The organism is Caldicellulosiruptor sp. F32, from assembly GCF_000404025.1.
GTDB classification, from domain to species: Bacteria; Bacillota; Thermoanaerobacteria; order Caldicellulosiruptorales; family Caldicellulosiruptoraceae; genus Caldicellulosiruptor; species Caldicellulosiruptor saccharolyticus.
Genome location: NZ_APGP01000046.1, coordinates 1 through 41779 on the forward strand (window position 1 = coordinate 1; position 41779 = coordinate 41779).

At 35.4% G+C, this 41779-nt stretch carries 36 protein-coding genes, 1 tRNA gene and 2 pseudogenes; 33 read left to right on the forward strand and 6 right to left on the reverse strand.

All coding sequences use genetic code 11. From position 1 onward, the window contains the following. Positions 1-534: ammonia channel protein (locus H964_RS04505; RefSeq protein ID WP_039765071.1), on the forward strand; the 534-nt coding region annotated here is incomplete at its 5' end. Between the two features lie 18 nt (positions 535-552). After that, positions 553-888, forward strand: a complete 336-nt coding sequence (locus H964_RS04510; RefSeq protein ID WP_011916882.1) for a P-II family nitrogen regulator — start codon at positions 553-555, stop codon at positions 886-888. Positions 889-958: 70 nt separating this feature from the next. On the opposite strand, the gene H964_RS04515 is transcribed toward H964_RS04510, so the two are convergent. Continuing rightward, positions 959-2086, reverse strand: a complete 1128-nt coding sequence (locus H964_RS04515) for a glycosyltransferase (protein WP_039765074.1) — start codon at positions 2084-2086, stop codon at positions 959-961. A gap of 130 nt (positions 2087-2216) precedes the next feature. On the opposite strand from H964_RS04515, the gene radA reads away from it, so the two are divergent. Next, positions 2217-3545 (forward strand): DNA repair protein RadA, encoded by a 1329-nt coding sequence (radA, locus tag H964_RS04520; RefSeq protein ID WP_039765076.1) that lies wholly within the window; start codon positions 2217-2219, stop codon positions 3543-3545. Between the two features lie 20 nt (positions 3546-3565). Further along, positions 3566-4255 (forward strand): 4Fe-4S double cluster binding domain-containing protein, encoded by a 690-nt coding sequence (locus H964_RS04525; protein ID WP_039765079.1) that lies wholly within the window; start codon positions 3566-3568, stop codon positions 4253-4255. A gap of 4 nt (positions 4256-4259) precedes the next feature. Here H964_RS04525 and H964_RS12095 read toward each other — a convergent pair whose 3' ends face one another. Further along, positions 4260-4418, reverse strand: a complete 159-nt coding sequence (locus H964_RS12095) for a DUF1540 domain-containing protein (RefSeq protein ID WP_083931449.1) — start codon at positions 4416-4418, stop codon at positions 4260-4262. A gap of 109 nt (positions 4419-4527) precedes the next feature. Here H964_RS12095 and csaB point away from each other — a divergent pair, with 109 nt between their 5' ends. From csaB to fabZ, 16 genes are all read left to right on the forward strand, one after another. Next, positions 4528-6366: a polysaccharide pyruvyl transferase CsaB gene (gene csaB / locus H964_RS04530; RefSeq protein WP_039765081.1), complete on the forward strand. Its 1839-nt coding sequence runs from the start codon at positions 4528-4530 to the stop codon at positions 6364-6366. After that, a complete protein-coding gene (locus H964_RS04535; protein WP_039765084.1) occupies positions 6367-7218 on the forward strand; it encodes a YitT family protein in 852 nt (283 codons plus the stop codon). 103 nt (positions 7219-7321) lie between these two features. Next, on the forward strand, positions 7322-8170 hold the full coding sequence (locus H964_RS04540) for a transketolase (RefSeq protein WP_039765086.1): 849 nt from the start codon (positions 7322-7324) through the stop codon (positions 8168-8170). A gap of 1 nt (position 8171) precedes the next feature. Beyond that, complete coding sequence (locus tag H964_RS04545) at positions 8172-9113, forward strand: transketolase family protein (protein WP_039765088.1); 942 nt, start codon at positions 8172-8174, stop codon at positions 9111-9113. A 138-nt stretch (positions 9114-9251) separates the two neighbouring features. After that, positions 9252-10112, forward strand: a complete 861-nt coding sequence (locus tag H964_RS04550) for an AraC family transcriptional regulator (protein ID WP_039765143.1) — start codon at positions 9252-9254, stop codon at positions 10110-10112. Between the two features lie 250 nt (positions 10113-10362). Then, positions 10363-12699: an alpha-xylosidase gene (yicI, locus tag H964_RS04555; protein WP_039765090.1), complete on the forward strand. Its 2337-nt coding sequence runs from the start codon at positions 10363-10365 to the stop codon at positions 12697-12699. A gap of 32 nt (positions 12700-12731) precedes the next feature. Further along, positions 12732-14483: a sensor histidine kinase gene (locus H964_RS04560; protein WP_039765092.1), complete on the forward strand. Its 1752-nt coding sequence runs from the start codon at positions 12732-12734 to the stop codon at positions 14481-14483. Positions 14484-14490: 7 nt separating this feature from the next. After that, positions 14491-16044: a response regulator transcription factor gene (locus H964_RS04565; protein WP_039765145.1), complete on the forward strand. Its 1554-nt coding sequence runs from the start codon at positions 14491-14493 to the stop codon at positions 16042-16044. A 177-nt stretch (positions 16045-16221) separates the two neighbouring features. Further along, entirely contained in the window at positions 16222-17136 is a 915-nt protein-coding gene (locus H964_RS04570) for an ABC transporter permease (RefSeq protein ID WP_039765094.1), read from the forward strand. 30 nt (positions 17137-17166) lie between these two features. Further along, entirely contained in the window at positions 17167-18057 is an 891-nt protein-coding gene (locus H964_RS04575) for a carbohydrate ABC transporter permease (RefSeq protein WP_039765096.1), read from the forward strand. 93 nt (positions 18058-18150) lie between these two features. Continuing rightward, complete coding sequence (locus tag H964_RS04580; RefSeq protein WP_039765099.1) at positions 18151-19848, forward strand: ABC transporter substrate-binding protein; 1698 nt, start codon at positions 18151-18153, stop codon at positions 19846-19848. A gap of 134 nt (positions 19849-19982) precedes the next feature. Continuing rightward, on the forward strand, positions 19983-20633 hold the full coding sequence (locus H964_RS04585; RefSeq protein WP_039765101.1) for an MgtC/SapB family protein: 651 nt from the start codon (positions 19983-19985) through the stop codon (positions 20631-20633). A gap of 65 nt (positions 20634-20698) precedes the next feature. Then, complete coding sequence (locus H964_RS04590) at positions 20699-22180, forward strand: aminotransferase class I/II-fold pyridoxal phosphate-dependent enzyme (RefSeq protein ID WP_039765107.1); 1482 nt, start codon at positions 20699-20701, stop codon at positions 22178-22180. 57 nt (positions 22181-22237) lie between these two features. Next, a complete protein-coding gene (locus H964_RS04595; RefSeq protein WP_193353813.1) occupies positions 22238-22630 on the forward strand; it encodes a Mini-ribonuclease 3 in 393 nt (130 codons plus the stop codon). Positions 22631-22663: 33 nt separating this feature from the next. Then, entirely contained in the window at positions 22664-23689 is a 1026-nt protein-coding gene (locus tag H964_RS04600) for a DUF1646 family protein (protein WP_039765111.1), read from the forward strand. Between the two features lie 36 nt (positions 23690-23725). After that, on the forward strand, positions 23726-24148 hold the full coding sequence (fabZ, locus tag H964_RS04605) for a 3-hydroxyacyl-ACP dehydratase FabZ (RefSeq protein WP_039765113.1): 423 nt from the start codon (positions 23726-23728) through the stop codon (positions 24146-24148). Here the strand turns inward: fabZ and H964_RS04610 are convergent. Continuing rightward, positions 24141-25172 carry an ATP-binding protein gene (locus tag H964_RS04610; RefSeq protein WP_039765116.1) on the reverse strand — a complete coding sequence of 344 codons (1032 nt, stop codon included), beginning with the start codon at positions 25170-25172 and terminating at the stop codon, positions 24141-24143. The genes fabZ and H964_RS04610 overlap by 8 nt on opposite strands. After that, positions 25159-26184, reverse strand: coding sequence for a DnaD domain protein (locus H964_RS04615; protein WP_039765147.1), 1026 nt, complete (start codon positions 26182-26184; stop codon positions 25159-25161). Before H964_RS04615 ends, H964_RS04610 begins: the two co-directional genes overlap by 14 nt. Before the next feature lie 99 nt (positions 26185-26283). Between H964_RS04615 and thyX the strand changes: the two genes are divergently transcribed. The 11 genes from thyX (at position 26284) to H964_RS04670 (ending at position 37999) form a co-directional block, all read left to right on the forward strand. After that, a complete protein-coding gene (gene thyX, locus H964_RS04620; RefSeq protein WP_039765120.1) occupies positions 26284-27072 on the forward strand; it encodes an FAD-dependent thymidylate synthase in 789 nt (262 codons plus the stop codon). Further along, complete coding sequence (rlmB, locus tag H964_RS04625) at positions 27059-27820, forward strand: 23S rRNA (guanosine(2251)-2'-O)-methyltransferase RlmB (protein ID WP_039765121.1); 762 nt, start codon at positions 27059-27061, stop codon at positions 27818-27820. The genes thyX and rlmB overlap by 14 nt, the downstream gene beginning before the upstream one ends. Then, the gene (locus tag H964_RS04630) at positions 27813-28316 is read left to right on the forward strand and encodes an NYN domain-containing protein (protein WP_307189055.1); all 504 of its coding nucleotides are present in this window, start codon (positions 27813-27815) and stop codon (positions 28314-28316) included. The genes rlmB and H964_RS04630 overlap by 8 nt, the downstream gene beginning before the upstream one ends. Before the next feature lie 98 nt (positions 28317-28414). Next, positions 28415-29047 (forward strand): RNA polymerase sporulation sigma factor SigH, encoded by a 633-nt coding sequence (locus H964_RS04635; protein ID WP_011916908.1) that lies wholly within the window; start codon positions 28415-28417, stop codon positions 29045-29047. 164 nt (positions 29048-29211) lie between these two features. Beyond that, positions 29212-30615, forward strand: coding sequence for a phosphoglucomutase/phosphomannomutase family protein (locus H964_RS04640; RefSeq protein WP_039765125.1), 1404 nt, complete (start codon positions 29212-29214; stop codon positions 30613-30615). A gap of 106 nt (positions 30616-30721) precedes the next feature. Beyond that, positions 30722-31816, forward strand: a complete 1095-nt coding sequence (locus tag H964_RS04645) for a D-alanine--D-alanine ligase family protein (protein WP_039765127.1) — start codon at positions 30722-30724, stop codon at positions 31814-31816. 5 nt (positions 31817-31821) lie between these two features. After that, on the forward strand, positions 31822-32625 hold the full coding sequence (gene murI, locus H964_RS04650) for a glutamate racemase (RefSeq protein ID WP_039765130.1): 804 nt from the start codon (positions 31822-31824) through the stop codon (positions 32623-32625). 24 nt (positions 32626-32649) lie between these two features. Continuing rightward, entirely contained in the window at positions 32650-33087 is a 438-nt protein-coding gene (locus tag H964_RS04655) for a DUF1934 domain-containing protein (RefSeq protein ID WP_039765133.1), read from the forward strand. Further along, positions 33084-34772 carry an arginine--tRNA ligase gene (gene argS / locus H964_RS04660; protein WP_039765134.1) on the forward strand — a complete coding sequence of 563 codons (1689 nt, stop codon included), beginning with the start codon at positions 33084-33086 and terminating at the stop codon, positions 34770-34772. The genes H964_RS04655 and argS overlap by 4 nt, the downstream gene beginning before the upstream one ends. Positions 34773-34932: 160 nt before the next feature. Then, positions 34933-36282 (forward strand): phenylacetate--CoA ligase family protein, encoded by a 1350-nt coding sequence (locus H964_RS04665; protein ID WP_039765136.1) that lies wholly within the window; start codon positions 34933-34935, stop codon positions 36280-36282. Positions 36283-36409: 127 nt separating this feature from the next. Beyond that, positions 36410-37999 carry an FMN-binding glutamate synthase family protein gene (locus tag H964_RS04670; RefSeq protein WP_039765138.1) on the forward strand — a complete coding sequence of 530 codons (1590 nt, stop codon included), beginning with the start codon at positions 36410-36412 and terminating at the stop codon, positions 37997-37999. 150 nt (positions 38000-38149) lie between these two features. Here H964_RS04670 and H964_RS04675 read toward each other — a convergent pair. Beyond that, a tRNA-Trp gene (locus H964_RS04675) sits at positions 38150-38225 on the reverse strand. A gap of 200 nt (positions 38226-38425) precedes the next feature. On the opposite strand from H964_RS04675, the gene H964_RS04680 reads away from it, so the two are divergent. Further along, on the forward strand, positions 38426-39820 hold the full coding sequence (locus H964_RS04680; RefSeq protein ID WP_039765141.1) for an alpha-glucosidase/alpha-galactosidase: 1395 nt from the start codon (positions 38426-38428) through the stop codon (positions 39818-39820). Between the two features lie 274 nt (positions 39821-40094). Beyond that, a pseudogene (locus H964_RS04685) lies at positions 40095-40678 on the forward strand (Uma2 family endonuclease). Between the two features lie 140 nt (positions 40679-40818). Here the strand turns inward: H964_RS04685 and H964_RS04690 are convergent. Beyond that, a pseudogene (locus H964_RS04690) lies at positions 40819-41779 on the reverse strand (transposase); the annotation flags it as partial.

The window sequence follows — 41779 nt, forward strand, 5'->3', positions numbered from 1 at the left end:
GCATTTGTTGTAACAAATGTAGCTGCTGCTTCTGCAGCAGTTTCCTGGATGATTATAAGCTGGCTTTACAAAAAACCAAGTGCAATTGGAATTGCAACAGGTGCGATTGTTGGACTTGTTGCAATAACACCTGCATCAGGTTATGTAAATGCTCTTTCAGCAATTGTAATAGGTGCAGTTGCATCTGTAATCTCATTCTACTTTATAAGACTTCGCGAAAGATTAAAGCTTGATGAGACTTTGGATGTATGGGCATGCCATGGCATGGGTGGAACTTGGGGGGCGCTTGCGACAGGCATATTTGCAAGCAAGGCGGTAAACCCTGGCGGAAATGATGGTTTGATATTTGGAAACTTTCAGTTATTTGTGGTACAGATACTTTCTGTAGCTGTTGTGTGGGCTTTTTCATTTGTAATTACATTTATAATAGCGAAAATTCTTGACAAGACAGTTGGGCTTGCTGTGACATATGAAGAGGAGACAGTTGGTCTTGACATATCCCAGCATGGCGAAGAAGCTTATGGCGGAATTTAATTTTGGGGGTGTTTTGAAATGAAAAAGATTGAAGCTATTATCAGGGAAGAAAAACTCAATGACCTCAAGGAGTGCTTAGAAAAAGAAGGAATCTATGGCATGACAGTTATGAGAGTAAAAGGAAGAGGTATACAGCGTGGCATTACCCTGCAGTGGAGAGCTGGAAGCTATACCGTTGATCTTCTTCCGAAAGTTCTTGTGATGATTGTTGTAAGCGATGAGAAGTTTGAAAAGGTTATTGACATTATTCTGGAGTGCTGCTCAACTGGCAACCCAGGTGATGGTAAGATATTTGTCTCAGAGGTAAGTGAGGTTATCAGAATTAGCAGTAAAGAAAGAAATGTAAGGATTTAGAGGTTTTTAAAAACACCAAAAATCAAAAGGGCTACCTGCCTGATAAAAAATTTCTTGCAAAGGTAGCCCTTTAAATTTTTTGTATAATCTTTTTGTAAATCTCAAATTGCGTTTTTGCCATGTTCTCAGCAGAAAACTTTTCTTTTGCTTTTTGAGAAAGTCTTTTGCCAAAAGTTGTAATAAGTTCTTTGTTATTTAAAAGAGTTTCTATTTTTTTAGAAAGTTCTTTATAATCTCCTACCTCGAACAAAAAGCCATTTTCACCATCTTCAATCAAGTCAGGGACAGAACCTACTCTACTTGAAATACAGCATTTTTCGAGAGCTGTTGCCTCTAAGATTGAGTATGGGAATGTCTCTGAATATGAACTAATTACATTTATATCTATTGCATTGAAAAAATCATATGGATTTTTTATATTCCCAAGCAAAAAAACCTTGTTGTTTAATTTAAACTTATTTATCATATCTTCAAGAAACTCTTTTTGAGGTCCGCTACCGCCAATTAAGAATATTACATCAGGATTGTTTTTTACTACCAAGTGTGCAGCTTTGATAAAAACGTCCAATCCCTTTACTTTGTATAACCTACTTAAGTTTCCCACAATTGTTTTAGATTGATACAGGGATTTGTCGATGTATCTTGTCAAAAACGTATCTTTTTCTTCAAAACTTATCTCTTTGGCAAAGTCAAATCCGTTATATAAAAGAAAGATTCTTTCTTCATCTATTCCTAAACTTTTAATCTTGCTGATTAAGGCAGATCCAACAGAAATAAAATAGTCAAACCTTTTTAGTGAGACCTTGTTCAAGTACGAAAAAATAATCCTTTTATAAAACACGTCCTGAAAATCCAAGTCAAAGTCACTATGTATTGTTGTTATAAAAGGTATGTTTTTGACCTTCCTTTTGAGAAACATTCCGATAAAGTTTGCCCTCGCCCCATGGCAGTGAATTATATCATATCCTTCCTCTTCTATAAGATGATAAAGCTTGTCAACAACACTCAAATCAAATCGTGAACGCTGCGGTATAACATCTATGTCAATTGAGGCGTTTTTTACCTCATCATAAAACGGTCCATACATAAAGCAAATTATTTTTAGTTTAACCAGATATTTCAATTTTGAGCAGAGATTTATAATATGTGTTTTTGCGCCCCCAGTATCCCCACCACTTATTAAATGCAAGACCTTCATTTTCTAAAAACAAACCTCCTCATTTTTACCATACCCATCAATTAGATTATATCATAACTCTTTATTAATAGGTGAAAATATGATAAAAATATATCGTATGGATTTGAAGAAAAGGTGATTTGAATTGAAAATGGTTTATGTCTGTCAAGAATGTGGCTACAAGACTTCAAAGTGGCTTGGAAGATGTCCAAATTGCTCAAGTTGGGACACGTTTGTGGGAGAATACGTAGAGGATAAGAAAAAAGAGATTACAAAACCTCAACAGAGTAATTTGAGACCTTTAAAGCTCTCAGATGTCGCAACAGAAGAAGAGAGGTTTTTATGTGGAATTGATGAGCTTGACAGTGTCCTTGGTGGAGGTTTTGTCAAAGGTGAGCTGATTTTGCTTGGCGGTGAGCCAGGGATAGGGAAGTCAACTTTGCTTTTGCAGGTTGGAAGTATATTGAGCAAGAGGATGAAGGTATTGTATGTCTCAGGTGAAGAAGGGGCAAACCAGTTAAAACTACGAGCCCAGAGGCTAAAAATAGATGGTGATATTGATATTTTATGTGAGACAAACTTTGACCTTGTTGAAAAACTGATTTTGGAACTAAAACCAGAGTTTATCATAATAGATTCAATTCAAACAATGTATCTTCCGGATAATCAATCAGCTCCGGGAAGTGTTACACAGGTTAGAGATGTGACAATGAAACTTTTGAAACTGGCAAAAAGCTTAAAAATTACAATTGTAATTGTTGGACATGTTACAAAAGACGGACTTATTGCCGGGCCAAGGGTTTTAGAGCATATGGTTGACTGTGTTTTATATTTTGAAGGTGAGCGATTTAATACATTTAGAATTATAAGAGCTTACAAGAATCGATTTGGACCAACAAACCAGCTTGGGATATTTGAGATGACCGATAGCGGGCTTGTTGAGGTAAAAAATCCTTCAAGTCTTTTTTTAGAGAGTAGCTACAATGTAGAAGGAGTTGCTATTTACTCTGCAATCGAAGGGACGCGCGCTATTTTATTGGAGATTCAGGCACTGACCACCCCGACATCTTTTGGTACACCACGAAGAACTGTGACGGGGATTGATTATAACAGATGTGTAATGCTTTGCGCAGTGCTTGAAAAAAAGGTTGGTCTTCCTTTGAATGTTCAGGATATATATGTAAATGTTGCAGGTGGATTTAAGGTTACAGAGCCAGCGGCTGACCTTGCAATTGTGTGTGCGATTGCCTCAAGTTATAAGGGCATACCAATTGGAGATAATGTATTAATAGGTGAAGTGGGCTTAACCGGCGAGATTAGAGCAGTAAGTAACATTGAAAAAAGATTAAATGAGGCCAAAAAACTTGGGTTTGAAAAGGCAATAATTCCAAAAAGGAACTTCGAAAATCTGTCCTCAGATTTTGGGATGAAGATATATGCAATGTCAAATATAGAGGAAGTACTTGATTTTATATTTTAGAGAAGAGAGTGATTTTCAATATGATCTTAAAAGAATTAAAGGAAATGCTAATTAAAGAAGGGGCAAGTGACGTTGGTATTTCAAATATACATGAATACCTTCCAACTGAGCTAAAAATGTTTAAAACCTGCATAACTGTGGTTGTGAGGCTTTCTGACGCTATTGTAAATGAAATTGTGGATTCACCCACATTTACATATTACCACCATTACAAGGCAGTAAATAACCTCATTGACCTTTTGACATTAAAAGGAGTATTATTTTTGGAGTCAAAAGGCTATTTTGCAATAAGCGTTGCAGCATCCCAAAGCGTCCATGGCAAAGACAGTGGTTTTTCAGGGGTTTTATCTCACAAGATAGGAGCAGTTTTGTCTGGCATGGGGTTTATAGGGAAAAACAACCTTTTTGTTCACAATAGATTTGGTCCAAGGGTAAGACTTGGAACAATACTTACAACATATGAACCGGAGGAAAAGATTCAAAATCATATAATAGAGCCTCAATGTGGTCAGTGCAATCTCTGCGTTATAAGCTGCCCAGCGCAGGCACTACATGGGAGCACGTGGTATTTAGGAATTGACAGAAATGATATGATAGACCCCCATGCATGTAGCAGCTATATGAAAGAAAAGTTTAAGTATATAGGGCGGGGGCAGGTTTGTGGTATATGCATGAGGGTCTGCCCTTATGGAAGTGAGGTCAAAAGATAGGATTTTATCTTCTTAAAGTATATGTGTGGCAATTTGTTTTTTCTTTTGTGCCGTGAGCTGTAGAGCCACCACCATCCACTGAGACTTCAATTGATGGTGCTGTACATTTTTTGTTTTCCCAGTACATGCAATCAGATACATTACAGGTGATTCTATCTGGCATACTCAATACCTCCGTTTGATGTGATTTTTGAGTTTTCCATAAATTATTCTCTGCAAATAATTTGAGCTTTATTCAAAACTAATATTTTAATTTTGGGTGAGAAAAGCAAATGAAAAATATTGTTATATCAGGATATTATGGACAATTAAATACTGGTGATGAGGCAATCTTAAGGGTTTTGGTTGATAGGCTAAAAGAGTACGAAAGAGAGAGTAATAGCAGTTTAAATATAGTTGTATTATCCTCAAGACCAGAGCTGACAGCAAAGCTTTATAATGTAGAGTCTGTCAACAGAAAAAAGATTCATTCTGTTATAAAAGCAATAAAGAGATGTGATATTTTTATTTCTGGCGGGGGAAGTCTTTTTCAAAATGAGACGAGTAACAGAAGCCTTTATTATTACCTTTTTCAGATACTCGTTGCAAAGCTTTTTGGCAAAAAGGTTTTTATTTTTTCTCAGGGAATTGGACCCATTAAAAGATGGTATAATATACTTCTTTTCAAACATGTAATAAAACTTGCAGATTATATTACAGTAAGAGACTATGACTCATTTGATTTTTTGCATAAGCTAAAGATAAATAAAGAGGTTGAACTTTCAGCAGACCCTGCCTTTTTACTGAATCCGTGTTGTGATCAAAAAATTCAAAAACTTTTAGAAGAGTATGATATTGATTTTAGCAAAAAAACAGTGGGCATTGTGGTAAGGAAATGGAAAAAAGAAAAGAATATGACTGACAAAATTGCAGAGATTGCTGACATTCTTATAGAAAATGAAGGGTACAATGTTATATTTATCCCTTTTCAGGGCAAGTGGGACATAATCAAGATAAATGAGATTGTCTCAAAGATGAAAAATAGGCCGTATGTGCTAAGTGAAAAATTATCTGCTCATGAGCTTTTAGGGATTTTTAAGAAATTGGATTTAGTAGTTGGGATGAGGCTTCACGCTCTTGTGTTTGCAGCAAAGATGGGTGTTAAATTCATTGGTATTTCCTATGACCCAAAGATTGACAGTTTTTTAAAGATATATGGATTTAAACCTACAGGGTATGTAGACAGTTTTGATGTAAATAATGTGCTAATTAGCATTCAATATATGTTATCTGATGGGAAAGTGGCAAAGAAGATTGACGAAATTACAAAAAATATGACCCAGAAAGCTGAAAAGGCTTTTGAAATATTAAGAGAGGCTTTGAATAATATTAAGAAGAAAGATAGCATAAACATCTTAGGTGTGAGGATTGACTGTGTGAACTTTAAAAAGGCAAAAGAAAAGTGTCTTGAGTTTTTAAATTCCTCATCCCCCCGCATTGTATTTACTCCAAATGTAGAAATGATTATGCTTGCACAAAAGGATGAAAAGTTTAAAAAGATTCTAAACTCAAGCGATTTAAATGTTCCAGATGGAATTGGGGTTGTATGGGCATCAAAATATTTTGGTGAAAAACTGTATGAGAGGGTTACTGGCTTTGACCTGATGATGGAATTGATGCCAGAGCTTGAAAGACATCAAAAAAGGGTGTTTTTACTTGGTGCAAAGCCTTCAGTTGCTGAAAAGGCAAAAGAAAATCTTTTAAAGATTTTTAAAAACTTAAGTATCTGTGGTACACACCATGGTTATTTTTCACAAGAAGAAAACGAAAAGGTGATAGAGCTTATAAACTCTTCAAAAGCAGACGTAGTCTTTGTTGCAATGGGCATGAAAAAGCAAGAAGAGTGGATTTACAAAAATAAAAAGAAGCTAAATTGCAAACTAATCATGGGAGTTGGTGGAAGTTTGGATGTACTCTCAGGTGAGGTCAAAAGAGCGCCAAAGATTTTCCAAAAGCTTGGACTTGAGTGGTTTTATAGGCTTATTACCCAGCCTTGGAGATTTAAAAGAATGCTTGCATTGCCCAAGTTTATATTTGTTGTTTTGAAAACTAAACTATTTGGGGGAAGATAGATGCTAAAAAAGATTTTCAGAGTTATATACGAATATGCTGCTATAACATTTGGTTCACTTTTGGTTGCACTGTCTTTAAACCTCTTTCTTGTTCCAAACAAGATTGCAGCAGGTGGATTTTCTGGTATTGCAACCGTTGTGTATTATGTCTCTCGTTTTAAACTTCCTGTTGGTATGACAATGCTTGCTTTGAACATTCCTGCTTTTATTTGGGGCGTGAAGACAATTGGAGTAGATTTTGGAGTCAAGAGTGTGTACGGTACAATAGCCCTTTCAGTTTTGACAGACCTGACAGCTTTCTTGCCCTGTATTACATATGATAAGCTATTAGCTTCAGTTTTTGGTGGAGCACTAATGGGGCTGGGACTTGCTATTGTGCTTTTGTACGGGGCAACAACTGGTGGAACTGAGATGCTTGCAAGAATAATTCATAGGTTTATCTCCTTTATCTCAGTTGGACAGATTCTTTTAGGGCTTGATGTTGCTGTAATTGCAATGGCTTCAATAGTATTTAAAAACTATGAACTTGGACTTTGGGCAGTTTTGACCCTTTTTGCATGTTCAAAAGTAATGGATGCTATCTTAGAAGGTGTCAACTTTGCAAAAGCACTTATAATAATCTCTGACAAATCAGACATAATCGCAGAGAAGATTCTAAAAGAGCTTGACAGAGGTGTGACAGGTCTTCATGGCATTGGCATGTGGACAAAGACAGAAAAAAACGTACTGCTTTGTGTTGTGAAAAGACATGAGGTAAGCCGTGTAAAGAACCTCGTCAAGAGCATTGATCAGAAAGCTTTTGTCATTTTAACAGATGTTCGTGAGGTTTTAGGTGAAGGTTTTTCTGTTTGAGTTAAAAATGATTTAATGGTATAATATAAAGAAAAAAGAAGTAAACCATCAGTTAATTGGTAAATGAGAATCCAAATTTCGTAAGGGAGGTTCAAGGTACAAGATGGACAAGGCAAAGGAGCTTGAGCTCAAAAAGATAGCAACTGAAATAAGAAAGAGCATAATTATTCAAACAGCTGAAGCTGGTTCTGGTCACCCTGGCGGTTCACTTTCTGGCGTTGAAATTTTGACATATCTTTACTTTGTTGAAATGAACATTGACCCGAAAAATCCAAAAGACCCGAATAGAGACAGGTTTGTTCTTTCCAAAGGTCATGCATCCCCGCTTTTGTACGCAGTTTTGGCTGAAAAGGGTTTCATAAGCAAGGAGGAGCTAAAAGGTTTTAGGCAGATCTATTCAAATCTCCAAGGGCATCCTGATATGAAGAAAGTGCCCGGGGTGGAAATGTCAACAGGGTCATTAGGTCAAGGGCTTTCTGTTGCAAATGGTATGGCACTTGCTGGAAAACTGGATGGGAAAAACTACAGAGTTTATGTTCTGCTTGGTGATGGTGAGATTCAGGAGGGTCAGATTTGGGAAGCTGCAATGACAGCTGCACATTACAAACTTGACAATCTCACAGCATTTTTAGACCACAATGGGCTTCAGATAGATGGTAAAATCACAGAGGTCATGTCACCCGAGCCTGTTGATGAGAAATTCAGGGCATTTGGCTGGCATGTTATAAAAATTGATGGGCATGATTTTAACCAGATTGAAAAGGCTGTAAACGAAGCAAAGACAATAAAAGGGAAACCCACAATCATTATTGCTGAAACAGTAAAAGGCAAGGGTGTATCATTTATGGAAAATGAAGTAGGCTGGCATGGTACAGCTCCTAATAAAGAGCAAGCTCAAAAAGCTTTAGAGGAATTACAAAAGCAGTATGAAGCTTTGGAGGTGCAAGGATAAGATGGCAAAAATAGCAACAAGGGAAGCATATGGTCAAGCACTGGCTGAGTTTGGTGAAGTGTACAAAGACATTGTTGTACTTGATGCAGACCTTTCAAAATCCACAAGGACAGAGATTTTCAAAAAGAAGTTTCCTGATAGATTTTTCAATATAGGAATAGCAGAGCAAGACCTTATGGCAACAGCAGCGGGACTTGCAACATGTGGCAAGATTCCTTTTGCAAGCACATTTGCTGTCTTTGCAGCAGGAAGAGCGTATGACCAGGTGAGAAACTCCATTGGCTATCCGCATCTTAATGTTAAGATTGGAGCATCACATGCTGGTGTGTCAATTGGCGAGGACGGTGCATCTCACCAAATGCTTGAAGATATAGCATTGATGAGAGTAATTCCTGGTATGGTAGTGCTCTCTCCTTCTGATGCAGTATCCACGTATGAATGTGTAAGGCTTGCAATCGAACATGAAGGCCCTGTTTATATTAGACTTGGCAGGCTTGGTGTTGAAGAGATTTACAAAAAAGGAGAGTTGAATCTTTCTCTTGGTAAAGGTATTGTTCTGCAAAAAGGCACTGACGTTGGAATTTTGGCAACAGGGCTGATGGTCCATGAAGCTATAAAAGCTGCAAAGATGCTCCAGGATGAGGGAATTTCGGTATATCTTGTTGATATGCCATGCATAAAGCCAATTGATATTGATTTGATTTTAGATGTTGCAAAAATGACTGGCTGTATTGTCACAGCAGAAGAGCACAATATCTTGGGTGGTTTTGGAAGTGCTGTGTCTGAGGTTTTAATTCAAAATTATCCTATACCTGTTAAGATGGTTGGAGTAAATGATGAGTTTGGAAGGTCAGGAAAGCCTGAGGATGTTTTGAAATACTACAAGCTTACAGCAGAGGAGATTGTAAATAAAGCAAAAGAGGTTATGAAGATGAAAAGATAAAATATTATTCAATAGGTGAAAAGCTGCCGCAAATTTTGGTCTGCGGCAGCTTTTTATTTTGTTGAGCTTGTGGTAAAATTTATTAGAGATAAATACATTGCATTTGTTGAAAACATACAAAAAAGTGGGGAAATTGCAATGGATGAGAGGTTGAGACTCAAAGAAAAGGTTCAGCATGGCAGTGCGGTGTTTCCTATAAATGTATATGAAAAAATATTTGTTCACGAAAACAATACTCTTCTACCTCACTGGCATGATGAATTTGAGATAGTCTATCTTGAAAAGGGAACGGCAAGTTTTAGAGTTGATGGCAAAGAATATTTTTTAGGACCAAAACAGTTTTTATTTGTCAACTGTGGGTCAATTCATGGTGGAAAAGCAGAGGATAATCCCGAACCTTATGCAATTGTATTTAATTTGAGCATGCTATTTTCCGAAGGTCCGGATATATGCAAAAGTAAGTATTTGCAGTCTGTTTCAGAAAGAAAACTACTTGTTCAAAATAGTTTTGAGGATGAACATACAAGAGAACTAATTTCGAACATAATCACAGTGTGGAAAGAAAAGCCAAAAGGTTATGAGCTTTTGGTTAAAGGCTATTTATTTGTTATATTTTATTATCTTTTTAATAAAAGATATATGACAGCAAATTCTACTGACAGAGAGCTTGATTTAAAACTTGAAAAAATAAAGTCCGCGCTTGATTTCATCAATTCCAACTATTCATCTGATATAGATATTGACCTACTCGCAAAGCTTGCAAACCTGAGCAAATTCTATTTTTGTCGTCTTTTTAAGGAGATTACTCATCTTACACCAGTTGATTACATAAATAAGTTCAGAGTTGAAAAAGCGATAGAGCTTATTAAAAACACAAACATGAGTATTTCTGAAATTGCATTTGAAGTAGGATTTAATAATGTGAGCTATTTTATAAAAGTATTTAAAGAGTATGTGGGTGTTACTCCATTCAGATACAAAAAAAATATCTTGTGTTAATATAATTTTCATTTCACTTTTCCTACCAATAGTTGCATTTCTTTTATAAAAGCAATCATTTTTATTGGATTAGTTTTTTGAGTATCGAAGTTCAAATTTTTTATATTGATTAGAGCAAAGTATTTATACTTTTTTGCAAAAAAGTATGAGAAGTAAAAAAAGGGGTTTTGTATAATAAAACTTGATTGTTTTGGACCTCTTTTATAAATAAATAATCGTTTCAAACCAAGTAAGGGAGGAAATTTACAAAATGAAATTTACAGAGGGCCTTTGGCGTGTAAAAGATGGAGTTAAGTTGTATCATCCAGCCCATGTATATGACTACGAAATTTCGAAAGATTCAGTCATAGTTTTTGCCCCAGCTCACTTCATTACAAACAGAGGACAAACTCTGCAGGGTCCTGTTTTCACTATACGCTTTTCGTCACCTTTTAAAGATGTTATAAGAGTACAAATTTGGCACTACAAGGGTCAAAAAAGCAAAAAGCCTTATTTTGAATTTTATAAAGAAGAAGGATATTGTCCTTGCATAGAAGATTTTTCAGATAATATTGTAATAACAAGTGGAAAGCTCAGAGCTGTTATTAATAAAAAAGATGAATGGAAAGTAGAATATTACTATGAAGATAAATATCTCACAAAAAACGGTTATAAATATTTTGGTTATGCAATCATGGCTGATAATAATACTTACATGAGAGAACAGCTTTCTTTGAGTGTTGGCGAATGTGTTTATGGGCTGGGTGAGAGGTTTACCCCTTTTGTTAAAAACGGACAAGTGGTTGATATGTGGAACGAAGATGGTGGTACAATCTCTGAGCTTGCTTACAAAAACATTCCTTTTTACATCACAAACCGTGGTTATGGTGTTTTTGTGAATGATCCAGGGCGTGTATCATTTGAAGTTGCCACTGAGAATGTGGAAAGAGTCCAGTTTTCTGTGGAAGGTGAATATTTAGAGTATTTCATAATTGGTGGCAGCAGCATGAAAAATGTTTTGGAAAATTACACAAAGCTGACAGGAAGACCGCAGCTTCCTCCTGCATGGTCTTTTGGACTTTGGCTTACAACCTCATTTACTACAAACTATGATGAAAAAACAGTTACAAGCTTTATAGATGGAATGATTCAAAAAGATATTCCACTTCATGTATTTCATTTTGACTGTTTCTGGATGAAGGATATGCACTGGGTTGACTTTGAGTGGGATAAAAGGGTTTTTCCAGAGCCTTCGCAGATGCTAAAGCGTCTAAAAGAAAAGGGAGTTAAAATTTGTGTTTGGATAAATCCTTACGTGTCTCAACTTTCAAAACTTTTTGATGAGGGAAAAGAAAAAGGATATTTTTTGAAAAAACCAAATGGTGATGTATGGCAGACAGATGATTGGCAACCCGGCATGGCAATTGTTGATTTTACAAACCCCGAGGCGTGCAGGTGGTATTCAGAAAAGCTCAAAAAGCTAATTAAAATGGGAGTTGACTGTTTTAAGACAGATTTTGGTGAAAGAATTCCAACAGATGTTGTTTATTTTGATGGCTCAGATCCTCAAAAGATGCACAATTACTACACCTACCTTTACAACAAGACAGTATATGAAACGCTTCAAGAAACGTTTGGCAAGGGAAATGCAGTTGTGTTTGCAAGGTCAGCGACAGCAGGAAGCCAGAAATTTCCTGTACACTGGGGCGGAGACTGTTTAGCTTCATATGAGTCTATGGCAGAGACACTCAGGGGTGGTCTTTCACTTTCACTTTGTGGTTTTGGATTTTGGAGTCATGACATAGGCGGGTTTGAGAGCACAGCAACACCAGATCTTTACAAGAGATGGGTAGCATTTGGGCTACTTTCTTCACACAGCAGACTTCATGGGAATTCTGCATATAAAGTTCCTTGGCTTTATGACGAGGAAGCAGTAGATGTTTTGAGGTTTTTCACAAAGCTAAAATGTAGACTTATGCCTTATATCTTTGCAAAGGCTGTAGAGGCAGCAGAAAAAGGAATTCCTGTCTTGCGACCTATGGTGTTAGAGTTTCCAGATGACCCAGCATGCGAGTACCTTGATAGACAGTATATGTTAGGAAGTAACCTCTTAGTTGCTCCAATCTTCTCACCAGATGGCGAGGTTCAGTATTATGTTCCAGAAGGCGTGTGGACAAACATATTGACAGGTGAAAAGATTGTTGGTGGCAGGTGGAGAAAGGAAAAACATGATTATTTTAGCTTGCCGCTTTTGGCAAGGCCAAATTCTATAATTCCAATAGGAAGTTGTGACACAAAGCCTGATTATGACTATGCTCAAAATGTAACATTGAATGTATATGAATTGGAGGATGGGAAGACTGCTTCTGTGACTGTGAAGAATACAAATGGCGAGACAGAACTTGAGTTAGAAGTAAAAAGAGACAATGACAAAATTTCAATAAATGTATTAAGAGATACTCAAAAGCCTTGGAGACTTCTTTTCCATGGACTTAACTTAAAATCTCAATTTAATGCTTTAGTTAGTAAAAAAGAAGATGGATGTGAAGTAGTTTTAGAATCAGCAGACAAAAAAGCACTGTTGAGTGTTGAAAAAACAGAGTTATAATTAGAATTAAAGAAATCTAATGGGTGAGAAAAATGAAACTTTTTTTTACAAATTTAAAAATAAAGAAAAAATTCATATTAGCTTTTGTGATTTCTGCTTTAATTCCCCAAACTATTTTGGGGATTATTCTTTTTTTAAACCTCAGAGCAATTGCTTTGGAAAATGCTATCAAAGACACAAGGAAAAATGTTGAGGATGTAAAAATCAAACTTATGGATATTGTACAGAATGCTGTTGATATTTCTAATAAATTATATCTTGATAAAAAACTTCTGAATATACTTTCAACAGAGTACAAAGATGTATCCAAAATATACGATGATTATATTTCATATACAGAGCTTTCCAATCTCATGTCTATTTACAACAAAAATATTCATGCAATAAAAATTTATGCCTTTAATCCCACTTTACTTGATACAGGTGAAATTGTAAAGGTTGACGATTATACGAAAAATCAGGAATGGTTTAAAGAAGCCATAGAGGGCGATGGGAAGATTTTATGGGAGCTTGTGTTTGACAATAATCCATTTCGACCACAGTATTATTTTAGCTTGATAAGGCTTATAAAAAACTCTTATGGTGAAAGAATAGGTGTAATGGTAATTTACATAAAGAAAGAAAAGCTTGAGGAAGTATTGTCATTGCACTTAAACACATTAGTTATTACCAACAAAGGAATAATTGTTGCTGCAAAAGACAAAGATCTTGTTGGTAAGAAACTGAATTTTAATTTTTCCTCTCAGGATGGCAAACTTATTGAAAACGTCAATATTGATGGTCAAAGAACAATGGCAATTTTAGGTACAATTAGTGCAAGTGAAAGCGGAAGTAGCTTTCTCAAAGTCATTTCCTTTTTCTCGAAGAAAGAGATATTTAAAAGGGTCAACAAAATAACTTTTATAACGTTTGTGCTTATACTTGTTAATTCTTTAGTATCACTTCTTCTTATGCTCTTATTCTCTAAACTGATAACTGACAGAATTGCAATCTTGAACAAAAAAGTGAATGAAATTTCGCATGGCAATTTAGATGCACAGATAAATATTTTAGGCAACGATGAGATTGGACAGCTCACAGAGAATATAAAAACAATGGCTAAAAATATCAAAAACCTGATTGACCAGGTGTATTTGGCAGAGGTACAAAAACAACAAATAATTGCTAAACAAAGAGAAATCCAGTTTGAGATGCTTTGTAGTCAAATAAATCCTCATTTTTTATTCAATACTCTTGAAGCTATCAGGATGAAGGCTTTTTGCACCGGTCAGTATGAAATAGCTCAAGTTGTTTATTTGCTGAGTAATTTGCTCAGGAAAAGTATAGAGATGACAATAGATTTGATAACTTTGGAAAAAGAAGTTGAGATTGTTAAAGAATTTTTAGAAATTCAAAAGTTCCGATTTGGAGATAAAATAGATTACAAAATTGAAGTTCAAGATGACCTTCTTTCATCAAAAGTACTTCCGTTTATTATCCAGCCACTTGTGGAAAATTCAATTAGGCATGGTATTGAACCAATGATAGGAAAAGGAACCATTGAAATTAAGGTATTTGAAAAAGATGGAACAATAAAGATAATTGTTACAGACAATGGTGCTGGAATGCCTAAGGAAAAGTTTGAGGAGGTCTTACAGTCGTTAGATAGCAAAGACAAAAGCCATGTGGGACTGAAAAATGTTTATCATAGACTAAAACTATTTTATGGGGAAGAGGCAAAGATTTTTATAAATAGTGAACTTGGCAAAGGCACAAGTATTGAAATTCAAATTCCAAAGAGGTGAAGAGGTTTTGCTAAAAGCAATTTTGATTGACGATGAGCCTATAATATTAGAGGGTCTTCAAAAAATTATTGATTGGAAAGCATTGGGATTTGAGATTATTGCCACCGCTCAAGATGGAATAGAAGGATTAGAAAAGATAAAGAAATTTAAACCTGAAGTTGCTTTAGTTGATATCAGAATACCTGGAATAGATGGGCTTCTGCTTATAAAAAAGTTAAAAGAGGAAGGTGTGAATACCAAAGTTATAATCCTTTCAGGGTATTCTGAGTTTGAGTATGCAAAAGAAGCAATTGAGCTTGGTGTTGAAAGTTATTTGCTAAAGCCTGTTGACCCGCATATGCTTGAGCAGAAGTTAGAGAAAGTGAAACAAAAGATCAGTCAAGAAATTGAACTGCAAAAAGTAGTGCGGACCACTCAAGAAATCGGTTTGGAAAAAGTAATAGAAAAACTTTTGCTGGGGGCATTTGATGAGCATGAAATAAATTATATCAGTAGTTTTTATGGGCTCTTGCTTCCATGGAATAAATATCAGGTTGCTATAGTAACGTTTTGTAGCAAGAATAATCAAAAGGTTATAGAAGAAAAGATATTTCAATTAAAAAGAGAGGTAGATTTGTTTTTAAAAAGAAATTGTTGTGGATATTCAACAATTATTAATCATAATATATGTATTCTCTTCAAAGATTTTTGGTATCCCTTCAATAGCAAAAGTATTAACATATTAAAGGAAAACCTAATAAAAATAGTTGGCAACCAAGTGGTAATTTCAATTGGTAGTGAAGTAGATGATTACACTCTTATCAAAGAGTCGTTTAAAGAAGCAATAGAATTGCTTGAAAAGCGATTTCTATTAGGATATAAAGGAATTGTTTACATAGGTGAGTATGTGGAAAATATTGAAGGTAAAAAAATCAACTTTGATAATAAAGAGTGTACTGAAAAATTAGCAATGGCTATTGCACTAAATGGGTTTGAGAGCATTAATCGGATAGTTGAAGAAAAGAGTGAACAACTTTTATACAGTAGAATGTCTGAAGAGGATATAAAGATAAATTTCTCAAACTTTTATATTGAGACTTTATATAAATTGTCGCAAAATGAGCTTTATAAACCTCTTGTTGAAAAATATCTTAGCCAAGAGATTTTAAAGAGTTTTTACATTCAGCCTACCTTAACAGAATTAAAAGGTTTGATAAAATTCTACTTTGTATCTCTTGCAGATGAGATTAATAAATTAAGTCCTGATAGCCTAAAACAGAAGATTGCAGACTTTATAGAGAGAAACTATTTTGCAGATATAAAATTAGATACAATTGCCAATGCTTTTGGATACAATAGCTCTTATTTTAGTAAGCTCTTTAAAAAGATATTTGGAGAGAACTTCACAGTGTATTTAGATAGAATACGGGTAGAGAAGGCTAAAGTCTTTTTAAAAGAAGGATGTAAGGTATCTGAGACATGCAAAAAAGTTGGTTTTGAAGATGTTGATTATTTTTGTTCAAAATTCAAAAAATATGTAGGACTTTCACCAAAGGAGTATAAAGAGAAATTAAAAAATTGATAAATATATCAGAAAAGAAGCTACAAAAAATGGCTTCTTTTTTTGTTTTTTAAATGTCTAAACTGTAGGGTATAAGATGTCAAAAAAATAGGGTATTGTAATTTTATTTTTCTCTTTAAAATTGTTTATGTCTGAACAATAGGCAACAAGGTGAAATATATTTTTGGAGGCTTTAAAATGAATAGAGCAAAACTTTCCAAAAAACTGTGGCGGCAAAGATATCTAATTTTAATGATTTTTCCTTTTATCATATGGCTTATTATTTTTAGGTATGTTCCACTATGGGGTTGGATAATGGCCTTTCAAGATTATAAGCCTGGTAAACCTATTTGGAATCAAGAATGGGTTGGATTTAAGTGGTTTGTTGAGATGTTTCAGGACCCTGACTTTTACAAAGCTATGAGAAATACATTAATAATGAGTTTTATGGGTTTGATCTTTGGCTTTCCACTACCGATAATCTTAGCTTTGCTTTTAAATGAAATAAAAAATATAGCATTTAAAAGAACGGTCCAGACAATTTCATATCTTCCACACTTTGTTTCATGGGTTGTTGTGGCAAGCTTAGTAAGCGAAATTCTATCACCAAGCGGTGTGATAAATCAAATTTTACAAAAGCTTCATCTCACAAATTACCCAATTATGTTTATGGCAGAGCCACGTTACTTCTGGTGGATAGTTACATTTTCTGATATTTGGAAAGAACTTGGATGGAACACAATTATATTCTTGGCAGCAATCACATCAATAAATCCTGAACTGTATGAAGCTGCAACAGTTGATGGTGCGGGAAGATTCAGAAAGATGATAAGCATAACCCTTCCAGGAATAATGCCCACAGTTATAGTTCTTTTAATTTTAAGTATTGGAAACATAATAAACATAGGTTTTGAAAAACAATTTCTTTTAAGAACAGCGGCAACAAGAGATGTTGCTGATGTCATCGACCTTTACATACTTACATATGGTATTGGAACAGGCAGATACTCTTTTGGAACAGCTGCAGGTGTTTTCAAATCAGTTGTAAGTTTGGTACTACTTGTTTTTGCTAACTGGTTTTCTAAAAAGACAACTGGCTATCGCATGATGTAAAAAAAACTTGACTCAAGGGGGCATTTTAAAGTGAAAAAGAAAACAGCAGGAGATTTGGTCTTTGAAGTATTTAATTACCTACTAATGATAATTTTGGCAGTGGTCACTCTCTATCCTTTTTTACACGTTTTAGCTGTATCACTTAATGACCCTTATGATACAGTAAAGGGTGGAATTACTATATTTCCACGAAAGTTTACGTTGATAAATTATATAGAAACATTAAACTATCCCCAAATTCCGTGGGCAGTATTGATAACTGTGCTGAGAACAGTTATTGGAACTTTTGTTGGTGTTTTGTCAACTGCTATGGTTGCTTATGTTATAAACAGGAAGGATTTTATTGCACGAAAACCAGTTGCAATAATGTTTATTATTACTATGTATGTTGGTGGAGGCTTGATTCCTGATTACATGCTAATAAGAGGACTTGGACTTATGAATAACTTTTTGGTGTATATACTTCCCGGTCTTATAAGTCCTTTTAACGTTATTGTTATAAAATCATATATGGAAGGGATTCCACCGGATTTGGAAGAATCGGCAATGATAGATGGTGCAAATGATTTTTTGATATTTTGGAAAATAATTTTACCGCTTTGCGCTCCTGTTATTGCAACAATTAGTTTGTTTATTGCAGTTGGACATTGGAACTCTTGGTTTGATACATATCTGTATTGCTCAAGTGAACCAAAGCTTACCACCTTACAATATGAACTTCAAAAGATTTTGTCTAACGCAACCGCATCTTCTCAAGTAGATTATTATAGTAATCTTGATCCTAACAGGACCATGAAAGTCACACCACATTCATTGAGAATGGCAATGACAATAATTGTAACACTTCCCATATTGCTTGTGTATCCATTTATTCAGAGATATTTTATACATGGTATGACAATTGGTGCAGTAAAAAGCTAAATGTCAAAAAAGTTGTTAGAATTTTGGTTTTAAGCTGGTTACTCCAGCTTAAAATAAACTAAAAACATAAAAAAGGGGAGGTTTTGAAAAACTATGAGAATCTCAAAAAGATTTTTTGCAGTTATTTCGGTAGTTGTTATAATTAGCTTTGTCTTAGGTATTTGTTTAGTTGGTAATGCTGGGAGTTCAAAACTTGTAAAGCCTCTCAAGCCAACACCCGAAGCAAAAAAACCAATTACACTCACTATGTACAGTGCTGAAACAAACCCAAATGATGATGGATTTAAGTCACCAGTTGCACAGAAGATAAAAGAACTTACAGGTGTTACATTAAAGATTGAGTATGCAATAGCTCAGGGTGCTGGTCAACAGAAACTTCAACTCATGGCTGCAAGTGGTGATTATCCAGACCTGGTATATGCAAAAGGAGACTTGCAACTTCTTAAGAAGGCCGGTGGTATTGTACAGTTAGACAGTTTAATTGAAAAGTACGGTCCTAATATCAAAAAAGCATATGGCAAAAACCTTAAAAGACTCAGATGGAGTCCACAGGATCCACATATTTACTGTTTGGGAATTACAACAGACAATGACGCAACTTTGGATGTTAATGGCGGTTTTATGATTCAGCACAGAGTAGTAATTGAACAAAAGTACCCAAGAATAAGAACAATCAAAGACTTTGAAAATACAATAGTCAAGTACTGGAAGAAACATCCTACTACAGATGGACTTCCAACAATTCCGCTCACACTTTCTGCTGATGACTGGCGAACTGTTATTTCGGTTACAAATCCAGCTTTTCAGGCAACAGGTGCACCAGATGATGGAGAGTTTTATGTTGATCCAAAAACTTTGAAAGTAATAAGACATTATAAACGTCCAATTGAAAAAGAATATTTCAAATGGTTAAATCACTTATGGAACGCAGGAATCCTTGATAGAGAGACATTTGTCCAGAAAGACGACCAGTATAAAGCAAAAATTGCTTCTGGAAGAGTTCTTGCTTTAATTGACGCGGGTTGGGCGGTAGGTGAACCAATTACTGCTCTCAAGAAGGCAGGTAAGTACGAATACACATATGGTTATTATCCTGTTACAGTTAATGAAAAAATAAAACAATGTCCACCTGATGTAAAAGTTGGATATACAGGTGGTTGGGGTGTTGCTATAACAGTAAAGTGCAAAGATAAGGTAAGAGCAATTAAATTCCTTGACTGGATGTGCACAGAAGATGCTAATATCTTAAGACAGTGGGGTATTGAAGGTGTTCATCACACATATGTAAAGGGTAAGAGAGTATTTACACCAAAATATGACCAGATGAGGAAAACTGATCCTACATTTGCAAAGAAGACTGGTATAGGCCCTTACATTTATCCATTCCCAAGATTGCCTAATACGTATATTGATTCGACAGGCAATCCAATTGCGCCTGACACAAGAAAAGAAGATATAAGAAAGAACTATAGTGATGTTGAGAAAAAGGTGCTATCAGCATATAAGGCAGAAATTTGGAAAGATTTGTTCCCAAAAGCTAATGAGTATCCTGAAAAGACATGGGGTTATCTGTGGATGATATCAATTGATGATCCAGAGATCAAGACTATTAACGATAAAATTTGGAATTATACATTATCAACAATTCCAAAAGTTGTTATGGCAAAAGAAAAGGATTTTGACAAAGTATGGAACGATTTTCTGGCTGGGTTTGAGAAACTCGGCAATAGAAAGGTTGAAGAATATTATACAAAGAGAATCAAGCAAAATATAGAGTTGTGGACAAAATAATCAAGTTGATATTATTTTAAAAATTGTGGATTGTAAAGGGGGCTGTCTGGAATGAGGCAGCCCTTTTATTTTGTCATAATTTGTAGTATAAAATAATTAATATACTCTTCTTATAGAAATTGAGGGATTTGAAAATGTTAGAAGATATACTAAAAATTATCTTTGCGATCTTAGCAGGTGGGCTTATTGGTATTGAGAGAGAAAATGTTCACAGACCGGCAGGTTTTAGAACTCATATTTTAGTCTGTGTGGGTTCTGCTCTTGTTATGATGACATCACAGTATATTTTTAATGTATACTACAAAGGCCACGCAGACATAGATGTTGCAAGACTTGGTGCTCAAGTTATCTCGGGTATTGGTTTTTTGGGTGCAGGAACAATTATAAAAGATGGTGCGACTGTAAAGGGTTTGACAACTGCTGCAACTTTGTGGGCTGTTGCATGTATTGGTCTTGCAATTGGAATCGGGTATTACAAAGGAGCTTTTTTGGCAACTGCAGCAGTGTATCTTACTTTGATTCTATTAAAAAAGTTTGAAGTAAGATTTGTTTCAAAAGGAATTTTGAGGACAATTATTGTTGAGGGTCACAATCTAAGAAGTTCTATTCAAAAGATAGATTCAATTTTGACTTCACACTCAGTAACTATAAAGGATATTAAATTTATGCATGAAGAGTCTGAAAAAGTGTTTTATAAAGCTTTAGTTCTACCAGATAGCAATATAAACCAGCTTATTACGGATTTATATTTGGTTGAAGGTGTGAGCCGCGTAACTTTTGAATAAAAAATACTTTTAAAAAAATTGTAGTGTGGTATAATTATCATTCAGAAAATTAAAAAATATAATGGATGGAGGCAGGGCAGAATAAGGTGACAAAGGAGGACCAGAGCAGAACACCCCTTTTTGATGCTGTAAAAAGACACATTGAGAAAAACATCATCCCATTTCATGTGCCAGGTCACAAGTATGGTAGAGGCTTGAAGGAGTTTACTGATTTTGTCGGGCAGAATGTCATGCTAATGGACCTAAATGGTATGGAAGATTTGGACAATGCAAACAACCCGATTGGAGTTATCTACGAGGCTGAAAAGCTTTTTGCAAGTGCATTTGGTGCTCAATATGCATACTTTTTAGTAAACGGTACAACATCTGGTGTCCAGACAATGATAATGTCAGCATGCGAACCTGGGGATGAGATAATACTGCCTCGAAATGCGCACAAGAGCGCGTTTGGCGGAATAATCTTGAGCGGGGCAATTCCAGTGTATGTACAGCCAGAGGTAAATGAAGAGCTTGGGATTACAATGGGCGTGACAATTGAGAATGTGAAAAAAGCTATATTAAAACATCCTCATGCAAAAGCTGTATTTGTTATTAATCCAACATACTATGGTATAGCGAGTGATTTAAAGTCTATAACTCGAACTGCACACAAATTTGGCATGGCAGTTTTAGTTGATGAGGCACATGGTGCTCATATGGGCTTTCACAACGATTTTCCACTGACTGCCATGGAAGTTGGTGCTGATATGAGTGCTGTGTCAACACACAAGACAGGTGGGTCACTTACTCAAAGTTCTGTACTTCTTTTGCGAGGTCACAGGATTCAACCAGAGACAGTAAAACAGGTTTTGAACCTTACTATGACAACAAGTTCATCCTATATCTTGATGTGTTCAATTGACGTTGCACGAAAACAGCTTGCTATGTATGGTGAAGAGATGTTAGAAGAGACTTTGAGACTTGCCAGAATGGCAAGGGAAGAGATAAACAAGATTGAAGGACTTTATGCATTTGGAAAAGAGCTGATTGGAACACCTGGCGTATATGATTTTGACGAAACAAAACTTGGAATCAACGTTCGAAGGCTTGGTATCACTGGTTATGAAGCAGAGAGAATCCTGAGAGATGAGTACAACATCCAGATAGAGATGTCTGACCTTTACAATATTTTGGCAATAATCTCGTTGGGTGACACACAAGAAAGTGTAGAAAAGCTAATTGAAGCACTTAGAGATATGGCAAAGAAGCTTGGTGTAAAAGATGTAAAGACTCCAACAATAGTGCTTCACTCACCACAGGTTATTGTTTCGCCACGTGATGCTTTTTATAGCTCAAAGAAGGTTGTTGAGCTTGACAATGCAGTCGGTGAGATTTCTGGCGAGATGGTAATGGCGTATCCACCTGGAATACCACTTATTTTGCCTGGTGAGAGAATAACAAAAGACCTTGTTGACTATATTAAACTCCTGAAAGAAGAGGACTGTCAGCTTCAAGGTACTGCTGACCCGTATGTCAATACAATTAGAGTTTTAGGTACCGCTGATTGAGAAAAGTCATGTGAGTAAGTGACTTTTAAAACTCATTCAAGAGAGAGTGTTGATAAATTGCTTAGTCCTTTAGTATATGCTTATATCGGTGATGCAGTGTATGAATTATATGTAAGAAATAAAGTGATATCCGAAAATCCTGATTTGACTCCTTATCATTATTATTTGAAAACTACTAAGTATGTAAGAGCTTCAAGTCAAGCAATAGCCATAAAAAAGTTGTATGAAATGCTTGATGAAAATGAAAAGAGAATTGTGAAAAGAGGTAGAAACGCAAAGAGTAAAACTGTTCCTAAGAATGCAAAGTTAAGTGATTATAAATATGCTACGGCACTTGAAACATTGATTGGTTATTTGTATTTAGAAAACAATACTGAAAGGTTAGAGTATATTCTTTCTCAAGTATATGAAATAATAACACAAGAGCAACAAATAGGGGAGAATAACTAATTTTGCTATTAGTCTTGGAGGAGTTGATAAAAAATGATCGGCGGGTTAATAGTTCTTCTTTTGATTATTTTATTTTTGCCTTTTTTTGTTAAGGCAGTAGAACATAATTTAGAGTATTTTTTGTTCATAATGGGTATTATAGGTGTTATTATTTCAAAGCAAATGAGCTTAGATTTATTTGAACATATTCTTAAAAATCATTTGCTTTATTATATAACTTTTGCTGTTTTAATAGCAGGGATGTTGTTTTTCTTCTTTAGAAATAGAATAAACACAATGATAGAATTACTAACTCATAGAATTTCAATTCAGTTTTTTGTATTTGTTGTAATTGTTATTTTGGGATTAAGTTCGAGTTTTATTACTGCCATAATTGCGTCACTTTTATTAACCGAAATAATGCATCACATGCCACTTGACAGAAACACCAAGGTAAAGGTTATTGTATTGGCGTGCTTTGCAATTGGATTTGGAGCGGCATTGACACCAGTTGGTGAACCATTAGCAACAATTACTATTTCAAAGCTTAAAGCAGACTTTTTCTATTTAGCAAGAGCAGTTGGGTTAGAAATTTTTATCACAATACTGTTAATGGCTTTTTTAGCAGCTCTTGTTGTTAAAAAGGCAAGTAAAGTAGATAAAGATGAATTTACAGAAAGTGCAGAGAGCATTAAAGATGTTTTTTTAAGAGCTTTTAAGGTTTTTGTATTCGTATTTGCACTTGAACTGTTAGGGACTGCTTTTAAACCCTTGATAGATTTGTACATTATAAAGTTAGATGCCCAAATTCTTTACTGGGTAAACATGATTTCTGCAATAGTGGATAATGCTACCCTGGCAGCTGCAGAGATTTCAAGAGAAATGACAGATGAACAGGTCCGAGCAATTATTCTTGGAATGATTATAAGTGGAGGAATGTTAATTCCCGGAAATATACCAAATATAATCTCTGCAGGAAAGTTCAAGATTAAAAGTAAAGAGTGGGCAAGGATTGGAGTTCCGATAGGTTTGGTTTTGATGGCTGTATATTTTGTTTTGGTGTTTATAATTAAACTGTAAAAAATTTTAAAAACTTATGAAGGGAAGATGTGGCTAATGTACGATGTTACCGGTATATTGCAGATTTTACCACACAGGTACCCATTTTTGCTTGTTGACAGAATAATTGAGGTAGAAGAGGGAAAAAAGGCAAAAGGCATTAAAAATGTGACAATAAATGAGCCATTTTTCCAAGGACACTTTCCGGGAAACCCTGTTATGCCAGGTGTTTTAATTGTTGAGGCAATGGCACAGGTTGGGGCTGTTGCTATACTCTCAAAGGAAGAGTTTAAGGGCAAAACACCATTTTTTGCAGGAGTTGATAAGGTGAGATTTAGAAAAGTTGTAAGACCGGGAGATGTGCTTTTGATTGAAACAGAGCTGATTTCTCTAAAAGGGTATATTGGGAAAGCAAAGGCAACTGCTTATGTGGAAGGTGAAGTTGTTTGCGAAGGAGAGCTACTGTTTGCAATTAAGTAGCTCTCCTTTCTAATTGGCTTTTTGCTTTTAACACTCTTATATCGTCACCAAAAAAGTGCAAAAACATGAAATACTCATGAAGTCTTCCCATTGTTTTGTCTGAATAGAGCTTTAACAAACCGTCAATATTATAGTTTGTTGTAATAACCGTCTTTTTATTTGTCATGTAGCGTTTATCCAAAAGGCTTTGGAATACACCATGACAAAAGTCTGGGCTTTTTCCCTCATTCCCAAGGTCGTCTATAATCAAAAGGTCTACCTCTTCAAGACTTTTGTACTCTTCATCATCTACCTCATCGTATAACCTTACCATTTTGGAATATTTTTCTTTTAAAATCTCGAAAAATGCAATGCTGTCAAGAAATATTACAGTTTTTTTCTTGTCAATAATCTCTTTGGCAATACAGTGGGCTAAAAAGGTCTTTCCAAGCCCAGTACTACCGTAAAAAAGTAGTCCTTTTTGAGAAGGTTTGTCAAAGTTTTTGATAAATTTTTTTACTTCTTTTATGATGTTTAACATATTTTCATAAGGTGATATACCTTCCTGTAGGTCTATCTCTTTTGAATAATATTCTAAGTTAAAATTTTTAAAATTATGCTCTTTTAAAATATCTTTTAACTTACTCTGTTCGTACAAAAGTTCTATGAAGAGCTGTGTTCTACATCTGCAAACTTCAATCCCGTTTTCACTTACAATAAAACCAGTGTCATGGCATGCTTGGCATGAGTACTCAGGCTCTAAATAATTACTTCCAAGTCCAAGCTCAATCAAAAGTTTTGTCCGCTTCTGAAGTAAGCTATCAAGTATCTTTGAGTACTTTTCTATCTCAGCTTGGTTTTGAGAAAGAGAGGCTTGTGAAAGTTTTAGGCCTGCCTTTGTTATCTTTTCACTTAATATAGCAAAATCTTTTGACTTGGAAGAAAGCTGAGCAATCTTTCTTTCTCTTGCAATTTCTGCATTTTGACGACGTTGCTGATATATCCTGTTTATCATCTCAATTATCTTCTTTTTATTCGTCATCATCGTCATCTCTATTCCCTCTCAATGCTTTTTTATAAAGTTCTTCAAGAGCTGTATATGTAGATGGATCTCTTTCCTCGTATAAAGCTTTCTTAGAACTTGACTGTTTTTTGTTCTTCTCCCTCTTTTGTGCATTTTCAAGCTCAAACTTTTTGATTGACTCTAAACTTCTTAGTCCTGCTTCATACCATCGCTTTATTATACCATTTACATAGTTTACAGTTGGGTTGTTTACATTTTTTGTAAGAGTTAGAGCATACATTATGACCTCTTCAGGCATCTTCCAATCATTTATCCAAACGTTCATAATCTCATCTTCGACCTTAGTTGGAGCTCTGTGATATATTCCAAGGTTTTGAAGTACAAGCCTCTTTATTCTACTTGTGTCCTCTTGTGACCTTATGTACTCTTCAGCCTTTTCGATACTATCTATATTCAGCTCTTTCCACTTAATTGCCATTTGTTCAAGGTATTTAAGATTCTTATTATTCTTATTAATTGTCACATAGTTGATGAGAAGATATATTACCTCAATAGGGAGCTTTAACCAATCATAAATCTCAAGAAGTACGTCTATATCGTTTTTATTGAAAGTCCTGCAGTATTGCTTTTGAGCAAATTCAAGAAGTCCCCTGAATTTTTCGTCTGTTTCGTAAAACCTTGATAAGTCTTCAGTTGTGTACACAGGGGGTGTAGGTGCATTTTCAGGCTTTTCAAACTCAAGCTTTTCGTCCAAAAAATCAATTGTTATATTTCCATCTGCGTCTTTTGTAAGCTTTATCAGTCTTCTTTCTGACCAAAATTCAAGAGCTTTGATTACATCACTCTCAAGAAGGTTTAGGTCATGTGCTATCTTGTTTATCTCAATAGTTTCCACTTTGTTTTGAAGCAAGAACTTTAAGTATATGTATACCTTTACGAACTCCCCGTCAGAAAAAGGCATATGGTTTTTAATAAAGTCATAAGTGATTACAACAAAATTTTGAACCTTTTGTTGAATAAAGACCTTTAGCATATATAAAAATGCCCCCTTTTTGTGATAAAATAATTTTATCACAAAATCATCTTTATTTTTATACCAATAAAAGTCAATAAAAGAAGATGGAGGATAAAAATGAGCTTTAAGGTTGTTCTTTTGTCGCATACACCCGACCCTGAAAAGGTTGTAGCAACAGCTGCAAAGCTTTGTTACTCAAATACATCAGTTGAAAATATTTATGATAAGCTCGATAGCGAAGCAGTTAAAAACTTTTTAAATCTCTTGATTGATGTTGGTCATGAATCTCCGCTTGAGCATGTGAGCTTTACGTTTGGGATTGAGGGTGTTAGCAGGAGCTTTACACACCAGCTTGTCAGGCACAGGATTGCTTCATATTCTCAGCAGTCCCAAAGGTATGTAAGGCTTGATGGGTTTGACTATGTAATCCCGCCAAGTATAGAAGAGGACCAAGAGCTTAAAAATATATTCATAGACACAATGAATGAGATTGCAAAAACCTATAGACTTTTGACAGAAAAGTTGCAGGAAAAACACAAAAAAGTTCTTGTTAGCAAAGGTTTGAGTGAAAAAGAGGCTTTGAAGAAGGCCGAGAAGATGGCAATAGAAGATGCAAGGTATGTTCTTCCCAATGCGTGTGAGACAAAGATAATCATGACAATGAACGCAAGAGAACTTTTACATTTTTTTAATGAGCGATGTTGCAACAGAGCTCAGTGGGAGATAAGAAGTGTTGCTGATAAAATTTTGGAGATAGTAAAAGGTATTGCGCCAAATTTATTCAAATTTGCAGGTCCCAAATGTATAAAGCTCGGCTATTGTCCAGAAGGCAAGTTTTCTTGTGGGGAGTATGATAAGGTCAGACAAAAATACCTTGGAAAGAGGGAAAAAGATGAGGACAATTGAAGGCAAAAATCCAGTAAAAGAGGCACTAAATAGCAGCACTCAAATAACAGAAGTATATATATCAAACACTGCAAAGGACAAGAACATCTCTGAGATTATAAACCTTTGCAAACAAAAAGGCATTGTTGTGAAGTTTGTTGATAAAAGCAAGATTGACAAGATGTCAAAGACGAAAAATCCACAGGGGGTAATTGCTATTGCTCAGGAATATAAGTACTGGGATATAGATGACCTTTTGCTTGAAGCAGCAAATAAAGGCGAAAAGCCTTTTTTAGTGTTATTAGACGAGATTACTGACCCACATAATTTTGGTTCAATTATAAGGTCTGCACATTTATGTGGTGCACATGGTATTATTATTGAGGCAAGGAATTCATGTCCGATCACCCCTACTGTTGAAAAAGCTTCAGCTGGTGCAATTGAACACATTAAAGTAGCAAGAGTTGTGAATTTGAGAAGAACAATAGACAGCCTAAAAGAAAAGGGTATTTGGGTGTACGCAGCAGACAACAATGCCACAAAGCTTTTGTATGATTGTGATTTTAAGATTCCAATGTGTATTGTGATTGGCTCTGAAGGTAAAGGAGTTTCGAGGCTTGTAAAAGAAGGAGCTGATTTTTTAGTTAAAATTCCTCAGAAAGGCAAAGTCAATTCTTACAATGCTTCTGTTGCAGCAGGGATTATATTCTTTGAGGTTTTAAAACAAAGAATCGAAGAAGGAGAAAGAAAAGGTGCACTTGATGGTTGACGGCTACAACTTTATAAACGCTTGGAGCAAGTTAAAAGAGATTGCTAAAGATGATTTAGAAGTAGCACGAAAAAAACTTATAGATATTTTGGCTGACTTTTCGGGGTATAAAGGGTATAGAATAACAGTTGTTTTTGACTCACATTTGGTAAGAGGTGCTCAGCGGAGAAAAGAAGTTATAAATGACATAGAAGTGGTATTTACTAAAGAAGGTGAAACAGCTGATAACTACATAGAAAAGTATGTCTATGAAAATGCAAAGTATGAATCAATAGCAGTTGTGACATCTGATTACTTAGAACAGCTTATGATTTTAGGGAATGGAGCTGTTAGAATGCCTCCAAGAGAGCTTATATATGAGATTGAGAATTACAAAAAGGAGCTTGAGAAGAAGACGAATGAAAAGATAATGAGAAAAGACAGACTTGAAGATACGCTTGATAGTAGCATTCTTGAAAAGTTAGAGAAATTCAAAAAAAGATTAGACCAAGCTTGATACACCTTTGGTGATAATATATAATTATGATGTGGGAAGATATCTTGCGTGTGAACATATGACAAAAAAGGCTTAAAAAATTAAGGAGGCATTTTGCCTTGACATCACAAAAACAACTTTTAAATTTCAAAGAGTGTACAGATGAAGAACTTGTAAAGTATTCGCGCGAGGGTATCAAAGAGGCTACAGAAGAGCTTTTAAATAGGTATCAAAACCTTGTAAAGGCAAAGTGTAGAATGTACTTTTTAATTGGTGCTGAAAAGGATGACATTTATCAAGAAGGCATGATAGGGCTTTTTAAAGCTGTACGTGATTTTGATGAGACCAAGTATCCTGCCTTTAAGTTATTTGCAGAGCTCTGTATAACAAGGCAGGTGATAACTGCAATAAAGACAGCAAGTAGGCAAAAGCATATACCTCTTAACACGTACATATCACTAAACAAACCCGTTTATGAAGAGAATGACGAGAGGACTTTGCTTGACACAATTGCTAACTCTTTTATCTCTGATCCGGAAGAGGTTATGATTACAAAGGAGGAGTTTGAAAACGCCTTAAATGTCATCACAGGGTGTCTAAGTCCATTTGAGTACAAGGTTCTAAACCTATACCTTGAAGGAAGGAGCTATCAAGAAATTGCCGAGATGATTCACAAAGATGTGAAATCAATTGACAATGCTCTTCAACGTGTAAAAAAGAAGATTGAAAAGTATTTAAATACTTCTGAATAAGAGATGTAAACTTTGAAAAGGACAAAAGGAGAGTTTTAGGAAGATGGCTGCAGCAAAGTTGGGAGATAGGCTTGCGCAGGCCATCTTTTTTGTTTGTTGTAAAAATTTTAAACTATATTATAATATAGTTGTCCAATTTTTTTAAAAAGGGGGCCAAAATGAAAATGAAAAAAATAACCTTTGGAACAGATGGTTGGCGAGGGATTATTGCAGACGACTTTACATTTGACAACGTAAAAATTGTTGCTCAAGCTATTTCAGATTATGTCCTGGAAACTTACGAAAATCCGAAAATAATCATTGGTTATGACTATAGATTCCATTCAGAGAACTTTGCAAAGATTTGTGCTGATATTTTGAGTGCAAATGCTATCCATGTACTTTTTTCAAATAATCCGATTCCAACGCCCGCTGTTGCACATGCAGTTGTGAAAAAAGGAGCAAGCGGTGCAATTATGATAACTGCAAGTCACAACCCGTATTATTACAATGGAATAAAGTTCATACCTCATTATGGTGGTCCAGCGAATACACAAATCACTGATAAGATAATAAAAAATGTTGAGAGAATCCAAAAAGAAGGTCTAAAAGACATAAATCCTGACAAAGATCTCATCGAGTATTTTGACTACAAAGAAGAGTATTTGAACGACATATTAAATCTGATAGACAAAAAAGCGTTTGAGGGCAAACAACTAAAAGTGCTTGTAAATCCCATGTATGGTTGTGGGATAGGGTATATTGACGAGGCGCTAAGACGGCTTGGATGTGACGTAAAAGTAATAAACAACTGGCGAGACCCACTTTTTGGTGGTCATTTGCCAGAGCCAAATTTAGAGAATATGAAGGATTTGCTTGAGATTATAAAGACAGAGGAGTTTGATTTAGGGCTTGCAACAGATGGTGATGCTGACAGGTTTGGTGTTGTAAACCCTGACGGTCAGTTTATTTCAGCAAATGAAGTGATATTTATGTTAACAGATTATTTAATTAACACAAGAGGCAAGGCTTCGTCTGTTGCCAGAACTGTTGCAACAACATCTATGATTGACAAGATTGCTCAAAAACATGGTATGAGATGTATTGAAACACCAGTTGGGTTTAAGTACATTGCAGAGTGTCTAATGAAAGAGGATGCTTTAATTGGTGGTGAGGAATCAGGTGGACTTTCTATAAAAGGGCATGTACCAGAAAAGGATGGGATTTTAGCTGACCTTTTGGTGGCAGAGGCGGTTGCAAAACTTCAAAAATCTCCAAGAGAGATTTTAGATAGAATTGAATCTGAGTATGGAAAGCTATATAATAAAAGAATTGATGTTAGAACCACACATAGCAAAAAACAAGAAGCATTGGAAAGAGTAAAAAATTTTGGAAAAGACAGTATAGCCGGACTTAAATGTTTAGAGTACAGGACAAGAGATGGACTAAAGGTTATTTTAGAGGACGAGTCATGGTTTCTGGTAAGAGCCTCTGGTACAGAGGATTTGATTAGAATATATGCAGAAAGCAAGGATGCAAAGACTCTTGAAAATATACTTTCTGAGGTAAAAGAATATCTGGGTTTGTAGTTTTTTATACAGGATTGCTTATTGCTTAAGTGTAATAAAATTGAAGAATCTATGAATATGAATATTATAAATTTGCAAAAAGCACATTTGTGGAGGTAATTCGTAGATGACCAAATTAAAGGTTGCAGTTTTGTTCGGTGGAGTTTCCACAGAGCATGAAGTTTCGATAATCTCTGCAAAATCGGTTATGCAAAACCTTGACAAGGAAAAATACGAAATAATACCAATTGGTATTACAAAAGAAGGAAAATGGCTTTTGTACACAGGCAAGATAGAAGATTTAGACAGCAAATGGACAATGTATTCAATTGAATGTTTTATCTCACCAGACAGGACTAAAAAAGCGCTTGTGAAGATAAAAGATAGTGAAGCTACCTTTATTGACATTGACGTTGTATTTCCTGTATTGCATGGATTAAATGGTGAGGATGGTACTGTACAAGGCCTTTTAGAACTCTCTGGTATTCCATATGTTGGATGTGGAGTGTTGTCATCAGCGCTATGCATGGACAAAGCTTTTGCTAAAAAACTTGCTCTTTTAGAGGGGATTCCACAGGGCCATTTTTTAGTGATTTACAAAGATGAGTATCTTTCCAAAAAGGAATATTTCATCAGACGGATTGAAAGCGAGTTTTCGTATCCTGTATTTGTAAAGCCTGCAAATTCGGGCTCCTCAGTTGGAATTTCAAAGGCAAAAGACAAAGACGAGCTGATTTTGGCAATCCACGAGGCATTTTTGTATGATACCAAGATTTTGATCGAACAGGCTATAAATGCACGTGAGATTGAGTGTGCAGTGCTTGGCAATAGCGAAATTCTCGTATCGGCCCTGGGTGAGATAGTACCGTCGCGAGAGTTTTATTCATATGAAGCAAAGTATATAGATGGTTCATCAGAATTGATCATTCCTGCGAAACTTGAAAAGCAGGTAGAGGATGAGATTAAGGAGCTTGCTGTTAAGATTTACAAGCTTTTTGAGTGTAGTGGTATGGCAAGAATAGACTTTTTTGTTGACAAAGAAACTAACAAGGTGTATTTCAATGAAGTAAATACAATTCCTGGCTTTACAAGTATTTCTATGTATCCAAAACTGATGGAGTACAGCGGTATACCATATCCTCAGCTTCTTGACAAACTCATACAACTTGCAATTGAAAAGAACCAACAAAAACAAAGCATAAAATATAGCAAAGAGGGTTAAAGCCTATGGATACAAGACCAATTGGGATATTTGACTCAGGCCTTGGCGGGCTTACAGTATTCAAAGAGATTGTAAATCTCATGCCAAATGAGAGCATTGTATATTTTGGTGATACAGCGAGAATCCCATATGGATCTAAGTCCAAAGAGACAGTGACGAAGTTTGCAATGCAAAATACAAGGTTTTTACTTTCAAAAAATATCAAGATTGTAGTTGTGGCTTGTAATACAGCCTCTGCCTATGCATATGAATTTTTGAAAGGCCAATTTGATATTCCTATAATTGCTGTTATTGAACCAGGGGCAAGAGCTGCAGCTTTGGCAACGAAGAATAAAAAGGTCGGTGTAATTGGAACAGAGGGGACAATTGCAAGCGGTTCTTTTGAGAAAAAGATTTTAGAGTTCGACCCTGATATAAAGGTGTTTTCAAAGCCCTGTCCTCTGTTTGTGCCGCTTGTTGAGGAAGGATGGATTGATAAAGAGGTAACATACCTTGTTGCAAAAGAATATTTAGAAGAGTTTAAAGAAAAAGGAATAGATACCCTTGTTTTAGGGTGTACACACTATCCATTTTTACAAAATGTCATAAAGAAAATTTTACCAGAAGTGAGTTTGATAAACCCTGCACTTGAGACAGCAAAACAAACATATGAGGTTCTAAAACAAAATAATATGTTAAATACCTCAGAGGAGGAGCCAACTTATTATTTTTATGCAAGTGACAATTTGAAAAAGTTCGAAGCAGTTGCTTCAATATTCTTAAATGAAAAGATAAAATGTGAAGAAAAGATTGATATAGAAAAATATTAAAACCAATGTTTTTGGGGTGAAAGTATGAAAAAAGACGTTTTGATTTTTGTCAAGGGCACCCAAGAATACCCCATAAATAGCCTTGAGAATAGCATAGAGTTTTTCACAGAAGGCACGTTTTATAAAAAAGGTGAAAGCTTTTATGTGACATATAAAGAAAGCGAGCTTACTGGGCTTGAAGGTACAACTACTACATTTAAGATTCAGCCAAACCATATAACATTAATTCGCTATGGTGATGTTACGTCAACCCTTATTTTTGAGCCGGGTAAAAGGCATATATCAACATATATCACTGAAGACGGTGTGATAATGATAGGTGTGTACACAAAAAAGATGAAAGTTGATTTAACAGAGAATGGTGGAGAAGTTTTTGTTGAGTATGCCATAGATTTAGATTCGCATATGATGTCTGAGAACGACTTTTTACTCAAAATAAAAGAGGCAGGTGTAAAAAATTGAATTTAGTAAAACTTGCAAAAGACCAGATAAAAGACACCATTGAAAAGGCTATAAATACTTGCGTTGAAAAGGGCATATTTCAGCTAAACGATGTTGTTCCTCCAATAATGATCGAAAAACCAAAAGAAAAAGTTCATGGCGATTTTGCAACCAACATTGCAATGGAGCTTACGAGAAAACTCAAAAAAAACCCACGTGAAATAGCTCAGAACATTGTAGATAATATTGACCTGACAAACACTTTGATTGAAAAAGTAGAAATTGCAGGGCCAGGCTTTATCAATTTCTTTTTCAAAAAAGAGTGGCTTTACAAAGTTGTAGATGTTATACTTTCTGAAGGTGATGGTTACGGTAGGGTAGATATTGGAAATGGCAAAAAGGTAATGGTCGAGTTTGTTTCGGCAAATCCAACAGGACCTATGCACATGGGAAATGCGCGAGGTGGTGCGCTTGGCGACTGTCTTGCAAACCTTTTAAAATGGGCAGGGTATAAAGTTACAAAAGAGTTTTATGTAAACGATGCGGGCAACCAGATAGAAAAATTTGGACAGAGCCTTGAGATAAGATATAGACAGCTAAAAGGTGAAAATATTGAGCTTCCAGAGGACTGTTATCATGGTGATGATATAATCGAAAGAGTAAAGGAGTATTTAAATGAAAATAGAGATGACTTGGAAGGTTTGCCATCTGAAGAGAGAAGAAGAAAACTTGTGGAGTTTGCGTTAAAAAGAAATATTGCTCTTATGAAGGAACACTTGCAAAAGTATGGTATTGAATATGATGTTTGGTTTCATGAAAGCAGTCTTTACGAAAGTGGTGAGGTTTACGAGACAGTTGAGGATTTGAAAAGAAGAGGTTTTACTTATGAAAAAGACGGAGCTGTTTGGTTTGCTGCATCAAAGTTGGATGAAAATTTAAAAGATGAGGTTTTGATAAGAACAAATGGAATACCCACGTATTTTGCAGCTGACATTGCTTACCACAGGAACAAGTTTGAGAAACGAGGGTTTGACATTGTAATTGATATTTGGGGAGCAGACCATCACGGACATGTCCCAAGGATGAAGGCTGCAATGAAAGCGCTTGGAATTGACCCTGAAAGACTTGTTATAATCCTTATGCAGCTTGTACGGCTTGTTCGTGGCAAAGAAGTAGTGAGAATGTCAAAAAGGACAGGTAAAGCTATTACACTTATTGAATTAATAGAAGAAATTGGCAAGGATGCTGCAAGGTTTATGTTCAACACAAAGTCAGCTGACACGCACATTGAAATAGATTTAGACCTTGTAACACAGCAAACCCTTGACAATCCTGTATTCTATGTGCAGTATGCTCATGCGAGAACTTGTGGAATATTAAGGGCTCTTTCTGAAGAGGAGATTGTATTAAATAGAGATAAAATAAAACTTGAGCTCTTGCAGCAAGAGGAAGAGCTTGAGCTTCTCAAAAAACTTTTGGAGCTTCCAGAAGAGATAGAGATTGCAGCACGCAATTTAGATGTTAGCAGGGTTACAAAGTACCTTTTAGATTTGGCCTCAATTTTTCATGCTTTTTACAATGCATGTAGGGTAAAAAATGAAAACGAAGAGCTAATGCATACAAGACTTTCACTTGTCGAATGTGTAAGGATTGTAACTAAAAATGTGCTGACACTTTTGGGTGTTGATGCTCCAGAAAAAATGTAAATAAAGATGGGGCCTCTTAACTATTTTTGACAAATGGTTAAGAGGCTTTTTTGTCTACTTTGAATAAAATTTAGATTAAAAGTTTTTAATCTATTGTTAGTCTTTGAAACAATATGATATAATTTGAATAGTAAAAAACACTCAAGTTGGGAGTTGTACCATGGATATATTTGCAATACTAATTAGAAATGTATTCTTTCCTTTAATGGAATTATTCAAAGGAAATAGAATTAGAAGAAAATTGAATATTTTGAAAAACAATCAATCAAAAAATAAATTGGAGATAAAAAACATCCAGAAGGAAGAGTTAAAAAAACTACTTCTTTTTTGTTTGGAGCATGTTCCAGCGTACAAAAAGTTTGAATATTTGAGAGAAAAGATTATGACCGAACCAGAAAACGCTTTGCTTGAATTTCCTATCTTAGAGAAAAAAGAGTTCAACCAAAATAGAGATTTGTATTTGTCTGACAAAGCAAATTTATCACACTGTATTCTCAACAAAACAGGTGGTTCTACAGGTGAGCCTGTGAAGTTTTACATAGACAGGGAGACAGTTGAGTGGTACGAGGCAGCAAGATATTTGGGACTTTCATGGTGGGGGATTAATATTGGCGACAGGTGTCTTATGCTTTGGGCGTCCTTAAATGATATTGAAAATACAAAGAGTTTGAAAGACAAATTTAAAGAGCTTGTGTTGAAAAATAGACTGATAATCTCATCCTGGGAGATAAATGAAAGAAATATAAAGAATATAGCAAAGAAGATTCAAAAATACAAACCTTCCTTTATATACGCTTATCCTTCGGCTGCTTATAAACTTGCAAGCCTTATTAAGGAGAATAAGATAGAGCTCAAATTAAAACTAAAAGGTGTTGTTACAACAGCCGAGAATTTATATGAATACCAGAAAAATTTGATAGAAGAGGTTTTCAGATGTCCTGTGATAAATGAATATGGTGCAAGAGATGGAGGTATTATTGCCTATCAATGCAGAAAAGGTAAGATGCATTTGATGACTCTAACAGGCTATTATGAGTTTGTCGACATTGAAGGTGTGGAAGATAAAAACAAAAAAGCTATTTTAGTTACAGACCTTCACAATTATGTAATGCCAAGGCTGAGGTATCGGCTTGGAGATGTTGTAACTTTGGATGACGAGATGTGCGACTGTGGGATAGGTTTTCCTACTATCAAGGAAATAGATGGTAGGATAGACGAGATTTTTGTGGCAAAAAGCGGTGAAATTTATGATAGTCATTTCTTTAACATATTAGCAAGAGAGATGGAAGGAGTGCTACAGTATCAGCTCATTCAGCATGATTTAGATAATATGACACTTAAGATTGTAAAAGGAAAAAGATTTGATGAAAGAGAAGTAGAACAATTTGTAAAGAGTATAAAAAATAAGTTTGGCGACATTTCCATAAAGGTTGATTATGTAAATGAGATTCCAACTGGACCCTCAGGCAAAATAAGATATACAATCAGAGAATACAAAATCCCATTATGAGAACACTTTTACCGTTGGTAAAAATTGGCGCAACAATGTTAGCTTTACTTAGTATAGATCTATGATTTAATACAACTACTTATTAATGTTATCTAACTCAACAATGCAGGAAGGGAGGATGGTTAAAGTGAACCTAAGAAGGCCAAATGCGAACGAGGCAACAGGTACGTTTAACCGTTCAAGAGATGTTGTTCCTATGTCGGGACTTTGTACAAGGTGTGTTGATGGCTGCCAAGGAGGCTGTGAAATCTTTTTAGCATCATTTAGAGGAAGAGAGGTTCTATATCCTGGGCCATTTGGTGAAGTGACAGCAGGAGCTAACAAAAATTATCCTGTCGACTATTCACATTTAAACATCCAAGGTTATGCAGTTGGTGCAAAGGGCCTTCCTGAAGGGGTTGAGGCAAATCCTGACACAGCAATCTTCTCAAACGTTGACACAACAACTGAATACGGTTGGGAAAAGAAGGTAAAAATGAAGGTTCCAATATTCACAGGTGCGCTGGGGTCAACAGAGATTGCACGCAAAAACTGGGAACATTTTGCGATTGGTGCCGCTATTTCAGGCATTACTCTTGTCTGTGGTGAAAATGTCTGTGGTGTTGATCCAGAGCTTGAACTTACTTCAGATGGCAAGGTCAAGAAATCTCCTGAAATGGACAGGAGAATTACTACATACAAGAGGTTTTACGAGGGCTGGGGTGAGATACTTGTTCAGATGAATGTTGAAGATACACGTCTTGGTGTTGCAGAGTATGTCATTGAAAAGCATGGGCTTGACACAATCGAGCTCAAATGGGGCCAAGGCGCAAAATGTATTGGTGGTGAGATTAAGGTAAAAAGCCTTGAAAGAGCTCTTGAACTGAAAAAAAGAGGTTATGTAGTTCTTCCTGACCCAACTTTGAAAGAAGTGCAAGAGGCGTTCAAGAAAGGTGTCCTAAGAGAATTTGAAAGACATTCAAGACTTGGTTTTGTTGAGAAAGAAAGCTTTTTGAAAGAGATAGAAAGACTTAGAAGTCTTGGATTTAAAAGAATTACTTTAAAAACTGGGGCATATTCAGCTGTTGAACTTGCAATGGCACTGAGGTTTGGTGCTGAGGCAAAACTTGATTTGATAACAATTGATGGTGCACCAGGTGGCACAGGCATGAGCCCGTGGCCAATGATGAATGAATGGGGAATTCCAACATTTTACTTAGAAGCATTGGCATATCAGTTTGCAGAGAAGCTTACTAAAAGAGGTTTCAGAGTTCCTGACCTTGCAATTGCAGGCGGATTTTCAACCGAAGATGGTGTATTCAAGGCAATTGCAATGGGTGCACCATATGTAAAAGCTGTTTGTATGGGAAGAGCACTAATGATACCAGGAATGGTAGGCAAAAACATTGAAAAGTGGCTCAAAGAAGGTAATTTGCCAAAGACAGTTTCCAAGTATGGTACAACACCAGAAGAGATATTTATCACATATGAAGAGCTTAAAGAAAAGTATGGTGATGAAATAAAGAATATTCCTCTTGGTGCAATTGGTATTTACACATTTGTACAGAAATTCAAAACAGGTTTGCAGCAGCTTATGGCAGGGTCAAGGAACTTCAGAATCTCTACAATCTCAAGAAAGGATTTGATTGCACTCACAGAAGATGCTGCTAAGATATCAGGTATTCCATACGTAATGGATGCGTACAGAGAGGAGGCAGAGAGAATTTTGGAAGAATAAAATTGAGATAGTTCAATTTTTTAAACAAAAACTAAAGGGGCTGTTAACTAATAGACAATAAGTTACAGCCCCTTTTGTATTTTGGTTTTAATAAAATATTTCGTTCCCCGTTCATTTATTTCATGTCCTAATTTCGATATTAACCTTTAATGGCAGGGGCGGAGGGACTCGAACCCCCAGCCAACGGTTTTGGAGACCGCTACTCTACCAATTGAGCTACGCCCCTACACCTCTTTTATTATAAGGCACCAACTATAAGGTTGTCAATATCTTTTTTAGCTTAAGGACATAGAGAAATTTTAAATTTCTAATGATGTTTCAAACATCAATAGAATAAAATAAAAATACAGGATATTAATGGTTTGGTTTTGAGTGAATTTTATGATATAATTTATTTGAAATTTGCAATTATTATAGGAGGGAGTAATGTTGAATACCACATCAGAACAACAGAAACAAATCAATATAGCATACATTGGTGGGGGTTCACGCGGCTGGGCATGGAGGTTGATGACTGATTTAGCTTTAGAGAAGGACTTGAGTGGTACTGTGAGACTTTACGACATTGATTTTGAAGCTGCCAAGACAAATGAAGTAATAGGTAATAAGCTTTCAAGCAAGCCTGAGGTAGTAGGGAAGTGGAAATATGTTGCTGTAAAGAGCTTAGATGAAGCTTTATATGGTGCAGATTTTGTTATCATTTCGATTTTGCCTGGGACATTTGAAGAGATGTATTCGGATGTCCATGCTCCTGAGAAATATGGTATATACCAGTCTGTAGGTGACACAACAGGGCCAGGTGGTCTTATCAGAGGGCTTAGAACTGTTCCTATGTATGTTGAATTTGCAGAAACTATAAAGAGAAATTGTCCAGATGCTTGGGTTATCAATTACACGAATCCAATGGCCATATGTCTGAAAGCACTATATGAGGTATTTCCTAAAATAAAGGCTTTTGGCTGCTGTCATGAAGTTTTTGGTACACAAAAGCTTTTGACGGAGGTTGTAAGAGAATTTTTAGGAGAAGAAAAAGAAATCTCAAGAAGAGAAATCAAGGTAAATGTTCTTGGTATAAATCATTTTACGTGGTTTGACAAAGCATCATACAAAACTTATGATTTATTCCCTCTTTACAAAGAATTTGTGAACAAATATTATGAAGAAGGGTATGAAAAAACAAAAGGATTGTGGGAAAAAGATTATTTTGCTTCTGCAAACAGAGTAAAGTTTGATTTGTTTAAACGCTTTGGACTTATTGCTGCAGCAGGTGATAGACACTTGGCTGAATTTGTCCCCTACATTTATCTTAGAGACAAAGAGACAGTTTATAAATGGAAATTCAACTTAACACCTGTCGAATGGAGAATTAAACATAGAGAAGAGTTGATTAGACTTAGCAAAGAATATGCAACCGGCCAAAAAGATGTCCCATTGAATCCTTCTGGAGAAGAAGGAGTTATGCAGGTGAAAGCTATTTTAGGTTTGGATACGTTGGTGACAAACGTGAATTTGCCAAATATGGGTCAAATACCGAATCTTCCAATAGGAGCTATAGTTGAGACAAATGCAGTGTTTACTCATGATGACGTCAGACCTGTTTATGCAGGAAAGCTGCCTTCAGATTTGGCAAGCATAATGACAAGGCATATCAGCAATCAAGAGCTTATAGTTAAAGCTGCTTTAGAAAAGGATTTGAACCTTGCAAAAAGAGTATTCTTAAATGACCCTGCAGTTGAAAGACTACCACAGAACAAAGCTGAGCAGCTTTTTGATGAGATGATAAATAACACTAAAAAGTATTTGGCATATTTAGGTTTGTAAGGATTACAACAATTTCAAAAATAACCATCAGGGGCTTGTTAGGTGTCTCATAACGAGCCCCTTTATTGTTGTACTATATTTGAATTTGAAATTCTAAATTAATAGCTCTTCAAATCTGAGAAATCAAAAAAGAGTTTTGCTTATACTTATTTAATAAATTTATTTAATGTATAATATGCGAAAAGGAAACATTATTAACATTAACCGGAATTCATTTATGGCTTGTCAAGTTTATTACAGAACCCCACATAATACAACAAAGAAGGTGATTTAGATGGAAGAAAGAATACCTAAGGTTTACACATATGCAGACTATCTTGGGTTTCCAGAAGACGCAAGAGTAGGACTTATTGATGGTGTCATTTATGATATGAACCCTGCACCTTCAAGGGTACACCAGAAGATTATCTTTGGAATTGACTTTTTGATTTTTGGAAGTTATATTAAACAAAATAAAAACCTTGTGAACTTTACGCAGCCTCATTTGATGTTGTTCTTGTAAAGGAAGGACAGGATGAAAGCAAAGCAATAAACGTTGTCCAGCCCGACATATCAGTCATATGCAATAAGAAAAAACTCACTGAAAGAGGCTGCGTTGGAGCTCCTGAGATGATAATTGAGATTGTGTCAGAATATAATCCATCTCACGACTATGTTAGAAAACTAAACCTGTATAATCAGTATAAAGTCAAGGAGTATTGGATTGTCAATCCCAACAACCAAATAATTTTGATATATTGACTCAAGGACAAAGAAGATTACTTGCCGCCAGTAATTTACACATTCAATGATAAAGTCAAAGTTGGTATCTTTGAAGACCTTATAATAGACTTTGCACAAATCAAAGAGGTACTATAAAATGCCTGCCAAGACCAAAAAAGAGAGGAAATAATGAAGGCAGCATATACAGAATAAAAGATGGGCTTTGGTGCGGTCAAACCACCATAGGAAGAGATGAGAGCGGCAAACAAAAACGACAGGGAGACCTGTCAAGAATTTTATGTTTTCAATTTATAACGCAAGTTGTAGAGCTGTATTATATTGCAAAGTAACATTTTTTAATGCCAGGTACTCATTTTTTTCCATTTTGTACGACACAGGTTCTCACATTGTAAGTAAGTATTTTATTTCTAAAACATCTACAGACTGAAAATATCCACTAGAGTTTATTCTGATTTTATCAATCATACTATTGACATTTTCAACTGCATTTGTAGTATAGACATGTTTTCTCAAATCTTTAGGATATTTCATGTGGGCAAGATAAAACTCTGCTTTTTCAAATATTCCTTTTCTGATTTTGTCCAAACTTTTATTAAAAGCTGAAGCATCTTCTTTTGCCGTATGTTTTCTGACATTACGTTGGAGGTGAACAAAGAAAAGCTTATGATCAGCAAGCAGGTAAGCAAGTTTTATAGCTTCTGTAATACCAGGAAAGTCATCGCTTTCAACAATTAAAACTTCTTTAAGACCTGTTGTAAATTAAGTCTTCAAATACTTTTATACAATCGGTTTTATTTTCTTTACTGAAAATGGTGTAAACTCCAAAGATGTCTTTTTTAGCTCCAAATCGATACCAAGCACGGCATAGCAAGTAGTTTGTTTAACTTTAGAATTGTCTTTTAACTTCGCAATGATAGCCATCGATGATAAGTGCAAAAGTGCTTGTAGGTAGTTTTCTTTGTTTAAATAACTGAAGTTCGTTTTTAAGGTCCTCTTTGATTTTTAAGATTTCATTTTCAGAACAAAGTAGATTCATGGTTTTCAAAGTTTGAAGAAGTAGGATTTCCGAGTAACCATTTGGGGCTAAAGACTATCATAAAATTCATTACCTTTGTCATTTTAGTTTTTAGCAAGGTAAATATTTCTTTCTGACAACATTAAGGATTCGAGCAAATTTTCTAAGAGCTGTTTTAAGGCTGGACGAGTAGGATTGTCTTTTGAACAATACATGTTTAA

Excerpts from the sequence above, each read along its gene's own strand:
- H964_RS04560 (WP_039765092.1), top strand. The coding sequence starts at position 12,732 with ATGAAACTTTTTTTTACAAATTTAAAAATAAAGAAAAAATTCATATTA.
- H964_RS04535 (WP_039765084.1), top strand. The coding sequence starts at position 6,367 with ATGCTAAAAAAGATTTTCAGAGTTATATACGAATATGCTGCTATAACA.
- H964_RS04655 (WP_039765133.1), top strand. The coding sequence starts at position 32,650 with ATGAAAAAAGACGTTTTGATTTTTGTCAAGGGCACCCAAGAATACCCC.
- H964_RS04645 (WP_039765127.1), top strand. The coding sequence starts at position 30,722 with ATGACCAAATTAAAGGTTGCAGTTTTGTTCGGTGGAGTTTCCACAGAG.
- H964_RS04665 (WP_039765136.1), top strand. The coding sequence starts at position 34,933 with ATGGATATATTTGCAATACTAATTAGAAATGTATTCTTTCCTTTAATG.
- csaB (WP_039765081.1), top strand. The coding sequence starts at position 4,528 with ATGAAAAATATTGTTATATCAGGATATTATGGACAATTAAATACTGGT.
- H964_RS04510 (WP_011916882.1), top strand. The coding sequence starts at position 553 with ATGAAAAAGATTGAAGCTATTATCAGGGAAGAAAAACTCAATGACCTC.
- H964_RS04585 (WP_039765101.1), top strand. The coding sequence starts at position 19,983 with ATGTTAGAAGATATACTAAAAATTATCTTTGCGATCTTAGCAGGTGGG.
- murI (WP_039765130.1), top strand. The coding sequence starts at position 31,822 with ATGGATACAAGACCAATTGGGATATTTGACTCAGGCCTTGGCGGGCTT.
- yicI (WP_039765090.1), top strand. The coding sequence starts at position 10,363 with ATGAAATTTACAGAGGGCCTTTGGCGTGTAAAAGATGGAGTTAAGTTG.
- fabZ (WP_039765113.1), top strand. The coding sequence starts at position 23,726 with ATGTACGATGTTACCGGTATATTGCAGATTTTACCACACAGGTACCCA.
- H964_RS04630 (WP_307189055.1), top strand. The coding sequence starts at position 27,813 with ATGGTTGACGGCTACAACTTTATAAACGCTTGGAGCAAGTTAAAAGAG.
- H964_RS04590 (WP_039765107.1), top strand. The coding sequence starts at position 20,699 with ATGGAGGCAGGGCAGAATAAGGTGACAAAGGAGGACCAGAGCAGAACA.
- H964_RS04550 (WP_039765143.1), top strand. The coding sequence starts at position 9,252 with ATGGATGAGAGGTTGAGACTCAAAGAAAAGGTTCAGCATGGCAGTGCG.
- H964_RS04600 (WP_039765111.1), top strand. The coding sequence starts at position 22,664 with ATGATCGGCGGGTTAATAGTTCTTCTTTTGATTATTTTATTTTTGCCT.
- rlmB (WP_039765121.1), top strand. The coding sequence starts at position 27,059 with ATGAGGACAATTGAAGGCAAAAATCCAGTAAAAGAGGCACTAAATAGC.
- H964_RS04610 (WP_039765116.1), bottom strand. The coding sequence starts at position 25,172 with ATGATGACGAATAAAAAGAAGATAATTGAGATGATAAACAGGATATAT.
- H964_RS04540 (WP_039765086.1), top strand. The coding sequence starts at position 7,322 with ATGGACAAGGCAAAGGAGCTTGAGCTCAAAAAGATAGCAACTGAAATA.
- thyX (WP_039765120.1), top strand. The coding sequence starts at position 26,284 with ATGAGCTTTAAGGTTGTTCTTTTGTCGCATACACCCGACCCTGAAAAG.
- H964_RS04525 (WP_039765079.1), top strand. The coding sequence starts at position 3,566 with ATGATCTTAAAAGAATTAAAGGAAATGCTAATTAAAGAAGGGGCAAGT.
- H964_RS04680 (WP_039765141.1), top strand. The coding sequence starts at position 38,426 with ATGTTGAATACCACATCAGAACAACAGAAACAAATCAATATAGCATAC.
- H964_RS12095 (WP_083931449.1), bottom strand. The coding sequence starts at position 4,418 with ATGCCAGATAGAATCACCTGTAATGTATCTGATTGCATGTACTGGGAA.
- radA (WP_039765076.1), top strand. The coding sequence starts at position 2,217 with ATGGTTTATGTCTGTCAAGAATGTGGCTACAAGACTTCAAAGTGGCTT.
- H964_RS04580 (WP_039765099.1), top strand. The coding sequence starts at position 18,151 with ATGAGAATCTCAAAAAGATTTTTTGCAGTTATTTCGGTAGTTGTTATA.
- H964_RS04640 (WP_039765125.1), top strand. The coding sequence starts at position 29,212 with ATGAAAAAAATAACCTTTGGAACAGATGGTTGGCGAGGGATTATTGCA.
- H964_RS04515 (WP_039765074.1), bottom strand. The coding sequence starts at position 2,086 with ATGAAGGTCTTGCATTTAATAAGTGGTGGGGATACTGGGGGCGCAAAA.
- H964_RS04615 (WP_039765147.1), bottom strand. The coding sequence starts at position 26,184 with ATGCTAAAGGTCTTTATTCAACAAAAGGTTCAAAATTTTGTTGTAATC.
- H964_RS04545 (WP_039765088.1), top strand. The coding sequence starts at position 8,172 with ATGGCAAAAATAGCAACAAGGGAAGCATATGGTCAAGCACTGGCTGAG.
- H964_RS04570 (WP_039765094.1), top strand. The coding sequence starts at position 16,222 with ATGAATAGAGCAAAACTTTCCAAAAAACTGTGGCGGCAAAGATATCTA.